Here is a 56,335-nt window from a genome sequence, read left to right as displayed (position 1 = left end):
GGGCCGTAATGCGTGAGGTCCGTGGAGCCGACGATTTTAATGGTTTTGCCGGCCGATTCAGCCATTTTTGCGGCTCTTTCGCCGATCTCCACGGCCGTGGCGGCGGCCGGCGGTCCGATGGGGACAAGCTTTGCCTCGGGAAAAAAGTATTTAATAAACGGGAGTTGGAGTTCAATGGTGTTATCCGGCGTAAACCGATTGGCGGTTTCCGCCTTAAGTGAGAATTGTTCGGCGATGGGGCGCGCCATCGCTTCATCAATGAACAGCTCGCCCAGCGGGGTCTCCCATGCCCCTTCGGCCATGATATAGCCCGACACGTTGGGCGGCAGGTGCATGCCGAACACTATGATGGTATCCGGTTTTCGGGTGTTTTCTTGGGCTTGCAGGCCGGCAATCACGTTGCAGGCGAGACTGCCGGAGAAGACCCAGCCGGCATGCGGGACGATACCGCCCAGATATCCGCCATTCGGCTGAACGTTGAAACGCTCGTCTGTCAGAAATTCCCGAATCAGTTTTTCACATTCAGCCGCGTTGCCCGGATACCAGCTGCCGGCAAAGACTGGCTTGCGAGTATCCATAGCGTCCTCCTTTTTGAGTGTTCAGGTTTCAGCGTTCAGGTTTCAGGCGCCGCCGGAAACCTGAAACTTCTAAAATTATTGTTTCCCGTCAAGGCCCAAAACCTAATACCTAAAACCTAATACCTAAAACCTGAGTTATTGAAATTTCCTGATCGCTTTTTCAAATCCCGGCATGGCATCGGTGATGGTTTGATCCTCCACGCAGAAGGCCAGCCGGATATGGCCGGGGCCGCCGAAGCCGCTGCCCGGCACGGCCAGAATCAGCTCCTCCTGGAGCGCCTGGACGAATTTCACATCATCTTCAATCGGCGAGCGGGGGAACAGGTAGAACGTGCCCGGCGGTTTGACAAAATCATAGCCGCAGTCTTTTAAGCCGTTGCAGAGCAGTTCGCGTTTTTTGGCGTAATGAGAGATATCCACGCTCTCGCCCTGAAGTTCAGCCACCAGGCGCTGCATCAGGGCCGGGGCATTCACAAATCCTAAGATTCGATTGGCAAGGGCCAGGCCGCTGACGAGATCCGTTTTATATTGGGCTGCCGGGTTGATGGCGATAAATCCGATGCGCTCCCCCGGGATCGATAAATCCTTGGAATGGGATGTGGCCACCAGGCTGTCCGGGTAGGCGGCAAAAATGCTCGGCACCCGGATGCCGTCAAAGACGATTTTTCGGTACGGCTCATCGGATAATAGGTAAATGGTCCGGTCCAGTTCCCGGCTTTTTCGGGAAAGGATCTCGCCCAGCTGGCTGATGCTTTCCTCTGAATAGACCTGGCCGGTGGGGTTGTTGGGCGAGTTGATGAGCACGGCTTTGGTTTTATTCGTGATCGCCTTTTCAATGGCATCCAGATCAAGGGTAAAATCCGGGTGGGTCTGGACGGTTTTAAGGCTTCCCCCGTGGTTGTCCGCATAGAATCCGTATTCCACAAAATAGGGCGCCGGGGTAATCACCTCGTCGCCCGGATCCAGGATGGTCTTTAATATCACATTCAGGCCGCCGGCCGCCCCGCAGGTCATCAGGATTTCGTTTTCCGTGATCTCGGCGTTGTGCTCTTTTTTCAGGTATTGGGCCACGGATTGTCTGACAAACGGATAGCCCGGGTTCGGCATATAGGCATGCACGCCGGGTTTTTCCGAGTCGGCAATCTCCTTTAATTTATGCCGAAATGTTTCCGGCGGGGGCAGGTAGGGGTTGCCCAGGCTGAAGTCAAACACGTTGTTCGCCCCGTGAATGGCTTTCAGCCGGGCCCCTTCTTCAAACATTTTTCGTATCCACGACGATTTTTCTAAAAATGTCGCAATGTGCGTGGCAATCGTCATAAGCCTCTCCGCTGCGGTTTAAGCTGGTTCGACGGATTTAACTTCCGGAATTTCCTGTTTGAGTATCCGTTCAATGCCGTTTTTAAGGGTCATCTGGGACATCGGGCAGCCCGCGCAGGCGCCCTGCAGCTTTACCGTGACCACGCCATCCGCGACATCCACCAATTCCACATCACCGCCGTCTGCCTGCAGCGACGGCCTTATTTTCTCCAGTACCTGTTGAACTTGTTCCTTCATAAGTCGCCTCCTTTAAGATAAGCGTTATGGCCTATGCCATTTTATGATTTAAAAATAATAAGCCTTAAGCAATTATGCTATGATGAAATTTAGGTAAATGGCAAAAATTTTTGACGGCTTCGCAAAAAGTCCAATATCTTTGTTGCGCTGCATCCCTCGGAATTTCACGTACGAGTCAGTACGCTGCATTCCTCGGGATTTGCGCGCCGCGATCTTGAACTTTTTTCTTTGCCGTCAGAGAATCGACATTTTACGAGTCCCTCATTTTTGAATATATGTTTAAAAATCGGCCCCCTGTTTCCGGTAAAAATCGGCGGCAAACTTCCCAAACCGGTCCTCAAAAATGGCCGACCGGATGCGTTGCATCAGGTTCAGATAGTAATAGAGGTTATGGATGGTGTTTAAGCGGTAGACCAGAATCTCGCGCGAGCGGTAGAGGTGATGGAGGTAGGCGCGGGAAAAATTTTGGCAGGTATAGCAGCCGCAGGTATCGGCGATGGGCCGGGTGTCGGTCCGAAACCGGGCGTTTGAGATATTGATCGGGCCGTGATCGGTAAAGAGCTGCCCGTTTCGGGCGTTTCGGGTGGGCATGACGCAGTCGAACATATCCGCCCCCATGGCGACCATCCGGACGAGATCCAGCGGTGTGCCCACGCCCATGACATAGCGGGGCTTCTCCGCAGGAAGAAGCGGCAGCGTCATATCCGCCATCTCCATCATCAGGGGCTTGGGTTCCCCGACGCTTAATCCCCCCACGGCATAGCCGGGAAAGTCCATTTGGATAAGCGCTTCCGCCGATTTTTGCCGAAGCGCCGGATACATCCCCCCCTGGACAATGCCGAAAAGCGCATTGTCTGAGCGGCCTTCTTCCCAGGCGGCCCTGCATCGATGCGCCCAGCGGGTGGTGAGATCCAGGGCGTTTTTGGCTTCCGTCTCTGTTGCCGGATATGAAATGCACTGATCCAGGCACATGATAATATCCGCGCCCAGCCGGGTCTGGATGGCCACCGCATCCTCCGGGGTTATTAAATGGGGGGAGCCGTCGATGTGGCTCTGAAAGGAAAACCCGTTTTCCGTGACCCTGGAGATTTTGGCCAGGGAAAATATCTGGAAGCCGCCGCTGTCTGTCAGGACCGGGCCGTGCCAGTTCATAAACCGGTGGAGCCCGTCAAATTCGTCAATGACTTCGCAGCCGGGCCGAAGATAGAGGTGATAGGTGTTTCCGAGAATGATTTGGGCCCCGCAGTCGACTAAATCCTCGGGTGAGACCGCCTTGACGCTGCCGGCGGTGCCCACGGGCATAAAAATCGGGGTGACAACCGTTCCGCGGCGGGTCTGCATGCGGCCGGTTCGGGCCCGGGTCTGGCTGGATTCGGCGGTGATCGTGAATTCAAGCATTAATCTTCTTAAACGTTTTTGTCATCCATCAGCATGGCATCCCCGTAGCTGTAAAACCGGTAGCCGTGCCGCACGGCCGCCTGGTAGGCGGCCAATATGTTTTGCCTGCCGGCAAACGCGGAGACCAGCATCAGCAGGGTGGAGCGGGGCAGATGAAAATTGGTGATCATGGCATCCACGGTTTTAAACCGATAGCCCGGATAAATAAACAGGTCGCAGCTGCCGGTGTGGGGCTTAATCCGGCCGGCCGCATCCGCCGAATATTCCAGGGTCCGTACCGACGTGGTCCCAACGGCCACGACCCGCCGGCCATCGGCCTTGGCCCGGTTGACCGCATCGGCGGTATCTTCGGGGATATGGTAGGTTTCGGAATGCATCTGGTGGTTTCGGATGTCCTGGGCCCGGACCGGCATGAAGGTGCCGCAGCTCACATGGAGCGTAATGGGCATAATTTCAATGCCGTTTTGGCGAAGCTTGTCAAGCAGGGCTTCGGTAAAGTGGAAACCGGCCGTGGGCGCGGCCACTGCCCCCTTTTGTTCGGCATAAACGGTCTGGTAGGTCTGACGGTCGGCATCTGTGCCCGGCCGCCGGATATAAGGCGGCAGCGGCACCTCCCCCTGGCGCTCAAGGATGTCTTCAAATGCGGTTTGGGCCGCAAACTCAAGCAGAAACTTGTTATCCCGAACTTCCCGGACCACGGCGGAAAGCTCCGGGCCGAATTCGAGCTTAGTGCCGGGTTTGGGCGCTTTTGAGGCCCGGATCAGGCATTCGCAGGCAAAGCGGCCGGTTTCGGCCCGGGCGGCCGCCTCCGGATAGTTGACGATCAGAATTTCGACTTTGCCGCCGGAGGCCTTTTGCCCGTAAAGCCTTGCGGGGATGACTTTGGTGTCATTGACCACCAGCAGGTCAGACGGCGACAGCAGGCCGGCAATTTCATCAAACCGGTGATGGGACACCGCGCCGGTCTTCCGGTTCAGATGCAGAAGCCGCGACTGATCCCGCTTTTCCGCCGGCGTCTGGGCGATCAGGTCTTCCGGCAGCTCGTAGGCGTAGTCATCGATTGAATGCATGGCGTTTAAGCATTCCCGATATAGACCAGTAAAAGCCCCAACACCATCAAAACGAATCCGAATTTTCGCAGGGTGGCCTCCGGGAGTTCCAGCACCTTTTCCATCATGGCCTTCATATTCTCCGGGAAACCGAAATACGGCAGCCCTTCAATGATCATAACCATACCGATGACACAAAGGAAAAATTTCATAACGCGACAAGCCTTTTTGGTATTTTGTAAATCGTTAAAGATATATGCAAACATCCGGAAATGTCAAAATGAAATGCAGCCGAAGCACGGCTAATTTGTTCTAACCGCAAAATCCATACCCCCGGTCCTGTTAACGCTAAGGTTGGGATTCGTTTTCCTCGGGATCGAAATCGCTATCGGGATCGAAATCGATGCTGTAGACTTCCTGATCCTTTCGAACTTGGTATCCTCTTCCGCCGAGACGGCTGAGCATCGCGGCCATACGGTCGAGTTCATCCTTGCGGTTCCGGCTTTCCATCTTGTCCAGCGCCTTGCCGACAACCAGCACATCTTGAATCGCCGCACACTCAAGCGCGGAGCCACGAGCGATTTCGAAATAACGCCTTCGGTCGGCTTCCGCGGTCTTGCCATTACCTTCGGCGATATTGAGCGGTATCGACTGGCTGGCCCGAAGCCATTGATCCCGGGCGGGCCGATGGACTCCGTTCAGGCTGTCGGCCTTCTCGTAAACCCATGCAACGTAGCCTATTGAAAGGCGATAGACGTCCAGTTTTTCGCGTCCAAGGTTCATATTTTTTTCGATCCCGATCCCGATAGCGATTTCGATTTGGATACAGAACAAATCCATACCCCCGGTCCTGTTAAAGCTAAGGTTGGGATTCGTTTTCTTCGCTATCGGGATCGAAATCGGGATCGAAATCGCTATCGGGATCGAAATCGATGCTGTAGACTTCCTGATCCTCTCGAACTTGGTATCCTCTTCCGCCGAGACGGCTGAGCATCGCGGCCATACGGTCGAGTTCATCCTTGCGGTTCCGGCTTTCCATCTTGTCCAGCGCCTTGCCGACAACCAGCACATCTTGAATCGCCGCGCACTCAAGCGCGGAGCCACGAGCGATTTCGAAATAACGCCTTCGGTCGGCTTCCGCGGTCTTGCCATTACCTTCGGCGATATTGAGCGGTATCGACTGGCTGGCCCGAAGCCATTGATCCCGGGCGGGCCGATGGACTCCGTTCAGGCTGTCGGCCTTCTCGTAAACCCATGCAACGTAGCCTATTGAAAGGCGATAGACGTCCAGTTTTTCGTGTTCAAGGGTCATATTTTTTTCGATCCCGATCCCGATAGCGATTTCGATTTGGATACAGAACAAATTAGCCGTGGCAGCCGAAGGATCCCCAACATCATACTTGCATCCGGATAAAGATTCTGAAATAATCGCCTCGGTTTAACCCGAACAGGGGCGTATCATAGCGCCTTCCATACCAACCACTGTTAAAAGGAACGACGCCATGGCTGAGACGTATTATTACATGTGGGAATTTGTGACCAGCATAACGATTATCATTCTGGTGGCCGCCTATATCATCCATGACCGGATACGGCTGCGGTTTGAAAAGCTTGAGGAACCGGAGAGACAGCAAAAGATTACCTGGCTCAAAGGCATTACCATGACGATTCTGGGGGTACTCGCGGTCATCGGCGGCAGCAGCTGGGTGGGTTTTATCCTGACCCACAAGATTTATATCAGCGAGGAGCTGGCCGGATTTCATGATAAGGTGCCGGGCATCATCATGGCGCTGATCGGTTTGGTGGTGCTTTTCTACGGCATCAAAAAATACCGGCATCCCGAGCAATACGCTGCCGGCCCGAATCAATAATCTGGAAAAAATTATCGCCCCCGGTATGAGGGGGCTTAGAAAATATCGCAGGAAAAACCCATGGAGTTTGTCCCCACAATCGGACTTGAAGTCCACGCCCAGCTAAAAACCCGGACCAAGATTTTCTGCGCCTGCTCCACCCAATTCGGCGCACCGCCCAACACCCATGTCTGTCCGGTATGCCTCGGCATGCCCGGCGTTTTGCCCGTGTTAAATCAGGGCGTGGTGGAATATGCCATGCGCATGGCGCTTGCGACCAACTGCCGGATTGCGCCGGAAAGCCGGTTTGCCCGGAAAAACTATTTTTATCCGGATCTGCCCAAGGGCTATCAGATATCCCAGTATGAGCTGCCGATCGCCGAACACGGCCATGTCAATATCACCCGGCCGGACGGCAGCAAAAAGCGGATCGGCTTAACCCGCATTCATATGGAGGAAGATGCCGGAAAGCTCATCCATGACCCGGACCGGGCGGTGAGCCGGGTGGATTACAACCGCACCGGGGTGCCGCTCATTGAAATCGTCAGTGACCCCGATATCGAATCCCCGGAGGAGGCGGGCGCCTATCTGCGCCAGCTCCGCGCCATTTTGCGGTATCTGGGCATCAGCGACGGCAATATGGAGGAGGGCAGTTTCCGCTGCGACGCCAATGTGTCGGTACGGCCGAAAGATAGCGAGACGCTGGGTACGCGGTCGGAACTGAAAAACCTCAATTCATTCAAGTTCGTGGAAAAGGCCCTGGCCTATGAGATCAACCGCCAGATCCGGGTCATCTCCGAAAACGGGACGGTGATTCAGGAAACCCGGCTCTGGGATACGGATAAAAACAAGACGGTTCCCATGCGCGGAAAAGAGGAGGCTCACGACTACCGGTATTTTCCGGATCCGGATCTCGTGCCCTTACAAATTGATGATGCCTGGATTGCCCGAATCAAGGCCAACCTGCCGGAGCTTCCGCATCAGCGGAAAGATCGGTTCATGGATCGATTCGATCTGCCGGCCTATGATGCGGATGTGCTGACCGCGTCCAGGGAGCTGGCGGATTATTTTGAAGCCTGCGTCAAAGAAGTGGCCAACCCCAAGCTGGTCTCCAACTGGGTCATGGGAAACCTCCTGGGGCTCTTAAATGCCCAAGGCAGGACCATCGAGGAATCCCCGATTTCGGCCGTTCAGATGGCGGAACTCTTGCAGCTGGTGAATGACGAGGTGATCAGCGGCAAAATCGCTAAAACCGTTTTTGATGAAATGGTGACCTCCGGGAAATCCCCGAAAACCATTGTCGATGAAAAAGGGCTGGTTCAGGTCACCGACGCCTCGGCCATTGAATCCGTGGTTGATGATGTGATTGCCGGATGCCCGGATGAGGTGGCCGCCTATAAGGCGGGGAAGAAAAAGCTTTTGGGCTTTTTTGTGGGCCAGGTGATGAAGCAGACCCAGGGCAAGGCCAACCCCCAGATGGTCAACCAGATCCTGAAGAAAAAACTGGGTTGAGCCAGCGGCCATGGCTTACAACGTCCTTCGAAACCGCTTCTCCAGGGATTCAAGCGGCCACTGGATAAGGGTGGGCCGGCCGTGGGGGCAGTGGTAGGGGTTTTCGCAGCGGTCCAACTGCGCCAATAGGGCCTTGATTTCTTTATCCGATAGGGCTTGGTTGGCGCGGATTGCCCCGTGGCAGGCCATTAGGATGAGGCACTGGTCAATGGTCTCATCCAGGCCCGGGGCATAGCCGGATTCGGTCACGGTTTCCGCAATTTCAGTGATCAGCGGCTGGGCGGATTTCTCGGAGATCATAGCGGGAAGCGATTTCACAATATAGGTGTTTCCGCCGAACGGCTCAATGGCAATCCCCATGGCCGCGAAATCCGGAATCATTTCAGCCACCGCCGCACTCTCCCGGTAATTGAGTTCAATGGTTTCCGGGATTACCAGCGCCTGGCTGGGCGCGGCGCCGGATGCCTGCCGCTGTTTTGCCAAATTTTCATATACAATCCGCTCATGGGCGGCGTGCTGATCAATCACATAGAGCATGGACGCGGATTCGCAGAGAATATAGGTATTATGGAACTGGCCGATGACCGCCATCTGCGAAAATCCCGGCTGCTGCCATAATTCGGACTGCTCGTCTGCCGGTCCGTCGGCCGCCTCCCCCAAGTGCCCGGGCTGAGTTTTAATGCCGGATTGTCTGCGGATTTCCGAGGCGTTTGGTTTGCCGGGCGATTGTTCAGTTGCTGGCGGGGCTTGGTTCTCCGGCGGGCGGTCCGGTGTTGGATCTTTTCCGGAAAATACCGATGCCTCTTCAACCTGCGGCGTTTGGGAAGGTGGCACCTGCCAGCCGGATGGCTGAAGGGTTTCGGCGACCGCGGTCTTGATGGCCTGGTAAAGCTCCCGCTGCCGGGAAAACCGGACCTCGTGTTTGGTGGGATGGACGTTTACATCCACTTCTTCCGGCGGAATGTCAAGAAACAGCACCCCAACCGGAAACCGTCCCTTCATGAGCCGCCCCTTATAGCCGTCTAAAATGGCGTAATAGACGCCCCGGTCCCGGATATAGCGGCCGTTGATATAGATGTAGATTTTCTGAGACGTGCTTCGCGTAATGCCGGGATCGGATATCCAGCCGGTAATCGAAATATGGGATCCCTTGAGCGAAATCGGATACAACCCGGAGCGAAATTCCTTGCCCAGCACGTCAACCACCCGGTCCAGCCCGTTATTCACCGAGGGCCAGTTTTTGACCATCCGGTCATTGTGAAACAGCCGGAACTGGATATCCTTCCAGGCCAGGGCAACGGCGGCGATACCATCGGCGATATGGCCCATCTCGGTGTTTACGGTTTTTAAAAACTTTCGCCGGGCCGGGGTGTTGAAAAACAGCTGTTCGGCTGAAATAAGCGTACCCGGCGGCGCGCCGGTTTCATCCACCTGCTTGACTCTGCCGCCTTCCACATAGATACGGGTGGCGGGGGTTGACTGGTCGTCGTTTGTGATCAGTGTAAATTTGGAGACCGCGGCAATGCTGGGAAGCGCCTCGCCCCGGAAGCCCAGGGTGGAGATCGCATACAGATCCGGGTCCTTGTAAATTTTGCTCGTGGCGTAGCGTTCAATGGCCAAAAGCGCATCATCATGGGTCATGCCCGCCCCGTTATCCGAGACCCGGATCATGGACCGGCCGCCCTGGCCGATTTCCACGGTGATTCGGGAGCTTCCCGCGTCAATCGCGTTTTCCACCAGTTCCTTGACCACCGAGGCGGGCCGCTCCACCACCTCGCCGGCCGCAATTTTGTTGGAAAGAATTTCAGGCAGGATGCGGATTTTGGACATCAGCGCCTTATCCTTCGGATTAGGTTTCAGTGTTCAGGTTTCAGTCTTCAGTCAAACCATACCCATCTAACATCTGACACCTGAAACCCCATTTATGCTTCATTATCCCTGACAAAGCGGTACAGGAATTCCTGATCCTTGGGCGGCAGATCGAACTTGGCGCCGGCCTCTTCGACCAGCCGGGTAAGCGACTTGTCCGGCTCCTCCTGGCGCATCTCGGATATCCATTTGATGGCTTTTCGCAGATCCTCGCCCTCGGGTTGTATGCTCATATGCATCCTTTCATGTATTTGCGACCGTCTTACTTTTACTCTTAATCTTATCCAAAAAAATGGTCCCGTGTCCGTTAATTCAAGGCATCAATCCGGCCTTTTGTTTGTGATAATCGGTTTGCTGCTCAAAAAAGTAGGCGGCATTCAATATGGACGCCTCATCAAAATAATTCCCCATGAGCTGAAGGCCGATGGGAAGCCCCTCTTGTGAGAAGCCGCATGGCACGGAAAGCCCCGGAATGCCCCCCAGATTGGCGGAAAGGGTGAAAACGTCAGACAGATACATCTGCAAAGGGTCATCAATGTTCTCTCCGATTTTGAATGCCGGGGTCGGGGCCACCGGCGCCAGGATCAGGTCGCAGGCGTCAAAGGCGGTGTTGAAATCCTGCTTGATCAGGGTCCGCACCTGGGAGGCTTTTTTGTAATAGGCGTCGTAGTATCCGGCGGACAGGGCATAAGTGCCCAGAAGGATCCGCCGCTTAACTTCGGGCCCGAATCCTTTGGACCGGGTATTGTTATACATCTCTTTCATACCGCTGCTTTCCGGATCGCGAAAGCCGTATTTCACCCCGTCATAGCGGGCCAGGTTGGAGCTTGCCTCGGCCGGGGCGAGGAGATAATAGGCAGCTACCGCATACTCGGTGTGGGGAAGCGTTATTTCGATAAATTCCGCGCCGGCCTCTTTAAATACGGTCATGGCCTTTTCAACAGCCGAAGAAACCTCTTCGGAAACCCCTTCGGCCCCATGATACTCTTTGGGAATCCCGATTTTAAGCCCTTTAATGTCCCCGGTGAGTGCGGCCGCATAATCCGGCACCGGCTGATCCACGGATGTGGAATCCCGGGGGTCGTATCCGGAAATGGCGTTTAAAAGTATCGCCGCATCCGTGACATCCTTGGCCAGCGGCCCGATCTGATCCAGGGAAGAGGCGAATGCCACCAGGCCGAATCGGGATACCCGGCCGTAGGTGGGCTTTATTCCCACCACCCCGCAGTGCGAGGCCGGCTGTCGGATCGATCCGCCGGTATCCGAGCCAAGCGCCCCCAGGCACATGTCGGCCGCCACGCAAGCGGCTGAGCCGCCGCTGGAGCCGCCCGGCACCCGGGAAAGATCCCAGGGGTTTTTGGTGGGTTTTATCCCGGAGTTTTCCGTGGAAGAGCCCATGGCAAACTCATCCATATTGGCTTTGCCCGCCATGACCGCACCGGCGGTGTTTAGTTTCTCAATGACCGTGGCATCATAGGGCGGATAAAAATTTTCCAGCATTTTGGAGGCACAGGTGGTTTTAATGCCCTTTACGCAGATCAGATCTTTGATGGCCAGGGGAATGCCGCAAAGCGGGCCGGCCGTCCCTTGGGCGATCGCCTGATCCGCCGCTTCAGCGGCAGATTTTGCCGCCTCCCCGGTGATCGTGATATAGGCGTCCACCAGCGGTTCGACTGACTCGATCTTTGAAAGAAGGGAATCTGTGAGCTCCGCTGCCGAGATTTCCCTGTTTTTCAAAAGCCGGGCGGCTTCGTGGATGGTCAGTGCATTAAGTTCCATTGGCATCAGCTCCTTTACTCAATCACTTTGGGCACGATAAACTGGCCGTCTTCGGCCTCCGGTGCATTGGCCAGCGCCGCATCCCGCTGCAGATGGCCGGTGGTTTCATCCTTTCGAAAGGCATTGGCCCTCTCCACCGCATGGGCGGTGGGCGTAATGCCGGAGGTGTCCACGGCGCTCAGCTTTTCCACATATTCCAGGATGCCGCCCAATTGTCCGGCAAACGTCTCAACCGCGTCGTCATCCATGGTCAGGCGGGCCAGATCCGCCACGTGCAAAACTTCTTTTCTGGATATTTTCATTGTTGTCTCCTTTTATGGATTCGCGCCGTCTCTTAAAAAGATCATGGCGCTAACCCCGGCCTCAGTTAGGCTTTTTAAATCCTTCCGGGCCTTATCCCTGCTTGGATAGGAACCGATCCGGACCCGATACCAGGTTTTGCCGTTGACATCCGCTCTTCTTACATAGGCTGGATACCCTTTGGCCAGAAATCTGTCCCTGACGGTGGCCGCGCTTTCCGGATCACTCAGGGAAGCGATCTGAATGGCATAGCCGTCCCCGTCGACATTTCGGGAAGCGGCGGTCTGGGCGGAAGCTGTTTTCTGCGGTTTCGATACCGCGGGTTTTTTGACGGAGGCGGTATTTCGCGTTGAATCCGCTTTTGACTCGGTTTTCTCAGGCGGCGGCGGGGGTGATGCCCCGGATTCGGTGTCCGGCATTTTGTCAGCGGTTTTTCCGGAAGCGGTTTCTGATTCCTGGGTTTCTGCCGCAGCCTCCGGTTCCGGTTTCAGGGCCTCGGGGGATACCGGTTCGCCGGAGATTTCTTTTTTGGCATAGCGCGGCGCCACCGTATGGGGATCAGTTTCCGCTGCTTCCGGGATGCCGTCTTTTTTCAGGTTTTCGAGCACATCAAACGGTTTTATCTCCTGGTTGGTTAAAACGCTTTGTTTCAAGTGGGTGAGCTTTTCATCCAGGCGCTCGATATCAAACCGGATGGGCGCCTGATCCCGGCCGACCAAGACCCCTAAGACAAACATCAGGCCGCAGGCGGAAAACGCCAGAAAGATCCAGCCCAGCACATTGCCCCGGTTGATGATAAAAATGGGCCTGGGCGCGGCCCTTTTTCGGGCCGCTTTATTTTGGGGGCTTTTGGTGGCCATATGCCTTTTTACATGGTCTCGGGTGCAGAAACACCCAGCAGGCCGAGGCCGTTTCGGATGATTTTCTGGACAGCCAGCACCAGATAGAGCCGTCCGTCCGCCAGCTGGGGGTCATCAATCAAAACCCGGTGCTTATTATAATAGGCATGGAATGCGGCTGCAAGATCCATGAGGTAGAATGCGATCCGGTGCGGTTCCATCAATTGGGCGGCCGCCTGGATCACCTCCGGGTAGCGCGCCATGTGCTTGATCAGCGAAATCTCCTCGGGTTCGGTGAGCCGAGCCACCGATGCGGCCTCACCGGTGACCGAGGCAATGCCTTTTTCTTCCCGGGCCTTTTTAAAAATACTCGATATCCGGGCGTGGACATACTGCACGTAATAGACCGGATTGTCATTGGTTTTTTGCTTGGCCACTTCAAGATCAAAATCCAGCGGACTCTCATAATGCCGGGTCAGAAAAATAAAGCGCACGGCATCGCTGCCCACCTCGTCAACAACCTCGCGCAGGGTGACAAACTGTCCGGCCCGGGTGGACATGGTGACCGGGGTGCCGGCGCGCAGGAGGTTAACCAACTGGGTCAAAATCACGTGAAACCGGCCCCCGTCTTTTCCGCCCGCTTTAATGGCCGCGGATATCCGGGGGATATAGCCGTGGTGGTCCGCCCCCCAGACATCGATGATCTGGTCAAACCCCCGGTCAAATTTGTCCCGGTGATAGGCGATGTCTGATGCAAAATAGGTGGTCTGCCCGTTCTGCCGCACCACCACCCGGTCCTTTTCATCCCCAAACGCCTCGGTTTTAAACCACAGGGCCCCTTCTTTCTCGTAGATGAGCCCGGCGTCCTGAAACTGCTTGATCGCGGCTTCCACCTTGGCGGTATCATAGAGGCCCTGTTCGCTGAACCAGTGATCAAAGGAGATGCCCAGAAGCGCCAGATCCTCCCGGATGCCCTCCAGAATTTTTTCAGCCGCGTATCGGGCACAGTCGGAAGTGGCCTCTTCTTCAGAGGCGTTTGTCAGCCATTCGCCTTTTCGCTCCATTAGCGTTTTGGCGATTTCGTATATATAGTCGCCCTGATAGCAGTCCTCGGGAAAGGCTATATCGCGGCCGAAAAGCTCCAGGCATCGCAGATATACGGACCGGCCCAGGGTTTGAATCTGTTTGCCGGAGTCATTGATGTAGTATTCCCGGAACACATCATAGCCGCAGAAGGAGAGAATCGCGGCCACGGTATCGCCCACCACCGCGCCCCGGCCATGCCCTACGTGCAAGGGGCCGGTGGGATTGGCGCTTACGAATTCCACCTGGACTTTTTGGCCTTTTCCGATATCACAGGCCCCGTATTGCCCGTTTTGCGCGTGGATCTCATGGAGTACCGGGTGCCAGGCGGTCTTGTGGATAAAAAAGTTGATAAATCCGGGGCCTGCGATTTCGGTTTTATCAATAATGCCCTCGGGGTCTGAGAGGTGGCTCACCAGGGCCTCGGCGATTTTTCGGGGCGCCATTTTCTGGGCGGAGGCATTTAACATGGCAAAATTGGAGGCCAGATCCCCGTGGGCCCCTGCCTTGGGCGCTTCTATCTCAACCGGGGCGAACGCGTCGGAGTTTAAGGCCCCGGATTTATAGGCCGCTTCTGCGGCACTTTTGATCATGGTTTTGAGTTTTGTTTTCATTTTGGCCTTTTGAGCTTATTGTCAAATTTGTTGTTCATAAATTATTTTCCCAGAGTAAGTCAAGAAGGCTTTAAAATAAAGCCTCAGGCGCTTTCGACAATGGCATGGAGGTCATTGACAATTGAGGCGATGTCTCGCTGATGCTCGGGCGGCACCAGCAGCATGGGGATGGCCCGGTTTCTGATCACATGGCAGCCGGCGGCGCTGTCATGTATGGAGGCCCCGGCGGCGGCGGTTTCGGGGTCGGTCGCCATTAATATATCTGAGAGGTTGCCGGTTTTGCCGCTTTGATCCAGATGCTCGATAAACTGGGTGAACACATAATTTACGGTGATCGTATACGCATCAATTTCGGCATATCCGGAATCCCCGCAGTTTCTGCCGGAGAGCAGGCAGCGGCAGCCAAAGGGGCGGACCGAATAGATGGGGCATGCTTTTTTTTCAAGCAGGGGGCAGGCGCCCCAATTCGGATCAATGATTTCCTCCGGCGGTTCCTGGCTGTTGGCGCATAATCCGGCCATCTGGTTGAGCGTTATTTCCGGCTGATACCGGATTTTCTCAAGCTGCGGGGCAAGTCTTTGCCGTATGGCGGCCCATTCGGCATCCGACAGGGCTTTTCGGATATATGCCGCCTCAAGGCTTGTCATGGTGACATTGCAGGTACAGCAGTGGGCGCAGTATTTCTGACAGGCCACCCGAAGCTGCCGGGTATATTCCTCGTAGCGCGCATAGATCCGCTCTAATGCGAGCAATTTTTTTTCTGTTGCCATATCTGATTATTCTGAGTTCTTGTAGCGGTTGTAATATGCCATCACCCGTTTGACATATTTCTGTGTTTCCGGGTAGGGGGGAACCCCGTTGTAGCGCTCCACCGCGGCCGGACCGGCATTATAGGCGGCCAGGGAAAGGGTTAGATCATGGTTGAATTTTTTGATAAGCGATTTCAGATACCGGGTGCCGGCCAGGATGTTGGCCCGCGGATCATAGGGGTCGTGGAGGCGGAAGGCGGCGAGGTTGCCCGGCATGATCTGCATAAGCCCGATGGCGCCGGCCTTGGAGACGGCATTGGGGTTAAAATTGGATTCTGCCTGCACCACGGCTTTTACCAGCGCAAAATCCAGGCCGTGAAGGCTTGCCGCATCCCGGATGTAATGATCGAACGTATCCGTGGATGAATAATAGGCGATTCTGTCTTCAATTTCCGGGCCGGCGTATCGGTAACGCTGCGAGGTGGGCGCGTTGCTGAAATGGCGGACCCCGTTTTCATCCACATAGGTATAAATTTCCGCCCGCACAGAACCGGTAAGCGCTGCGCCCAGAAGAACCGCCATCGCAAGCTGCAGGGTGAGTATTCGCATCATCAATTCAGGCTGCCGTTGGTTTAGGGTGATCTTAAATTCGAATAATTTCCATTAATTATTATAAGATCCGTAAAAAAATCAAGCCTTTTTCGCCAATGCCCGCAAAAATCCCATTCAAAGGGTCTCCGGGGTGAAGGCCACCACCTCATCAATGGATTCGGCGTCGGCAAACAGTATGGTCAGCCGGTCCACCCCCATGGCGCATCCGGCGGCGGCCGGCATTTCCTGCAAAGCCTCTATAAACCGGGCGGGATACGGATAGACCGGAAGGCTGTTTTCGCGGCGGTGTTCTATTTCGGCTTCAAAGCGTTTCCGCTGAAACCGGGAATCGCTCAGTTCGGTGGATCCGTTGCAGATTTCAAGGCCGGCGATATAGAGCTCAAACCGCTGGGCAAGCATCGGGTTGTCCGGTTGGGGCGCGGCCAAAGGTGAGTTCGCCGCCGGATAGTCGCATAAAAAAACCGGCTGTTTAAGCCCCAGCCGGGGCTCAATTTCAATCCCCATGATTTCATCAAAATCATCGTGGTTTAGGGCGGTTTCCATATCCGCCGGCGCGTAGCGGGAAAAAGCCTCGGAAACCGTGAGCCGCTGCCAGGGGCGGGTCAGATCGATGCGGTTTTTCTGATATTCGATTTGAAGGGGAATTTCGAGGGCCTGGCAGATGGTTTCAAACATGGCTTCACAGGTGTGCATGAGATCCTCGTAGTCCTCACCCGCCGCGTACCACTCCAGCATGGAAAATTCCGGCAGATGGCGGCGGCCGCGCTCGGATTGACGGAAGCATTTGCAGATCTGAAAGATTTTTTCAAAGCCCTCAGCCAGAAGCGGCTTCATGCAGATTTCCGGGGATGGCTGAAGGTAGCCGCAGGCAGCACTTGGCGGGTAAATATGCGGCTCCGGCAGCGGGGCCGGAATGCAGACCGGGGTCTCTGCCTCTATGTACTGGTTTTCAATAAAAAAGCGGCGGATGCCGGCCAGTATCCTTGAGCGTATGGAAAGGTTTCGATGCAGGCGGTGCTGCCGGGGAAAAATCATAAAACAGGTTTGGCCGGGTTTCCGGTTCGGGCCATGAGCGGCCGGCTGACCGGGATCATTTCTCTTTTACCTGATAGCTGTCCTCGGTTCTGTCCTGGAGGCAGATCATGTCGTAGTCCGACGGGTTGGCGGATTCATACCACTGGCGGCCCAGGTCCCAACAGTTATTGCAGGCTTTCCGGGGGATATGGATTGCCAGCAGATGGGCGCCCCGGTCGGATGTGGAATCGATTTTCAGGGCGCCGCTGCACTCCGGGCACAGCCTTAAGGTTTCCCGCTGGGTTTCATGGATGCCCTCGGTATCATAGAAAATGTTGCGCCGGCGTTCGGCATATTCCTGATTGCCGCGCATGCTCCGGCCGATGGCCTCCCGCTGGGCCCAGTTGGCTTTGACCGTATCGCAGGTCTGTTTCACGGTCTGGGTGATGCTGTCGGTCTGTTTCAGTTTGTCCGGATCATAGCCCGGTTCGATCACATGGCTGTAATCCATGCCGGCAAGCGCCAGGATAATCCCGATGTTTACATAGGGAAGCGCGCCTTCGATGGAGTAGCCCCCCTCCAGGACCACGATATCGGGTTTGAGCAGGCGGGTTAAATCCGCGTACCCTTTGGCGGTAAACAGCATGTTGGTCAGCGGGTCGGTGAAATGGTTGTCCTGGCCGGCGGAGTTAATAATCAGCTCCGGCTTGAACTCGTCTATCACCGGCAGCACCACCTCGTTTATGGCGTAGAGAAAGCCCTCTTCGCCGGTATACGGGGGAAGCGGAATGTTTAAGGTCGTGCCGGCCGCATTGGGGCCGCCCAATTCCTGGGGGAATCCGGAGCCGGGGTACATGGTCCGTCCGTCCTGGTGCAGCGAAATATACAGGGTGTCCGGGTCATGCCAGTAAATGTCCTGGGTGCCGTCGCCGTGGTGGCAGTCGGTGTCCACCACCGCCACCCGGTCAACACCGTAGGCATGGCGAAGGTATTCGAGCATGATGGCTTCGTTATTGACGTTGCAGAACCCGCGCCCCCCGTGCACCACGCGCATGGCATGGTGGCCGGGCGGCCGAACCAGGGCGAACCCGTTGTTAACCGATTTTTCCATCACCGCCCTGGCAATGGTTTTGGCACCACCCGCGCTGATAAAGTGGGATTCGGTCATCACCTGCCAGACATCCGGATAGGAGAAATGGACCCGCTGCACGTCCTTGATATCCACGACTTCGGATTTGTACTCATGAATGCCGTCAATATCGAAAAGCCCCTCTTCCATCACCTGATCCTGGGTATATAGCAGCCGCTCCTCGCGTTCCGGGTGCGTGGGGCTGATCGCCCAGTCAAACGCCGGGAAAAATACCAGACCGGTTTTATTTAACGCTTTTAGCATGGATGACTCCGATGTGTTTTAATATTGCCATTCCCGAGCTTTCTCCGCTACCGGACGCAGCTGTCGGCGATCTTTTTGGAAATGGTTTTAAAGTCGTGGATCAAGCCGGGTTTGATCTGCTGCTTGACCCTTAAGTTTTTCCCCATCATCCGGAAGCCCCGGACAATATTAAATTCCAGGTCCTCGAGCAGTTCGGTTTCAATATCCTGGGTTTGGGCCCCCAGCTTGACCGCCTTCTGCTTCAACAGGTCCGCGGCCATGCGGTGGGCATCGACGCGGGAAAAATGGAGATCCACGGTTTGGCTGAACGATTCTTCCGGTGCGGTGGCCAGTCCCTTCTGGGTGTCCACAAACAGGGTGATTTCGCAGGTGGTGCGGGACAGGGCCGTGCCGATGGCATTGGCCACCTGGCACTCCGGCACGGTATCCACCGTGTAGCTGCTGATATTTTCGAAATGCTCCGCAAAATAGGCGGCCGGGCCGCCCAGGACCAGAATATGATCCGGGTTGACCTGGTAGCCCTGCAGGGCCTCTTTAACCGTATAGACCGGTTTGCTGTTGATGTCCGCGATCATTTGCCGGGCGCCGGCAAGGATTTCCCGGCAGGTTTTATCAAATATCTCAAAGGCCGCTTCTTCCATGGAGAGGCCAAGCTGGGCGGCAATGGGTTCAATGCCCTGAATCGCCCGGCCGCGGTCGCCGCCCACGGATCGTTCCAGGACAAACAGCGCATCGGTCGGGGTCGGATCGCTGCCGCCGTATCCCATGGCCTTTCCGGTCCGGTCCGGCCCGATTTTAAGCTCCCCGTCAATCACCCGCACGCAGGAATCCCCGCCGATCCCGATGGATTGGGTTTTCAGCGCCCGGATCAGGGTTTTGTATTGGTTAATGTCCACGCCATGGGGGGCAAGCAGCGGCACGCCCTTGATTAAAACCGCCATATCCGTGGACGTGCCCCCGATATCCAGGATCAGGGTTTCTGTATAATCCGGGGCAAAAGCCACCGAACCCATGACGCTGGCCGCCGGGCCGGAGAGAATCGACTGGCCGGGAAAGGCGATTGAGCTTTCAAACCCCATGGTGCCGCCATCCGCCTTTAGAATATGGATGGGCACCTGAATGCCCTTTTGCTTCAAAGAATGGCTGACCGCTTCAAAAAAATTCCGATGTACGGGGTAGATCGAAGCGTTTAAAAATGTGGTGTCGATCCGCCGGGGAAAGCCGAAATTGCCGGAAATCCGGTGGCCCAGAAAAACCCGGTCGAACCGGTCGCCCAGGATTTCGGCGATCTGGCGTTCATGCACGGGGTTTCGGGCGGAAAATTTGCCTACCACCCCCACATGCCGGATGCCCGACCGTTCAAGCTGATCTGCGGCCGCTTTGACCTTATCAGGGTCGATTTTTTCAATCTCCCGGCCGCTGTGGTCAATGCCGCCGGGAACGATGAAATAATTTTCATCGGTTCGAAAGGCTTCCGGATGGATGCCGGGGCCGCTCGTGACGATCATGCCCGCCGGAGAGAGTTTTCCCTGGACGATCGCATTGGTGGTAAGGGTGGTACTCAGCACCGCATGGGTGATTTCGTCGGCGGGGACGTTTTCGGTAATTTTTTCAAGCCCGGTGAGCACGGTATTAAAAAGTGCAGCCGTGTCCGTGGGGACCTTGACCTGCTTTTCAAGCCCGTTTTCCCCGAGGAGGACGACATCCGTGTGGGTGCCGCCAACATCCAGCCCGATAATCATAGGCATTCCTTTCCCGCTTTTCTTTGATGGCGTCGGGGATGCGAAATCTGAATGAAGCTTTGCCCCTACTGTCTCATTAACCAAAACGTCCGCTAATGTCAATATGATCAGGGAACGGCCCACGGCTAATTTGTTCTAACCGCAAAATCCATACCCCCGGTCCTGTTAAAGCTAAGGTTGGGATTCGTTTTCTTCGCTATCGGGATCGAAATCGGGATCGAAATCGATGCTGTAGACTTCCTGATCCTCTCGAACTTGGTATCCTCTTCCGCCGAGACGGCTGAGCATCGCGGCCATACGGTCGAGTTCATCCTTGCGGTTCCGGCTTTCCATCTTGTCCAGCGCCTTGCCGACAACCAGCACATCTTGAATCGCCGCGCATACAAGCGCGGAGCTACGAGCGATTTCGAAATAACGCCTTCGGTCGGCTTCCGCGGTCTTGCCATTACCTTCGGCGATATTGAGCGGTATCGACTGGCTGGCCCGAAGCCATTGATCCCGGGCGGGCCGATGGACTTCGTTCAGGCTGTCGGCCTTCTCGTAAACCCATGCAACGTAGCCTATTGAAAAGCGATAGACGTCCAGTTTTTCGTGTCCAAGGGTCATATTTTTTTCGATCCCGATCCCGATAGCGATTTCGATTTGGATACAGAACAAATTAGCCGTGAAGACCGGCCGGTTATATAGATGGCCGTAAGCCCGGGGGAGGGCTATGGTTTGCCGGAACCGGGGCTGGCGGAAAAGTGTTCCGTGATGCCGGAAGACGTGGTAAAATCAGATTTCTTCTTGAATGGAGGTTTTTTAATCAGACCTAAATTGAGCGTTTCAGATTTTTAAAAATATGACTTTGTAAAGGGTTATACCAATTTATATTTTAACAGTTTAAAAGGCTCAATTTAGGTCGAAGCGAGAAAGCGGAGACGGGCCGGATGCGCGATGCCTATTTTATGGAAAAAGCCCTTGAGGAGGCCAAAGCAGCCCTGACCGCGGGCGAATTTCCCGTGGGCTGTGTGATTGCCGATGGTGCCCGGGTACTCGCCGCCGCCGGCCGGAGCGGAAGCCGGGGGGACTGCCCGAATGAACTGGATCATGCGGAAATCATCGCCTTGAGAAGGCTTCAGGAGGCCGGTTATACGGGAAACAGAAGGGAACTCACCCTTTATTCCACGATGGAGCCCTGCCTGATGTGTTTGGGGGCGATTATTCTGAATAACATTTCCAGAATTGTTTATGCCTATGAGGACGTTATGGGCGGCGGCACCGGATGCCGGCTGGCGGATTTGCCGCCGCTTTACGCAGATGCCGGTATTACCGTGATTCCGGATGTGATGCGGGCGGAAAGCCTTGCGCTTTTCCGGGCTTTTTTCTCTGAGCCCGGCCAGAGCTACTGGCAGGACAGCCTGCTGGCCCAATGCACCCTGGAGCAGGATTGATTATGGCTGAAAAAGTAAGAAAAATTCAGGCGATAGACGCTTTTCCGGAAAAACTCCGGATCGACCTGGCTGAAAGCTGGGAAAAGTATACGGCCGCCTGTGATAAGGCAGGCGTTTCGGTTCCCGAGGATCCGGAGACCGTACACGCGCTTCGGCTCGGGTTTGCGTTCAGCCCGTTCGTCGCCCGATGGGCGGCCCGGGCGCCCGGGATCATCGATGACCTGACGGTGAGCGGGGATCTTTCCCGATCTTACCATGCCGGGGATTTTGTCTCAAAGACTCAGCCGGTCTGTCAGGCGGCGGAAAACGAGGCGGATCTGATCAGCCGGCTCCGCCGCGTAAGATGCCGGGAGATGATTCGTATTGCGATCCGGGATCTCTGCGGGTGGGCGGATCTCCATGAAACCATGGCGGACCTTACCCATTTTGCCGAGGTCTGCCTGGACTGCGCCCTGAACGCGGTGTATCAATGGATGAGTGCACAATACGGCGCGCCTCAGTTAAAAGACGGCAGCCGGCAGCTGCCGGTGGTGCTTGGCGTGGGTAAACTGGGCGGGGCGGAGCTGAATTTTTCCTCTGATGTGGACCTCATTTTTGCGTTTCCCGAGAAGGGACAAATCCCTTCAAACGGGCGCCCGATCAGCCATGAGGAGTTCTTCTCCAAACTCTTCCGGCGGCTTATCAATATTTTGTCCAAAAATACACCGGATGGTTTCGTCTTTCGGGTGGATACCCGCCTGCGCCCCTATGGCGACTCCGGGCCGATAGCCATGAGTTTTGATGCGTTTGAAACCTATTACCAGCATCAGGGGCGGGAGTGGGAGCGGTATGCGCTCATCAAGGCCCGGCCGGTGGCAGGCGACCGGGAGGCCGGCCAACGCCTGATCGAACGGCTGCGGCCCTTTGTATTTCGGCGCTACCTCGATTTCGGCACTTTTGAGGACCTTCGGGAGATGAAGCGGAAAATTGTCCAGGAGGTCAAGCGCAAGGGGCTTTCAGGAAACATCAAGCAGGGGCCCGGCGGCATCCGGGAGATCGAATTTTTCGGGCAGGTGTTTCAACTGATCCGCGGGGGCGTAAATCCGGCCTTTCAGACACGTAACCTGCTGGCCACATTGAAGATTCTTTTGGATGAGCACTGTATTCCGGAGGCTGTCTACAATGAGCTTTGCGATGCGTATTGCTTTCTTCGGGACACCGAGCATCGCCTGCAGGTATTTGAGGACCGGCAGACCCATACCCTTCCCAGGGATGAAATGCCGGGCATGCGGCTGGCCCTTTCCATGGGTTTTTCCGATTGGCAGGCGTTTTATCAAACCCTTTCCGCCCATATGGACCGGGTGCATAGCCATTTCAACGAGCTGCTGGCCGATCCGTCGGAAGCAGCCGGGGAGAATTCCGGAACCGGTCCGCTGGTTGAGGAATTATGGAATTCATTGTCTGACAGGGAGCGCTCCAGGGAGATCCTTTCGGAAATCGGGTTTAGCGAGCCAGATCAAATCCTTGAGCTCCTGCGCCAGTTTCTGGATGTTCCGGATGCCCCGGATATAAGCTCTGAGGGCAGGGTTCGGATTTACCGCCTGATGCCCCGGATCCTTCAGAAAGCTTCTGAATCCGAAGCTCCGGCGGACGTATTGCAGCGGGTTTTTGAGCTGATCCGTGCAATTCGCCGCCGCTCCTGCTATATAGCCCTGCTGCTTGAGAACCCGGAGGCGCTCACCCATCTGATTCAATTGGCTGCCGCCAGTTCCTGGATTGTGTCATTTCTGGATAGGCATCCCCTGCTTTTGGATGAGCTGCTGGACCCGCGGAGTCTATATGTGCCCCTTGGCAAGGCTGAGCTTGAACAGGAGATCCGGCAGCGAATCGATCGGGCGGATCCGTGGGATCTGGAGCAGCAGATGGATGAACTCCGGATATTCAAGCAGAGCCACACCCTGCGGATTGCGGCCGCGGATGTGGCCGGTCTCCTGCCATTGATGAAGGTGAGCGACCGGCTGACCTATCTGGCGGAAACGGTGCTTGATGTGGTGCTTTTCCTTTCATGGGCGCATCTTGAGAGCAAGTACGGTCTGCCCGGCGGCGTTTCTGCGGAGCACGCCAAGGGGTTTGCGGTGGTGGCCTACGGCAAGCTGGGCGGTTATGAACTGGGCTACGGCTCGGACCTGGACCTGGTGTTTCTGCATGCCGCCCCGCGGGGGTATACCCAGGGCGGCCGGCTTTCCCCCATTGACAACCATCAGTTCTACGTCCGGCTGGGCCAGCGGGTGATCCATTTTTTAACCACCATGACCCCTACCGGAAAACTCTATGATGCGGATATGCGTCTGCGGCCCAGCGGGAATGCGGGCGTGCTGGTCAGCCATATCGATGCATTCGCAGAATATCAGCGCGATGAGGCCTGGACCTGGGAGCATCAGGCCCTGCTCAAGGCCCGGCCGATTAGCGGTGATCCGGCGGTTGGCAATTATTTTCTGGATATCCGCCGCCGGATTTTAACCCAAAAGCGTGAAGGGGCCAATCTCAGGCAGGAAGTGGCGGATATGCGCAACCGCATGCGCGAGGCGCACGCCAGCGGTCGGGGCAGTAAGCGTTTTGATATCAAGAATGATCCGGGCGGTATTATTGATATCGAATTTCTCGTGCAGTATCTGATTCTGGTTTCCGCACACGATCATCCCGATCTGGTGCGCTGGACGGATGTGGTCCGGCAGCTGAACGCCCTGGCCATTGCCGGTGTCATCGATGATATCACCGCCCATATCCTCAAGCAGGCCTATCTGGTGTATCGGTATCTGGTCCACCGGCTGAACCTGCAGCAGAAGCCGGCCAGAATTGCCGCCAGCCGGCTGACAGAGCATCGCCAGCGGGTCCGGCGGATATGGAGTTTTTTTTCAATGGAATAGGTAGAAGCCAAGGGCACTGTCAAGCGATGGCTGGGTGGCGTATTCCACGCCGATGAAAAAGCCCTTCATGTTCCGGACATAAACATTCCGGTTGATCAGGCTGTTTTTACTGTCATCTAATTGGAATTCCACATTAATTAGGTCCCCGACCTGAAACCGGGGCATGGCGTTTAATTTTAATCGCATGCCGGTTTTTGAGATATTGATTACCATTAAGCGCCCCTGCACTTCCCCAGAGGAGACAATGGAGCTGGAGAGCGTATAGCGGTAAATCCCTTCAAGCTGGGTATCTTTACGGAAATATTTCCGTTTTTCCAGAGATACGACGTAGGAATGGCCGCATTTGCATTTGGCCTTCAGCTTTGACGGGGCATCCGGGCGAAGATACTTGGATACGTCAACAATGCGGGTGTTCTGGCAGTTCGGGCACATCAGTGTGGCCGTATTATCGCTGTTGACAAATACTTTAACTGGCATTACGCGTCTCCATAAAGGTTTGGCCCAGAGAAGCGAAGGATCGCATACCCAAGGTGACGATCGGCGTTTTTGGCTTATGGCCAAAAAACTATAGAAAAAATCGGCTTCCTGTGTCAAGCTGATATACTTGACATTACCTTTACCCCCGGCGGTTTAGGGTCGCCGGCAGCTTCGGTTGAAACCGGTATGCGTGAAAAGAATGGATAGAAATCAAGGGATTGGAATGATGAAAAAAATTGAAGCCATTATCAAACCGTTTAAGTTAGATGATGTAAAAGAGGCCTTAAACGATATCGGCATCCACGGCATGACCGTGGCGGAGGTCAAGGGCTACGGCCGCCAGAAAGGCCATACCGAGATTTACCGGGGGGCTGAATATGCGGTTGATTTTATACCCAAAATAAAAATCGAGGTGGTGGTTGAGGCGGAGCGGGCCGAGCGGGTGGCGGAGACCATCCAAAAGGCGGCGTATTCGGGAAAAATCGGGGACGGCAAGATTTTTATCATGCCGATGGATCAGGTCATCCGGGTCAGGACCGGGGAGACCGGCCAGGACGCTCTATAAATTTACCGGTATTGCCGGGGATCGATAGCATACTTGCCGGCTTTGTAGGATAATTTTCGCACCGTTGTATGAAGGGCTTTGGCCGCCTGGGAGATATTGCCCCGGGTGTGTTTCAGCGTGTCGATGATCATTTCCTGTTCCAGGCGCTCCACGGCGCTATCAAGGGATGCATTGGGCAGGGTGTCCGATGTCTGCCCGGTCTGAAGCGTAGGCGGCAGATGAAAGCTGTGAATCACCTGATCCTCGCATAATAGCACGGCCCGTTCAATGCAGTTTTCGAGTTCCCTTACATTGCCGGGCCAGTGGTAGCCCATGAGCATGTCAATGGACGGGGTGGAAAAGCGGAGGATGGACTTGTTGTTCTCCCGGGCGTATTTTTCCAGGAAAAATTCCGCCAGCACCAGGATGTCGGTTTTGCGTTCCCGCAGGGGCGGCAGGTAAATGGGAAACACATTGATCCGGTAATAGAGGTCGCTCCGGAAGCTGCCCTCGGTGACCGCCTGTTCCAGGTTCCGGTTGGTGGCCGCAACAATCCGGACATCCACGCGGATGGATTTGTTGCCCCCCACCCGTTCGATTTCCCGTTCCTGAAGCACCCGCAGCAGTTTTACCTGCACATCCGGATCGATGGAGCCGATTTCGTCTAAAAACAGGGTGCCTTTGTCTGCGAGCTCGAATTTTCCGGTTTTCTGGTGCAGGGCGCCGGTAAAGGCCCCTTTTTCATGGCCGAAGAGTTCGCTCTCAATCAGGTTGACCGGAATGGCCGCGCAGTTTAACTTGATAAAGGGGTGCTTGGACCGGCGGCTGTTATAGTGAATGGCATTGGCCACCAGCTCTTTTCCGGTACCCGACTCCCCGCGGATTAAGACCGTGGCGTTGCTCTCCGCCACCTGGGAGATCATCTGAAAGACCTCCCGCATTTTGTTGCTGTTGCCGATGATGTTTTTAATGCGGTATTTTTTCTGAAGTTCGGCCTGAAGCCGCTCATTTTCAGCCTCAAGCTGCTCTTTTTCAATGCGCAGCCGCTCCAGATGTGTGACCTGGGTGGCGATCATGGCCGCAATCACCGATAAAAGCTTCTTGCCTTCTTCGAGCGGATAATCCGGATCATAGGGCCGGTCCACGCTTAAGGCGCCGATTACCTGGGTCTCCTTTTTAATCGGCACGCAGATAAAGGAAAGGTCCTGGTCCTTTTCTTTTTTGCGGGTGGCGGTGCGGTTTAAAAATCGGGCATCATCACTTATTTTCGGAATGGCCACCGCCCGGCCGGTTTGGATGACCTGGCCGGTGATGCCTTCGCCGAGCTGGTATTTACCTTTATGCAAGGCACTTTTGGGCATGCCGTGGGCCACTTCGATATTGATCTCATTGTTTAAGGGATTTAAAAGCGTGATGGTGCCCCGGACCATGTTCATGGTTTTGGAGAGCAGTTCCAGCACATCATAGAGGGACTGCTTTAAGTCCGGTGACTGGTTCAGTACCCGGGTGATCTGATACAACAGTCCGATATCATCGGTGGGTCTTATGTCGCCTGATTGCTGTGGCATAGATTTTAATCGCTCAATTTAGGTGAAAGTTTGCCGATTCATCACCTGTGTTTTCTTACGGGGTCCGGCGGCCGGATGTCAAGCCCTATCATGCCGGTTGGGCGGAGTTTCCGGGGTCTGCCGCAAGGTCTGGTAGTAGTTTGCTTTCTCTTTATACATGCGCTGGTCTGCCAGCTTCATGACATTTTCCGGCGCGGTCTCCTCGGAGCCGGCCAGGCCGATGCTGATGCGCAGCGGAATTTCCGCCTGCTTTGCATGGGGGTCGGCAACTGGAAGGACCAGTTGCTTTTCTTCTTCACGGATACGCTTGCGCAGCGCCTTGGCCTTTTGGCTGTCAACTGAAGGCAGCAGCAGGGCGAATTCATCGCCGCCGATGCGGGCCAGTATATCGGTTTCCCGGCACAGGCCGGCCAGCATCCGGGCCACCCGTTTGATCCCCTCATCCCCCGTTTCATGGCCGTATTGGTCATTTATCTGTTTTAATCCGTTTAAATCAATAATTATCAGGGAAAAAGGGATATCCGGAAACTGCCGGGCGCGTTTCAGGTGGGCGGCGTATTCTTTTTCAAAAAACGCCCGGTTGGCTGCGCCGGTGAGGCCGTCCGTATTGGCCATGGTCTCAAGCCGTCGCATAAGGAGCTTGTACTGGGCCACGGCGGAAACCTGGGCCAGGAAGATGCCGATCACCTTGAGGGTGGCCTGTTCGAGGGCCGGTCCCTTGATGACCATGTAGCCGATGATGCGGTTGTCTTTTACCTGCATGGGAATGGTATGCCATTGAAATGTCAGGTCTTTGGATTCGGAATGCCGGGGCGGGGGCATTTCGGATTTCAGTATGCGGTCAAGATCCGGATTGCCAAGATCCGCGCGGTGTTTGAGCACAATCCCCTGTTCAGATTGGGTTAATCCCTGAAATGCCCCGCCTTCCAGGATTTCGGATCTGCCGCCCTCAAGGATGAGGCCAAAGCCCAGCTGGGGAAAAAGGGATTTCAGGTGTTTCAGGGTAAAGCCGAAGAGTTCGTCCAGGTCTTCGATATTATGAATCCGGGAGCTGGTCTCAAAAAGACGTAAAAAGATATGGTTTTGTTTTTTGATGGTTTGGTTGATGGCGGTGATTTGGCGGCTCTTTTTCCGGGCATCCGCCAGGGTTCGGTGAAGTGCCCGGGTCCGCCGTTCCACCAGGTATTCCAGGCGTTCAAAGAACCGGGCGTTTTCAATGATCGGCGCCAGTATCGCCCCGATATTTTTGAGTATCTCCTGTTCCGCGGCGATATAGGAGCGGTCATTTATCTTGTTGCCGGCCATTAAAAGGCAGATGATCCGGTTTTCGGAAAATACCGGAATCACCACGCCGGCCTCCTGCAGCCAGTCGGATTTATTCGGGGGAATCCGGTCCTCGATCATCCATTGCCGGATCAGCCCGTGGGAGACAAAGGGCGGCTTTTTGGCCGCAATTTTTTGGATCAGGGGGTGTTCCCGGCTAAGGGTTATGGGTTGATCGCCGGCCGGGATGTTGTCTGCGGCGGTGAAGAATCCGGACATCGCGTCCGTGTTCCAGGTCCGCCAGCCCTCAAACTGTTTGCTCTTCTCATTATAAAATACCATGGCGCACCGGGAATTCATGAACACCCGGAACAGCCATTGGCTGATCTCCTGATAGATGGCCTGCAGGTGGTGGAGACCGGAAAGGGTGTAGGTCAATCGGTAGTATTCGCCCTGGAGCCTTTCGGCGGCTCTTTTGATGACCAGGCTAAGGGCTTTGTCCCAGAAGACATGCAGCGGATGATAGGCAATCGAGATCATGATGACCCCGGCCAGCATACGCAGCCGGGGGGAGTCGGCGGAGATGAAGATCCAGGGCAAAAGCCCGGCCCCTATGAGCAGTGCGAAATGGCCGATCCGGAAGACCAGGCTTCGGAGCTGTTCAAGGGCGATCCGCATATTGTATTTGAACAGCCCGTAGGCCAGTAAAAACAGGGAGATAAAAATAAACGTGCCCAGCGGGTAGACTTCATGGCCGTAGATTGCCGGGGTATTGGTGAGGCTCAGGACGCCGGCGGCCACGAAACCGTAAATCAGATACTTAATGGTCCCCTGTTTCCGGCGGCTTTCGGTCTGCCGATAGGCGCGGCCCAGCACGTAGACGCAGTAAAAGATAGCCGCCAGCCATATGGCGCTCATGACATCATAGAGGAAGTTTTTTTTGGCAAAAAATCCCCAGAAGTAATCATGTACGCCCTGCAGATAGAGGTCTGTCGGAGTAAAGAGGGCGATGGCCGCCCCACACGCATAGGCCAGATAAACCACCCACCATTGGGTCTTTTTTTCTGCCACCAGATAGGCCAGGTGGAGATTGGCCCCTGTAGTCACCAGCACCAGAAAAAAGTGGTCGATCCGGGAGATGGTCAGGGCGAGATCCGGATCCGTGATGATGGCCAGCAGGAAGATATCCAGATTAAGCCCGGCAAAGGCCAGGGAGATAAATGAAAAAAGGAAGGTTTCAATCCGCGGCTGCTCCAGGCTTAGCACAAAGACCGAAAGAAAGGCGCCGCTTAAGAGCGAAAGCAGGGGCGGGAGGCCGTAGGGCACTACCCGGTCAATAATATAGCCCGGCGCATAGTCCTTTAGGAGCCATGCCGAGGCAAATGCCAAAACTCCATATATACCGATAATCAATGCTCTTATCAGAATCGTGGGGATCTGGCGGCGGCTTTGCAAGGTGAATCGACGGGTCATTGATCCAATAATGGGTGTCGGTTTAACCGGCGGAAATTAATGTTTATTTAATTGTGTAAGTATGCATGGCTGAAAATATTTGTATCAAATTTCAGATAGATGTAAAAGAATAAATTGCTTGTTTCGCGGAAATGAGTATTTTACGGGACATATGGTTTGATATTGATTATATTTTTTTCTCATACTAATTTGCCTGCGTATGGTGCGGGATCAACGCGTCTGCTATTCTTATCAGCGACCGAATCGGCATTCGGGCATGTCGTTTAACTTACATAATTGGATCTGTTTTAATGGGTTATCTGAAGAAAGGAGTTTGCCATGAAACATGTAAAACTGATTTGTTTCATCGGTCTGATCGCTTTAATCCCCATGGTAATGGGATGTGCAACCAGTTATCCGGTGGGTTCGCTGTATACGAAAGTTAAACTCCCGATAGATGCCGAGGGGAGCATGTCATCGGCGAGTAAAGTCGGCACTGCCGAGTGCACCAGCGTTCTTTCCCTCGTGGCAACGGGTGATGCCAGCATTCAAACGGCAATGGAGAACGGAAACATCACAAAAATCCATCATGTGGATTGGGATGTTGAAAATATTCTGGGAATATACGGGGTTTACAAGGTAACGGTGTACGGGGAATAACCCCCCCCCCCCTGGCTGGTAAACCGGATAAACCGGATAAACCGGATAAAAGGGAGGCCTCCCTGGCGTAATTGATTCTGCCTGAATGCCGATTTGGTTTTATCCCAGGTATACCCCTTTCGCTGATAAACGCTTTTTATGCTCTGAACCACCGGATTATTCATGTCCCCGCCAAAGAGCGGATGCGGATGGGTGATCACCACCCCGCGGTTTGCATCCGCCATGGCCAGGCGGCCGTCAATGGTTAGTTCCTCGCTTTTAAAGGATATGGGGGTTTCAGCCATCAGGTTTTTTCCCTTTGATTGATAATCTTGATGAGCTGGTCGCCGTATTCGCGGATCTGCCATTTTTTGAGCGCCGGAATCGCATCAAGCTCGTCACTCGCTGTTGGCACCGCCTCCACCAGAGCGTTGATCTGGGCGTTGCTGAAAAAGACCCCCGGGTCAATGGCCAGTCGTTTGGCCTCCTTTTCCCGCCAGCGCTTAAGCTGCCGGATTTTCTGGGTGGTTGCGGCTGATGGGCGCTGCCGGGCATTTCGCGGATAGTGCGGCCGCTGATCCGCCGGCACCGATCCCCCGGTTTTGATCGCCCGCAGGATATCCGGGCCATACATCTGTATCTGCCGGCGGCTCAGAATATTTTGCGATTCCAGGTTCTTCATCGATTTGGGCCGGGCCTGGGCGAGCGCTATTAAAGGCGCGGTGCCCATCACCTTAAACGGCGGCCGGTCCTTTTGCCGGGCCTTTTCAAGCCGCATCTCAAGCAGGGCCTCCAGAACGGTCAAACTTTTGGGGTCCAGCCGGCCCGCGCCCTTGCAACGGAGAAATAAGGGGCGTCCGTCACTCGGCTCAGGCCGGACCGCGGCAATATGGGCGAATTCTTCAAACGCCCATTCCAGGCGGCCCTTGGCCTGAAGCGCCTGTTCCAGGTGCTCATAGAGGGCAATCAGGTATCTGACGTCATCGGCCGCGTAGGTGACCATCTCATTCGGCAGGGGCCGCTGGGACCAGTCCTTTTTCTGGAATTTTTTCTCCAGTTCGATGTCAAATTGCTGCTTGATCATGGCGTTCAGCCCGGTTTCGGCATATCCCAGAAACCGGCCGGCCAGTTCCGTGTCAAAGAGGTTTTGCATGCTTATATTAAAGTCCCGGTAAAGGCTGCGCACGTCATAGTCCGCGCCGTGGAATATTTTCCGGATATCCCGGTTCTCCAGTACGGGCTTTAAGGGCGCCATATCGGTCACCGCCAGGGGGTCGATGATATAGATCATATCCGGGGCGGCCATCTGGATCAGGCAGATCCGCTCTTTAAAGTGAAACATGGAATCCGCCTCCAGGTCTCCGGCAATAACGGATTGCCCGGCCAGATGGCGGGCAGCGGCCGCCAGATCGGATGGCGTGTTAATCAGTTTAACGGGTTCAGCGTACTTTTCTCGCATGATAAAAAGCCTGTGCGATTTGAATTCAACTTGAGTTTAGGTTCGATTTGTCCTTGACCCGGTGGGCCGAATTGCTTAAAAAATCAGTTTGATCAAAAAAATTACGGATATTTATAAGGACCGATAAAATAATGATTAATATCACGTTTCCAGACGGAAGTGTCAAACAGTTTGAAAATCAGCCGGACGGGTTTACCATTGCCAGGTCCATATCCGAGGGCCTGGCGCGAAACTGCGTGGCCATGGAAATCGACGGGGTGCTCTATGATATGTATACAACGGTGGACCGGGACGCGAATATCCGGTTTATCACCCCCAAGGACCCGGAAGCCCTGGATATCCTTCGCCACAGCGCCGCCCATGTCATGGCCCAGGCCATTCTCCGGCTGTATCCGGACGCCAAGCTTACCATCGGGCCGGTGGTGGAAAACGGGTTTTATTATGATATCGACATGCCCCCGATTTCCGAGGAGGAATTTCCGAAAATCGAGGCGGAAATGAAAAAAATCATCAAGGAGAAGCTTCCGGTCAAGCGCGAAGAGGTCCCCAAGCAGCGGGCCATGGAGTTCTATGAAGGCGAACCCTACAAGCAGGAGATGATCTCCGAGCTTGAGGACGGCACGATTTCCTTTTACAGTCAGGGGGAATTCACCGATCTTTGCCGCGGCCCGCACATTCCGCACACCGGGTTTATCAAGGCGATTAAACTCTTGAAGGTATCCGGCGCCTACTGGCGGGCGGATTCGAACCGGCCCCAGCTTCAGCGGATCTATGGCACCGCCTATTTTGATAAGAAGGATTTAAACGAATACCTCAATTTCCTGGAAGAGGCCAGAAAGCGGGATCACCGAAAGATCGGGGCGGAGCTGGAGCTCTTCTCCTTCCATGACGAGGCACCCGGCATGCCGTTTTTTCATGCCAACGGGATGGTGCTCTGGAACATGCTGATGGATTACTGGCGCAAGGAACATCAGGCCGACGGCTACGTGGAAACCAAGACCCCGATCATTTTAAACCGGAGCCTCTGGGAGCAGAGCGGCCATTGGGAAAACTACCGGGAAAACATGTATACCACGGTGATCGATGACACAGAGGTGGCCATCAAGCCCATGAACTGCCCCGGCGGCATGCTGCTTTACAAAACAAAGCGGCACTCCTATAAGGATTTGCCCATCCGGGCGGCGGAAATCGGTCTGGTACACCGGCACGAGCTAAGCGGCGTGCTCTCCGGCCTTTTTAGGGTGCGGGCGTTTCACCAGGACGATGCCCACATCTTCATGACCCCGGATCAGATCGAGGCGGAGATCCTGGGCGTTTTAAAACTGGTGGAGCGCATCTACAGCACCTTCGGCCTGGGATTTCACCTGGAGCTCTCCACCCGGCCGGAAAAGTCCATCGGCACGGAAAAGCAATGGGAAGATGCCACAAACGGGCTTCAGGCCGCGCTTGAAAACTATGGCATGGATTTTAAGATAAACGAGGGTGACGGCGCGTTCTACGGGCCGAAAATCGATATCCATATCAAGGATGCCATCGGCCGGACCTGGCAGTGCGGCACCATCCAGCTGGATATGTCGCTTCCCGAGCGCTTTGATCTCTCCTACATCGGCCAGGACAATGACAAGCACCGGCCGGTGATGATCCATCGGGTGGTCTATGGCTCCATTGAGCGGTTTCTGGGTATTTTGATCGAGCATTTTGCCGGGAAATTTCCCCTTTGGATGGCGCCGGTGCAGGCGGTGATTCTGCCCATAAATGACTCTTTGACGCCGTTTGCCGAAACGGTGAATGCGGCATTTACCGGGGCGGGGCTTCGTTCCAGGGTGGATAAGCGCACGGAGAGCCTGAACAAGAAGGTAAGGGAGGCACAGCTTTCCAAGATCCCCCTGATCATCACAGTGGGAGAAAAGGAAAAAAGCGCCGGCACCCTATCGGTCCGCACCCTGGACGGGCAGGTGCATTACGGCGTGGGGCAGGAACTGTTTATTAACGCGGTTTGTGCCAATGTTCGCGAGCGGAGACTGTCCCTTGATATTTTTGAGAATTAAGAAGATTTTAGAGGCGGGATTTGGTTTTATCCCACGCCTCTTTTAACTCCTTCCAGGTCTTATCCAGGCTGGATTTAAGCTGATCCCGGGAGTTTTCCCCGGCTTTTCGGAGCGCCTCGACTTTGACGGTGGCCTCATCCAGCTTGCCCCGCAATTCGTCCATATAGTTGTCAAATTTTACACTGGCGGATATCTGGGCTTTCTTGGCTTTGCGCCGCAGCTGATCGATATCCTCGCGCCACTGGCTAAGGAGTTCCTTCTGTTTTTCGAAAAAATCTTTTTTTTCGTTCATACGGCTCCCTCCATGAAAGGCGTTAGTTTATATTTTTCATAATAATATAAGAAAGTTAAATTAAATTTGCAAGAAAATAATGCATGGCGGATATAAAAAAAAGGGGCGTTCTGTTGAACACCCCTTTGGCTTCATGGTTTTTTTTGAAAAATGATTCAATCAGTCGGCTTATCAATTACCAGCCGTAATAGTCGCAAGCCGCCCGAAACGCGGTTCTTAAAAAGGGCACCGAGGCGATAAGCGCCGGGATGGCAACAATTAATCCGAAAATCGGCAGAACTGTAAACGACACAATGACAAACCCAATACCGATGATCAACAGCAGCACCCCGATAAAAAACGCCGATACCTTGTCCCCAAAGCAATCCAATGCACCCATAGTATCACCTCTCAATTATTTGTTAACCTGCCGTCAAATCCTTATGTATCTGAATAATTAACATAAGCGCTGCCCGGGGGTTGTCAAATCAGGCTGCGATCAGGGGGCCAATTCGGGATAATGATGGACCCGTAAAAAGTCGATTCTGGGACGGCAAAGAAAAAAGTTCAAGATCGCGGCGCGCAAATCCCGAGGAATGCAGCGCAACAAAGATATTGGACTTTTTGCGAAGCCGTCAAAAATAGCTATTATTATAAGCATAAATTCATCGGTTGGAGACGCACCGGCCAAGATGATTTTAGAATTATACTCATTTAAACTGAGAGGGATGCGTGCAACTGAAAAATATTGATCCGTTTGAAGTAATTAATTTTGATCAATGGCAGAACATGTTGGATTTGCTGTGCCGACTGGCCTCGGTTAAATCCGCCGCCATTACCCGGGTGGATTCGTCTCAAATTGAAGCTTTCCTGGTGAGCCGGAATCCAGACAATCCTTTTTATGAGGGGCTTACGGTGGAGCTGGCAAATCATTATTGTGAAGCAGTTATAAACGAAAATGACATGCTCATGGTGTCAAATGCGCTTGAATCCGAAAAATGGTGTGAAGCGCCCGAAGTTGAGCATCATTTGATTTCCTATATGGGGTACCCGCTGAGACTGCCAAGCGGTGACATTTTTGGCACTATTTGCATCCACGATGATAAAAAGAATGTTTTTTCAGAAGAAATCATCATATTGATGGAGCAGTTCAAGCATATCATAGAATCACACTTTAAAATGGCTGAACAGACGGCAGAATTAAAAGAGGCCCTTGAAAATATCAAACAACTTAAAGGTTTGCTGCCTATTTGTGCCAGTTGCAAAAAAATCCGGGATGACAAAGGGTATTGGAGTGCCGTCGAATCCTATATTCAAAAACACTCTGAAGCTGAATTTAGCCACAGCATTTGTCCTGAATGCGCCAAACGGCTTTACCCTGAACTAAAATTATAAGAATGAGAGGGCGCGCTTATTTTTTGGGCGGCAACGGAATAAGCGCGCTGGGTTTTCGGATATAAGCCTGATACTCCGGGTTTTCTGAAAATTCCGTTTGCTCCATCAGGGTCACGCCGAACTTCCGCAACAGCTGACCACCGCTCTGACAAAGGAAGGAAATTGAGTACATAATGCCGAAATCCAAACAGCGAGCCATCGCTCGATTATATATACCCATCCTCGCCGATGCGATTCCGGGCACTGGCCACAGTGATTAAGGTTTATCGACATTTGATGCTGATTTTCGATTTTAACTTTTGAAAAGGGCTTACTGGTTCGACTTTATTTATTGCGTCTTAAAAACGGCTTTTTCGATCCCTGACCATGCGGCAAAAATTACGGGCTATCTTCAGAGCTGCCGGTGTTTCATCAATCATCAGCAAAAGTTTTTCCACATCCCGGCCTTCCGCCAGAAGTTCTTTTGCCTGCGTCCTGATGTAGGCTTCCATAATTTTTTCTGTAAATTCCGGGTGAAACTGAATTCCCCAGGCGCAGTCGCCGATTCGAAACGCATGATGGACTTCATCGGCGCTTGTCGCAAGATGAATGGCTTCTGGCGGCAGGCGCAGCACCGATTGGGAATGCACCGTATGTGCCGCAAACTGTTTGGGTAGCTCCCCAAACAGTTTATCTTTGGCATGGGCAGAAAGCAGATAAATTTTAACTGTACCGATCTCTCTGCCCTTGGGATGAAAACCCACTTGGCCGCCGGCAGCTTTTGCCAATACTTGGTGCCCATAGCAAATACCCAGAAATGGAATCCTGGCTTTAAGAATTTCCGGAATCCAATTTTCCACCTCAATGCTCCAGGGCAGATTGTCGGTAACCATTGAATGAGACCCGGTCAATATAACACCGGCACAGTCTTTCGCCTGAGGAAGCGAGGCGCCGCTTTCCGTATCGACGACACCTACATCCATATCAGTACTTCCGAGGGCAGTTTTTGTCCATTGGTCAAAGTCACCGAAACTTTTTTTAATACATTCGAATGTAGTTCCCAGCTTAATGATGAAAAGTGTTTTCATGCCAATTAAAACGCTTTGCTCCTAATGTTTTAGGTAAAATTGAGCGGGGGTAAGCCTTTTTGCGGTTATAAATTTGAATGCTGGCCAAAATGTAAAGCAGCCGTGTCCAGAAAGCTCCTTGGGCACGGCTGCTTTTTGAGAGCGGCCCGGAATGAACCGGTCAACCGATAGCTTTTCTCAAACGAAGTAAAATCGACATATTATCGATTGTTTAAACTGACGCCGTTTTTGTCGTGCCTTTGCCGCCAAGGGAGCCAATGCCGGAATGGGAGAGTATTTCAAAGTCCGGATAGGCTGAACCCCCATGTTCGGTGAAATCAAGTCCTTCCATTTCCTCTTCGGGAGAGACGCGAAGACCGACAGTGGCGGCAATGGTTTTAAACATGATAAAAGCAGTGGTAAAGGTCCAGGCAAAGCAAACAACAATACCCAAAACCTGGACGCCGATAATCCCGAGTGAGGTGCCGCCCATGTTAAAGATGCCTGCGGCAAGGGTTCCCCAGGCGCCGCATACGCCATGGACCGATATTGCCCCCACGGGATCATCCACCCGAATGCGTTCGAAAAAGAGAACGGACAAGACGACCAGTACGCCTGCCACGGCGCCGATAATAATGGCGCTGGACGGCGAAACACTGGCGCAGCCGGCGGTGATTCCGACCAGCCCGGCAAGCGCCCCATTTAAACTCATGCCAACCTCGGGTTTTTTAAATTTGATCCAGGAGGTGGCCATGGCAAAGACGGCACCGGTTGCGGCCGCAAGGTTGGTGGTGACAAAAATCATGGCAATGGAGGTGTCTGCTGTAGTGGTTGAACCGGGATTGAATCCAAACCAACCCAGCCACAGGATAAAAACACCCAGGGCGGCCAATGGCATGTTATGGCCCAGGATCGGGCGAATTGCCCCATTTTTCCCGTACTTTCCAAGTCTGGGCCCCAATACGATGGCCCCGGCAAGCGCCGCCCATCCACCGACCGAGTGTACAACCGTGGAGCCGGCAAAATCGATAAATCCAAGGGCTTCCAGCCATCCGCCGCCGTTAAACAGCCCTCCCCAGGCCCAGGAGCCGAATATGGGATAGATCAGGCCGCTGACAAAAACACTGTAGATAAGATAGCCGGAGAATTTGGTCCGCTCGGCCATAGCGCCGGATACAATCGTGGCCGCCGTGGCTGCGAAAACCACCTGAAACATCCAGAATGCCAAAACCCAGGGATCACCATCCACGGAAAAATCACTCAGGAAAAAACCGGATGTGCCAAAAAGCCCGGTGCTGGTGGCACCGAACATAAGGCCGAACCCAAGCGCCCAGAAGGCCAATGTGCCCATGGAAAAATCCATAAGGTTTTTCATCATGATGTTAATGGAATTTTTTGCACGCGTAAATCCCGCCTCCACCATTGCAAAACCGGCCTGCATAAAAAAGACCAGGCATGCCGCAATCAGCGTCCACACATAGTTGGCATGTGTCTGCACGAGATCGATGGCGATTGAGTTGGATTCGGGCGTCGGCACTCCGTCGCCCGCCCAGCAGTTTGAAATATAAAAAAGTATTAGGGGCAACGTCAGAAATAACGTCTTTTTCATTTTTTTCTCCTTATTTTGCTTCTATTCCTGTTTTGTTTCAAGATTTATAGGGCAGCGCGTCCAGTTTCTCCGGTACGCACCCGAATCGCCTCTTCCAAGGGAATGATGAATATTTTTCCATCCCCAATTTTGTTGGTATTTGCCGCCTCTTGAATCGATTTGGCCACCTTTTCCGCTTGGCTGGCTTCGACGACAACTTCGATTTTGATTTTAGGTATAAATTGGACAGTATACTCGGCGCCACGGTATATTTCCATGTGTCCTTTCTGTCGCCCGTATCCTCTGACTTCAGAAACCGTCATCCCTTGAATTCCGATGTCGTTAAGCGCTTCTCTTACGTCATCGAGTTTAAAAGGCTTTATTATTGCTTCAATTTTTTTCATACTCGTATCTCCTTGGTTGGTTATACGCCGCCAAAAAGCATTTAAGAAATGCTTGACGGATACATAAAAACCCAAATTTTAAATCAAATAGTTACCTTTGTAGCCATAGCGGAATATTAAAAACTCCATGAAAACCCGCCCCCACCAAAGACATCAACATCCTGCTCAGGTAGCACATCCTCGTCAAATGTGTCCGTATAGGCAACAAAAGCTGACAATCCAATCGTTTCCGTAACTGGATAAGAGGCACTCATGGAGAGGGTATATTCATGAAATCCGTCATCCGGACCAATGGTAAAATCCTCTCTGCCATAGCCAGCTGAAGCAGCAGCTCCTAAGCCCAAGCCGCTGTCTAACTCTGCATCATAAGCTATGCTGGCGGATAAGTAATAATCCTCAACCTCATCATAGTCATAATAGGCATCAATGCCTGCGGACAGGCCGCCTGCAGGGTTTATATAGGCGCTCAAAAACACTTCGCTGGTGCCGGAGCCGCCGGTGGGGAAAAGATACTCGATGTGCCCGATAGTGATATCCACCGGTTCAATAGGCAATGCGTAGGATAATGTCAGGTCGACCTCTGAGAACTCATTTTCATCCAGGGTATTGTCAAAATCATTAATATCGTAATTGCCCCAGACATTAATGGCGAATCCGTTGCCTGCCGCCACATCCACATAAGGCTGTACGACCAGCCCGTCGTTAAAGGTAATCCCCCGCCATACATACGCGGACACGACATCTGCTCCTGCAGTCGCATCTGCCGCAGTGGCGGGCAAAACCCCGAAAAAAAATATTGCCGGAAAAATTAAAATTATAGCCCAAACTCTTTTCATTCCCTTGCTCCTTTCATTATTTGAATGTTTATTAAAGAGGTTCTCGACAAAACTCATCAGCCCCGTCATCCGTTCTAATTTCATGGCTTAGCAACTTCCCGCGCTTTTTCTCTCATATGGCGAAAATCATGCCAATTTGGTGACTTTAAATTTTTTATATTTATTTCAATATCTTAATTAAATAAAAAATAATTAAAAAACTAAATTAAATAACAAAATTGTAATATGATGGTTTTATAAACACAAAATTGTAATTTTTTGTCAAAAAAATAAGAAATAAAGTTCGCAAGGATTATTATTACTTGGGCAAGTTATGGGAGAAGGAGCATTCAATGTCTACTGGCATCAAACAAAAAAGTGATGCGATGGGCTATGGGGCACTGGAAGTTAACACCAGATACTGTATGTCTGCTTTTTAAAGGATAGCTGATAGCTTTTTACAGTCCTTACTGATAAGCAGGCAATATTGGTCAAGAATGTTTGTGTTATCCCCACCACTAAAACTTTCTATAATACTGAATGTTTGGCAACCTCTTCATATTAAAATGCCATAGCCATATTCTGGTGGGAAAAATATATGGTTGAAAATATATCACTAAGTGCTATATTAAAATTAATGAAAAAACTAATGACAAAACATTTTTCAAGATGGGCAGCCAAACAGAAAATGCCGAAGCAAGAACTTGCCAATGCATTGACAGAGGTTATTGCCGGGAACTTCGAAGCAAATCTTGGCGGTTACCTTTATAAAAAAAGAATCCGTTTTGCGGGTCAAGGCAAAAGCAGTGGCGGACGAACCATTATTTGTTATAAAAAAGGCGATCGTGCAATTTTTATTCATGGTTTTGCTAAAAATGAGAAATCAAATTTATCAAAAAAAGAACTTATTGCTTTCAAAGAATTATCAAAAATTTTGCTGAGGCTAACACCTGAAGAGATAACAATAGCCATAGCAAATAAAGACTTAATTGAGGTGAAATCATGAGAAAATCCATCGCAAAATCAATTACAAATACTGTAAAAGACCTACATAAAAGTGGCTTAGTAGATGATATTACTATGAAAAATATCGAGAACCTTTGTGTGCCGGAGGTGCAGGAATATACCCCTGAAAAAATTATTTCCATACGGAAAAAATTCCGGTTAAGCCAGGCAGCGCTTGCCAGCCTTTTTAATATTAGTCCCTCAACCGTTCAAAAATGGGAACAGGGCAACAAAAAACCAGCTGGTGCATCAAGAAAATTATTGGATATTATGGAAAGAAAAGGAATAAGCGCACTAATATAATCTGACAGCACTTAAGCCAGAACGCTGCAATGAAGCTTAAGTTATGCGAGCAAATCTGGCGCTACGGATATTCAAACAGAGTGCAGACTTTCTTCCGCCATATAGGAATGGTTCGCTTTATGGGCCGCCTGCCTGGTAAACCGGCAGATGCGCTTCCGGTGCTGAATTGAGGGTGGGAAAGAGCTGATCCTTTTCAGAAAGAATCGGGGCCTCCACCGGCCAGTCGATGCCGATTTCCGGGTCCTTCCAGTAAATTCCGTATTCATCGCCGGGTTCATAGAACTGGGTGCACTTGTATACCACATCCGCAGATTCGCTCAAAACTACAAATCCGTGGGCAAAGCCCTCGGGAATGAACAGCTGTCGGTGATTGGTATCTGACAGATGGGTGCCGGTCCACCGGCCGAATGTCGGGGAGCCATGCCGGATGTCCACCGCCACGTCGAATATTTCGCCCCTTACCGCATACACGAGTTTTCCCTGGGGCTTCCGGAGCTGATAATGGAGTCCCCGAAGCACGGCCTGCCGCGACCGGGAGTGGTTATCCTGGACAAAGGTGCGCTCAAGCCCGGCGTCCGTATATTTTATCTGATGATGGGTTTCCAGGAAAAATCCCCGGTGATCGGTAAACACCCTGGGCGTGATCAGCAGGATTTCCGGCAGGGCAAGCGGGGTTATCGTGACGGTCATTGGGCGAGCTCCGTGCGTTTGAATGTGGCAATGTCTCTTAAGTAGGCGCCGTATTCGTTTTTGTTCATGTCTTCGGCCAGGCTCTTTAAATCATGGCTTGAGATGTAGCCCAGCCGGTAGGCGATCTCCTCGACACAGGCGATTTTAAAACCCTGGCGTTTCTGGATGGTCTGCACGTAGCTGGCTGCCTGCTGCATGGATTCATGGGTGCCCATATCCAGCCAGGCAAAGCCGCGGCCCAGGAGTTCTACTTTTAAGGCGTTTTCTTTAAGATAGGCCCGGTTGACATCCGTGATTTCAAGCTCGCCCCGATCAGAGGGCGTCAGGTTTGCCGCGATATTAATGACTTCGTTGCTGTAGACGTATAAACCGGATACTGCAAAATTGGATTTTGGCTGGTCGGGTTTTTCTTCGATATCCACGACCATCCCGTTCTCATCAAATGCGACCACCCCGTAGCGCCGGGGATCAAGCACCCGGTAGCCGAAAACAACGCCGCCGGGGTTTGAATCAAAGGCGGATTTTAAAATTCCGCTCAAATTATGGCCGAAAAAGAGATTGTCCCCTAAAATCAGGCAAACCGGGTCACTACCGATAAAGTCCCGGCCGATCACAAAGGCCTGGGCGATGCCCTCTGGCTGCGGCTGTTCCGCGTATTGGAGATTGATCCCCAGCCATGAGCCGTCGCCTAACAAAGCCTTAAAATTGGGCAGATCATGGGGCGTGGAAATAATCAGAATGTCCCGGATGCCGCCCAGCATGAGCACCGACAGGGGATAATAAATCATCGGCTTGTCATAGACGGGCAGAAGCTGCTTGCTGGTTACCCGGGTTAAGGGGTAGAGCCGGGTGCCGGAGCCGCCGGCCAGTATAATTCCTTTCATTGGCACATCCTTTTAAAAATTATAGTGCTGCTTGATCCAGTCGCGGTATTCCCCGCTCATTACCCGGTCGACCCATGCCTGATGGCTGATATACCATTCAATGGTCTCCCGCAGCCCGGTTTCAATCGGGGTTTCCGGCGCCCATTTGAGATCGGTCATGATTTTTTCCGCATCAATGGCATACCGGCGGTCATGGCCGGGCCGGTCGGTGACAAAGGTAATCAGGTCTTTTCTGGATGTTTGGCTGCCCAGGCTCGGCATATCATCGATGATCTCGCAGATCTGCTCCACCAGCCGGATATTTTCAAGCTCGCAGTTGCCGCCGATATTGTAGGTTTCCCCGATTTCGCCGGTTTTGAGAATGGTCCACAGCGCCGCGGAATGATCCCGAACATAAAGCCAGTCCCGGATATTGCGGCCATCTCCGTAAACCGGGAGCGGCTTTTGGGCCACTGCATTTAAAATGATCAACGGGATCAGTTTCTCCGGGAACTGGTAGGGGCCGTAATTGTTGGAGCAGTTGGAAATGGTCACCGGCAGGCCATAGGTATGAAAATAGGCCCGCACCAGATGATCGGAGGCGGCTTTGGATGCTGAATATGGACTTGTCGGCTGATATGGCGAGGTTTCGCTGAAAAGTCCGCTTTCTCCAAGGCTGCCGTAGACCTCATCCGTGCTGATATGATGAAACCGCTGGATATGGTGCATGCGTTTCCGGGCAAGCTCCAGAAGCGTGTAGGTCCCGAAGATATTGGTCTGGATAAAGGCGTCCGGTGCGGCAATCGAGCGGTCCACGTGGGATTCTGCGGCAAAATGGCAGACGGTGTCGATGCTGTAGAAATCAAAAATTTTGGCCATGGCTTCAGCATGGCAGATGTTTTCTTTGACGAATATATACCGGTCCGAGAAGCGGGTCTCAATATCGGCGAGGTTCTCTGGATTGCCGGCATAGGTCAGGCAGTCCACATTGATGATGCGGCCGTTAAAGTCCGTTTCCGTCAGCAGATACCGGATGAAGTTGCTGCCGATAAAGCCGCTGCCGCCCGTGACAAGCAAATTCATGAAAGCCCTCCGGGATTTCCAATTTCACCGCATCTACTGCGTCAAATGATGTCTCGCATAGGCACCTATAGCTCGACATCATTTTCCTTGTATCTGCGGCAAACTTGAAAATCGTTCAAATTCGGTTTAACTCGGCCAGCAGTTGCCGGCCGTGGGTTCGGATAAACTGTTTAAATCCCACCCGCCAGTGATCCATTACATTGCGGTTTTCCGATTTCAGAAGGTAATTGTCAAGGATCGAATTGCGGGGCCGCACCGCCGGGGTGGGGTAATCCTCGGTGGTGCAGGCGGTGATTTGACCGGTTAAATCAAGTTCTTCTAAAAGCGCTGCGGCCAGGTCATACCAGGTGCAATAGCCTTCGGCTGAGGCATGGTAGATCCCGGTGGCCGAACTTGTCAGCAGGCGATCGATCTGCATGGCCAGTTGATAGCTCCAGGTGGGGGAGCCGTATTGATCATTGACGATTTTAAGCCGGGTTTGCGGGGCATTCAATACCCTGCCCAGAATGGTGCGGATGAAGTTTTTGCCCGCTGCGCCATAGAGCCAGGCAGTGCGCAGAATTATGGAATTCTCGCAGCCTGCCGTAACCCGCTCTTCCCCGGCCAGTTTACTCCGGCCGTAAACAGAGAGCGGGTTGGGGCTGTCGGATTCACTGTAGGCCTCAGGTATCGGCTTTTGGCCGTCAAACACATAGTCCGTGGAAATATGGATGAGCCGGGCCCCGGTTTTTGCGGCTGCAGCCGCCAAATTTTCCGGGCCGTCCGCATTGACCCGCCAGGCGGTCTCGACCTGGCTTTCGCAGGCATCCACCTGGGTAAATGCCGCGCAGTTGACAATGACCTGAGGGGATAAATGGTCAACGGCGGCATTGACCGCTTGTGCCGATGTAATGTCCAGTTCCTCAATATCTACCGCCGTAACAGCGCATTTATCGCTTAAAATTGATGCGCAGTCCCGGCCGAGCTGTCCATTGGCGCCGGTGATTAAAACTTTTATCATATTAAATCCGGTATTTCCGGGTTGATTATTTGATGAAATTAATTCAATCTATTGTCATACTTAAGCCATGGATTAATTCAAAATGTATCATGCCGGTTTTGGCATAAAATTTCAGAAAATACAACAGTCACCCGGAAAAGGCTCACGGCTAATTTGTTCTAACCGCAAAGCCCATAACCACGGTCCTGTTAACGGCCAGATAGTCGGCACGGTGGCCGACTCTACGACGCATGTCGCCGTAGGGCAGGCCACCGTGCCTGCCTAAAAAAAGACAGAACAAATTTACCGTGCGGAAAGGCTATAGGGTTAGGGGATAACCGCATCAATGGGACAGGATTTGGGAAAAATGGCGCTTGTTCAATCGGTAACTGATAATTGGGGGAAAATCATGCTGGCGGTGTTAACCGGCGTGCTGCTCACCGCCGGTTTTCCGGTCATCGGCATGGCCTGTTCGGCATGGGGGGCACTCGTATTTCTGCTGCTGGCCATTCGCGATACCGGCCCCCGGAAGGGCTTTATGCTTGGCCTTCTGGCCGGTATGGTCCATTATTTAACGCTGGTTTACTGGCTGGTTCCCACCATGCGCATATACGGGTATTTGCCGCTTAGCATCAGTATGCTTCTGTTGTTTCTGCTGGCATTTTATCTCGCCCTCTATCCGGCCTTTTTTGCGCTTTTGCTGGCCTGGACCGGCCGCCGGCCCTTTATGGTGCTGCTTGTGGCCCCGGTGTTCTGGGTCTCTCTGGAATACCTTCGAACCCTGCTGTTTTCCGGTTTCCCCTGGGGGCTTTTGGGATACACCCAGGCAGAGCACCCGGGCTTGATCCAGTTTGCCGATATTCTGGGTGTTTACGGCGTATCCGCGCTGATTTTGTTTGTCAATGCCGCGCTGCTGATCCTGGTGCTGGCGGTTTCAAAAAAGCCGTGGCAGGGATGCCGGGTCAGGGCATGGGTGGCTGCGGCCGGGTCCCTGGCGGTGCTGGCGGCTTTGGGAGTTGTTTTGGGATACGGCAATATACGGATAAATGCGATGGATAAGCGCCAGGCGGCTGCGGATACGCTTGATGTGGCGGTGATTCAGGGAAATATCGGGCAGCTTCACAAATGGGACCAAAGGTTCCGGGAGGCAACCGTTCAAAAATATTTCGATCTGTCCAAAACCGCCGAAAACCCATCCCCGGCGCTCGTCATCTGGCCGGAGACCGCGGCCCCGTTTTATTTTGACTATAATACGGAGCTGACCGAGCGGGTCTTAAACGGGATTGAAAAGACGAACAGCTATTTTATCCTCGGCGCGCCTTCGGTGGAATTTGATCACCGGCAGCCCCGTTATTATAACAGCGCCTATCTGATCGGACCGGACGGAAACGTTTCCGGCCGGTATAACAAGGTGCACCTGGTGCCGTTCGGCGAATATGTGCCATTTAATGAGTGGCTGCCGTTTATTGACACCCTGGTGGCCCAGGTGGGCAGTTTTGATGCCGGCCGCCGGGGCGATACCATTGGCTGGAATGACATCAGGATCGGCATGCTGATCTGCTATGAAAGCATCTTTCCCTCGCTCTCGGTTGAAATGGTGCGAAACGGGGCGGATTTTCTGGTCAATATCACCAATGACGCCTGGTTCGGTAAAACCAGCGCGCCGTACCAGCATTTTTCCATGGCCGTGTTCCGGGCCATAGAGAATCGCCGGCCCCTGGTTCGGGCGGCCAATACCGGGATCAGCGGCTATATCGACCCGGTGGGCCGGGTGGCAGAGAAAAGCCCCCTGTTTGAAACCGCCGTCCTGTCCCGGAGCATTCCGTTAATCAGGGACCATGAAACCTTTTACACCCGGCATAAAGATTGGCTGCCCCTTGGCTGTCTTATTGCAAGCGGTATCATAATTGTGTTACGATTATTTTTTAAAAAAAGCAGACACAGATGGGTATTGGGAATAGGTAACAGGAGAACACCTAACACCTAACACCTAACACCTAATACCTAATTGCCAAAGGAGGGCGCATCATATGACTGTGGAACTTAAACAAACCATACAGGATCTCTACAAGCAGCTGGATCAGCTCAAGGAGTATCTTTGACCTGCCGGGCAAAGAGCAGCGGCTTAAAGAGATTGAAAAACAGATTGCCGAAGCAAGCTTCTGGGAGGACTCGGATACCGCCCGCTCGATCCTGAAGGAGCGTGCCCGGCTGTCGTCAAAAATTGAATCCTGGAACAGCCTTTATAAAGAGGTGGAGGACTGCGACGTTTTGCTTGAGCTGGCCGTTGAGGAGGGAGACGAGGCGGCCGCCGGGGAGGCGGAGCGCAAAGCGGATCAGCTTGAAAAAGAGATCAATCGGTTCTCCCTGCAGCTGGTGCTTGACGGCGAGGATGACGAGAATAACGCCATCATGGCCATAAACGCCGGGGCCGGCGGCACGGAGGCCCAGGACTGGGCCGAAATACTGTTTCGGATGTATGCCCGCTGGATCGAGCGCAAGGGCTATAAGATGGAGATGATTGACATGCAGGAGGGCGACGAGGCGGGCATCAAGGGCGTCACCTTTTCTGTTGCCGGCAAATATGCCTTTGGCTATTTGAAGGTGGAAGTCGGTATCCATCGCCTGGTGCGGATTTCGCCGTTTAACGCCAACGGCAAGCGGCATACCTCCTTTGCATCGGTTTTCGTCTATCCGGAACTGGACGATAAAATCGAGGTGGAGATTGATGAGGGCGATCTCCGCATTGATACCTACCGGGCGCAGGGGGCCGGCGGCCAGCATGTCAACAAGACCAGCAGTGCGGTCCGGATTACGCATCTGCCCACAGGGATCGTGGCCCAGAGCCAGCAGGAAAAATCCCAGCTCCGAAACCGGGAGCTGGCCATGAAGGTTTTACGTTCCAGGCTGTATCAGCTGGAGAAGGAAAAGCAGGACAAGCGTCTCCAGGAAATGCATGACAGCAAGGATGAAATCGCGTGGGGCAACCAGATCCGCTCCTATGTGCTGCACCCCTATCAAATGGTCAAGGACCATCGGATCAATCTGGAAATCGGCAACGTGGACAGCGTATTGGACGGTGACATTGACCCGTTTATCGAAACCGTGCTTCTTTCCGGAAAACATCAGGTATAGCCGAAGCCCACATGTCCATTCAGCCCATTGATCTGATAAACGCCTTTTACCCGCCCGGGACCAAGCTGCGGGAGCTTCTTTTGATCCACTCCCGCGCCGTGGCGGACCGGGCGCTTGCGATTGCCGGGCGACTCTCTCACCTCAGTTTGGATCCGGCGTTTATCCGGGAGGCCGCCCTGCTCCATGATATCGGCATTTATCTCACCAATGCCGCATCCATCGGATGTTCGGGGGCTTACCCCTATATCTGCCACGGCTATCTCGGCCGCCGGATCCTGGAAGAAAAAGGGCTTTACCGGCATGCACTGGTATGCGAGCGTCATGTGGGCGTCGGTCTGACCGCAGCAGAGATAAGAGCCGAAAACCTGCCCCTGCCCGAGAGGGACATGCTGCCTCTATCCCTTGAGGAGGAAATTATCTGCTATGCGGATAAATTTTTTTCCAAAAAACCCGGGTTAAACGGAAAGCCCCTGGCATTTGAAGCGGTGGTGGAAACTGTGGCCGGTTACGGCCCGGGCAAGGCGGAGCGCCTGCTTGAGTGGGCGGCCCGGTTTGAGGGGATTGGCCAGACCGATGCAAGCAGCGCGGGGGTGGGGCGGTGAACCCTTGGGCGGCGGACAATTTGCGCTTCTATTTTATTACGGATGCCCATGCCCCGGGTTTTTCCCTGACAAGCCAGGTTGAAGCCGCTGTCGCCGCAGGGGCTACCTGTGTGCAATACCGGAACAAAAATTTTTCCATGGCAGATATTCCGTCGGTGGAATCGGTGCGGGATCTCTGCCGCCGGCACATGGTGCCCTTTCTGATAAACGATGATGTGCTGCTTGCAAAAGCGGTGGACGCCGATGGGGTGCATCTGGGGCAGACAGATGTGCCGCCCCAACTGGCCCGGGAGATTCTGGGGCCGTCCGCCATCATTGGGGTTTCCGTGTCAACGCCTGATGAGCTGGCGGCTACCGATTTATCTCCCTGCAATTACATCGGCACGGGCCCGGTGTTTGCCACGGCCACCAAGGCGGATGCCAAGCCGGTGATCGGGCTTTCCGGATTAAAAGCGGTGGCGGAAAAAGCGCCGGTGCCGGTGGTGGCCATCGGCGGGGTGGACGGGCAAAACGTGGCAGACTGCATCGCCCACGGGGCGGCCGGCGGGGCCGTGATAAGCGGGATCACCCGCGCGGCTGCACCCCTTGAGGCGGCTGAGGCCTTCGCCCGGGCGAGCGGTGCCAACCCGCGGCAGTTACTGTCTGCATGGACGGACGAGTTTTCCCTGATTGATGCCTGCCTTGACCGGCTGCCGGCGGATGAATCCATCATCCGGGTGCCGGCAGGCGATGATGCGGCATTGTTGAACCGGATCGATGAACTGGTCATCACCACGGATACCCAGCGGGAACGGGTCCATTTCCGCACCCAGTGGCAGAGCATGGCCGAGATCGGCCAAAAAGCCGTGGAAATCACATTCAGCGATCTGGCGGCCTGCTATGCAGCGCCCCGGGGGCTGTTCGTGAATCTGGGCCTACCGGCATACATGGCCGAAAAGTCGGTGCTTGAGCTCTATGGCGGCATCCGTCAGGGGCTTGTCCGGCATGGCGCCTGTCTGTGCGGCGGCAACATATCCGGCGCACCGGAGCTGACCCTTGATCTGTTTGCCGTGGGCAGCGGGCGGCCGGATATTTTTCCGCTCCGGAAAAACGCGCGTCCGGGCGAGGGCGTCTATGTCACCGGCCCCGTCGGTTTGGCCCGGGCCGGACTCAAATGCCTGACCGCAGGCGATCCGGCGTTTCCGGATCTGGTGAGACGCTTTAAGCTGCCGAAAGCCCGGGTGGATGCGGCCCGGATCCTGGCGGATCACGGGGTCGCCTGCCTTATAGATATAAGCGACGGTCTGGCCGGGGATGCCGCCCATATTGCCAGGGCCGCGGATTTGAGTATTTCCTTTGCCCCCGAAGGCCTGCCGGTTGACCCCGGGCTTGCCGAATTCTGCGCTAAATACGGGGTTTCGGCGCAGGCATTCATGTTTGCCGGCGGAGAGGATTATGAACTTTTATTTACCTGCCCCCCCGAGCTGTTCCAGAAAATCCAACAGCATTTGCCATCCGCCTTTCAGGCGGGCTGGTGTCTGCCGCGGCAAAACGAGTATCTGCTTAATCTGCCGGCAGATGCCGCATCCTATCAGCATGGGCGGGCCGGGCGTTAATTTGAAATAAAGGAGAGGAGCGGTCTCAGTATGAAATACAGCCAGGCAAATCATGGCCGCGTTTTTGTAATCCGCCTGGAGGACGGTGATATTCTTCATGAATCCATTGAAAAGCTGGCCGAAAAGGAAAACATCCGGTGTGCCGCCCTGATTGCCGTCGGCGGAGCGGATCAGGGCTCCCGGCTGGTGGTGGGGCCGGAATCCGGCCGGGCGGAAAAGATCCGCCCCATGCATCAGGTGCTTGAAAATGTGCATGAAATTGCCGGCACCGGGACCCTGTTTCCGGATGACACCGGGGCGCCCGTTCTTCATATGCATATGGCCTGCGGCAGAAACGATGCCACGGTCACCGGATGCGTACGCTCCGGCGTGCGGGTCTGGCATGTCATGGAGGTGATACTCTATGAGCTGCTTGACTCGCATGCCCAAAGGATTTATGACAAGGCAACCGGTTTTAAGCTGTTGCAACCCTGATGGAGAGGAAGGAACCAGATCATGATCATTCCGGTTATACTGGCGGGCGGCTCGGGCACGCGGCTGTGGCCGCTGTCCCGGAAGCTGTATCCGAAGCAGATGCTGAAACTGACCAACGACTGCACCATGTTTCAAAACACCCTGCTTCGGGTTTATGATGTCCAGGACATGGCCGCCCCGATTGTGATCTGCAATGAAACGCACCGGCTGATCGTGGCTGAGCAGTTAAAGGCAATCGGGATCGAACCGTCCGCCGTTTTCTTAGAGCCGATGGGCCGAAATACCGCCCCCGCCGTGGCCATTGCCGCATTAAAGGCGATCGCCATTGATCCCCGGTCTCTGATTATGATTCTGCCGGCGGATCACCTGATCAATGATCCGGACAAATTCCGTCAGGCCATTGCCGCCGGGGTGGATTATGCGGAAAACGGGTCATTGATTACATTCGGCGTGATTCCGGATAAACCGGAGACCGGATACGGCTATATCCGGAAAGGGGCGCCGGCCAAAACGGCAGGGGCCAATCCCGCGGCCGGCGATGGCCCGGGCTATGATATTGACGAGTTTGTGGAAAAACCGGATCTGGAAACCGCCCGCAGGTACCTCGCTTCCGGCGACTACTGCTGGAACAGCGGGATGTTCATGTTTGGCGCCGCTGCCGTGTTAGATGAGATGAAACGGTTTGCGCCGGATATGGTCAATGCCTGCGAGGCGGCGTTTCAAAAAGGGGCGGCAGACGGGGAGACCATCATGCTGGATGCCGCGGAATTTGAGGCGTGCCCTTCGGATTCCATTGACTATGCGGTCATGGAAAAGACCGAGCGGGGGGTGATGATCCCCTTTGATGCCGGATGGGATGACCTGGGCTCGTGGGCGGCCATTTGGTCCGTGGGAGAAAAGGATGATTCGGGCAATATGCTCTCCGGCGATGTCCTGACCGCGGAGGTGAAAGACTCCCTTATTTTTTCCACCCACCGGCTGGTGGCCGGTGTTGGGCTTTCGCAGCAGATCGTGGTGGAAACGCCGGATGCGGTCTTGGTGGCCTCTATGGAAGAGGCTCAGGCGGTCAAGCACATCGTGGATCAGCTGAAAACGAAAAGCCGCGATGAGGCGGTTCGCCACCCCCTGATGCATATGCCCTGGGGAGAGGTGGAAATCGTTGATGCAAATCCGGAACTCTGCATTCGAAAATTAAGGCTGCGCCCGGAAGAAGGGATTGCCTTTTCCGGTCACCCCCATGAGGCCCTTTCCTGGATGATCTGCGCCGGCGCCGGCCGGCTGACAATAAGTAGTGAGCCCTGCGAAATCCGGCCGCCCGATAAGCTGACCATAGATGGGGATGCCGATGTCCGGCTGGAAAATCCGGGGTCAACGGATCTGGTTGTCTTGGAGGTGATCTGCCAGATGGCCGAAGAAACGGATCATCTGATTTGATACGGAGAAACCTGTGGGTCCGATTCAGGCCATAATTTTGGGGGTTGTCCAGGGGCTGACCGAATTTTTTCCGGTCAGCAGCTCCGGGCACCTGGTGCTTTTTCAGCACCTGTTCGGGCTGCGGGAGCCGGCGCTTTTTTTTGATATCAGCGTTCACGTGGGCACGCTTCTGGCGGTACTGGTCTACTTTTATAAAGACATCGCCGATCTTTTTAAGTCCGTGTTCCGGTTTTCTGCCCAAATTTTTATGCCGGGGACGAACCCATTTCCGGGTTGGCGGCATGATCCGGATTTAAAAATGGCCGGCCTGATTTTTGTGGGCAGTATTCCCACTGCCATCCTTGGCTTTGGCTTCCATCAGATTTCCGATCAATTGTTTGCCTCCTTGCAAGTTGTGGGCTTCGCCCTTTTTTTTACTGCGGCCCTGCTTGTGGGGACCCGGCTGGTGAGCGCGAAAGGGCTGGATATTATTGAATTTACTTTTTGGGGCGCATTGATGGTGGGTGCCGCGCAGGGCTTGGCGGTAATTCCGGGCATCTCCCGGGCCGGGGCCACCATTGCCGCATGTCTCATGCTGGGGCTTAACCGGGATGCCGCCGCCCGGTTTTCATTTCTTCTGGCCATTCCCGCAATTCTGGGGGCTCTTGTCTTAAATCTCGTTTCCGGATCCGCCGGATGGGGGGGATTATCGCCAACGGTCATTGGACTGGGGGTTCTCACCTCGGCCGGGGTGGGTTATCTGGCGCTGGCGACCCTGATTAAAATCGTCCGTCACGGCCAGCTTTTCTATTTTGCGCCTTATTGTCTGGTGATTGGTGTCGTTGTGCTTTTTCTGGGCGGATAATGACGTTTATACATAATGCCGGTTGAAACGGGAAGGGGTTTTGCGCTCTATCAGCCGCTCCAGATCAGCCGGATCACAGCTTATCACGCGGTCCCTGCCTTGGCTTTTGGCCCTGTAGAGCGCCTGATCTGCCCCCAAGATCAGCTTGTCCGGCGTGACATCGGGCTCCGGAATGCAGGCGGCCACACCGATGCTCACCGTTATGTGCGCGTTGCATGCCGATGTTTCATGCTCTATATTCAGATCCGCAATCCGTTGGCGAATCTTTTCCCCAAGGCTTTCCGCTGCGGCCAGTTCTGTGCCGAAAAGCACGATGGCGAATTCTTCCCCGCCGTATCTGGCGATAAAGTCGCTTTCCCGCTTGACGGTTTCATGAAGGCTCCCGGAGATGGTCTTTAATGCATCGTCGCCGGCCAGATGCCCAAAGGTGTCATTATAGGATTTAAACCAGTCAATATCCATCATCAGCAGGGCGATGGGAATGGACAGGCGGGTGGCCGAGGCCAGGAGTTTTTTGAACATGTAGTCAAAATATCTGCGGTTGGGAATCCCGGTCAGACCATCCGAGTGGGACAGCCGTTCCAGCTGAACATTGGCGGTTTTCAGTTCCCTGGTAATCTCTGTGAGCTGCTTTTCCCGCTCCAGCAGTTTATCGAGCTGATCTTTGAAATGCATGATGGACCGCACCCGGGCGAGCAGCTCCAGCTTCTGAACCGGTTTTAACAGAAATTCAATGGCACCGGCATCAAAGGCTGCATTGATGTTTTCGGGATCGGTGTGCGCAGTCATGATGACCACCGGGATATCCGAAAAACTGGGATGGTTTTTGATGATGCGGCAGGCATCCAGACCGCTCATGCCGTCAAGCACAATATCCATTAATATCAAATCGATGGCCGGATTGGCGGGCGGGTCCGGGGATTCAATGCCTAAAATTTCAAAACCGCGCTCTGCGGATTCCGCGGTTATGACGTCCTGGTAGCCGCCGGCGGCCAGAAAAGACTGGATGATCTGTCTGGCTTCGCGGCGGTCGTCGATCACAAGTATGGCCATTTAAAGCTCTCCCAACAGCTGGCATGAAGCAGGGGACAGGGCGCGATGGTTATTGGGGTACCATATCCGTGTATGCGAAAAATACGCAAATTTAGATTATTAAAGAAAGCCGGTGCTTTTGTCAATGCCAAAAAATAGATTAGTCTTTATATCCGGTCAGTCAGGCTTTAACCAAAGCACGGTGTAAGGCGCAAAGTACAGGGGGAGCCTCTGGCTTCGGGCGATCCCGTCTGCTTCCACCGCTTCCACCGCATTTGGGCTGCCCAGCAGCCCGTGCAGATAAACGCCCGGTACGCCGGAAAGGATCAGGGGAATGGCCCGGGTAGCCAGGTAGCGGTTGATTTTAAGCCGTTCCGGCTCATCCCGGCCATTGTCGTTTAAGGCGCTGAAGCAGGTGATATTCAGCTCATAGGGGCTGCTGGTGCCGTCGCCGTTGTCTTTGTAGGATATCAACCCCCCGCGCTCCTTTACGGTTTTTACCATCAGGTCAATTTCAGCTTCATTTAAGATGCCCCGGGCGCCGGGAAGACCGATGCCGTCGTGCGAATCCATGAAATTAAAGAATGTGGCGGTATCGGAGACGCTCTCAAGCCCCTGCGCCCATCCGCTGAGTTTATCCGCTGAGCCGGTAAAAAAGGTATACAGCAAAAGCGGTAGTTTAAATCGATCTGATCCCGGCTGAAGGTGGTCCAGACAGCCTTTTGGCCGTCAAGCGCGGCGAAGGCGGACAAGATTGAGGTGCGGGGCCGGACGATTTTTTTAAGCTGATCCGGCGGGATGGCGTCTTTATCGGCAAAGGCAATGAAAAAGTTTTTATAATCCGGCTGCGCGTAATAGACCTTCATGAGCCGCTCGATTTCCGCATAGGCAGCCTGGCCGGCGGATTCGCCGTAAATCCGGGTGAGTTTTTCAAGTATTCTCGTTCGGGCGGCTTCAGGCACCCGGAGCACCGGGCGGGTATAATCCGGAAAAGGCAGGTGCCCGCCCGGTGTCTTCGCATCATATGCTGGATCACAATTCATCTCAATTCTCCCCTTACCCCCTGCCCTATACCCTACACCTTTCTAATCCTCCGGCTGATGCGGCCGGCGCAGCAGGTCCGTCACCCGCTTGACCGGGTTAAAGGTAATCAGGGGCACTTCCACAAAGACCGTATTCCAGTAGGCCATGGCCCCGTTCCAGAGCCCCGGATGCTCAAGGGCTTTTAAGTCTCTGCCGTCCTCGGATTTATAGGCGATAAATACGGCATCCGTATCCACATACCGGGATAAATCAAAGGGGTTGCCGTTTATATCCCGGGTGCTGCAGACCAGATCCACGGGATTAAAATGGGTGAGTCCCTGCTGAATCTTCTGCTGGCCGGCATCATCCGGATCGATCTGGCTGGTTTCCACGATCTGGATGGCGGTATGCCCGTCTTTGTCTTTAACCCAGAACGGCCCGCCGCCCGGCTCCCCGGAATTGGGGACCATGCCGCAGACCCGGATTGGGCGGTTTAGGCGGTCTAACAGATAGCGGCGTTTTTCTTCCGCATTCTTCCCGTAAAAGTTTTTGGGCGGGATAATCGAGAGCTCAGATTCAATAAACCCCGTGATTTCCTCAATTACTCCGGTCTCCGGCGGGCCCTGGCTCAATGCGCGTATATAGCCGGAAATCTGTTCCTGGATAATCAGGAGATAGCCGCAAAGGATCTGCTTCCATTCGATGGTTTCCGCCTTGAACCGGTCATGCACCACATTGTCGATATTTTTGATGAATACAAGATCCCCGGCCAGGCGGTTCAGGTTCTGGATCAGGGCGCCGTGGCCCCCCGGCCTGAAGAGAAGCGAGCCGTCCTTCCGGCAAAACGGCTTGTTGTCCATGTCCACGGCAATGGTGTCCGTTTCCGCGGCCTGGACGGAAAAATCGACGGAAAAGCTTGCCTCCAGGCGCTTTTCAAACTGCTCCCGCACTGATTCAAGAAGGGTCTCAAACCCCTTTTGATGCTCCGGGGAAACCGTAAAATGAAGCGCACAATCGCCGGCCGCGGTTTTGCCATACCCCGCGGCCTCGAACAGATGCTCTTCAAACGCGGTGCGGGATTTTTCCGGGTAGGCATGGAACTTTAAGAGGCCCTTGGGCTTTGCGCCATAGTCAAGCCCCTTTTCAGTTAACAGATACTGCAAAAAAGGCTTAAATTCGCCTTTTTGCAAAAGTGCATCCGGGTTCAGCCCGTCTTGTTGCATGACTGCTGCAAGGTCCGCAAAAAAGGCAAATTGGGGAAGCCCCTTGATAAATGTTCGGATTTCCTCGGCCTCGGCCGCGTCATCCAGAATGCCGGCTTCAACATCTGAGATCCCAATCCGGTCGTAGCGCTGATTGGCCTTGATCAGCGTTTTAAACATCCGCGTGGCCGCCCCTGAGGCGGGAACGAATTTAAGCAGGTTTTTTTTGACCGCAGCCTGCCGGTATGTTTCAAGGCACTTGGCTTTTAGATCCGCATCCGGCTGTTTGATGCCGTCGCCCACTGTGCAGGGGCGGTCCAGGGGCAGATAGGGGGTGCCTTTTTTAAAAATCTCGATCTGCTGGTAAACTTCCTCAACGCTTAGGCCATGGGATTTAATCTGCTCAAGTTCGTCTCTCGTAAATTCAAATTCTGCCATAAACTGCCTCCCTCCCGCCGGATTAAGCGCCTGTTCAAAAGGCGCTGCTGGTTTTTTGCTTTAATGCTTTACGTGAATTGATGTTAATATTACTATAATTTTGACAGGCGGTGTTTGCCAACATTAACCTAAATTATCGGAATTTTAAGCCCCATGCAAGAAGACCGAAAATCCGGAGAAGACAGCGCACAGTTTGCTGTTAATGAGCTGATGGAGCGGGTTGACGGGGATGATGAACTGATCCGGGAGGTGCTGGAGATTTTCCTGGAGGATACGCCCAGGACGCTGGAAGCACTTAAAACCGGCATTTCCGATCAATCGCCCGAAGCGGTGGCCAAAGCCGCGCATACCTTAAAGGGCGCTTCCGCCAATATCGCCGCCAACCGGCTT

Annotated in this window: 57 protein-coding genes (2 of these 57 running past the window's edge); 18 read left to right on the top strand and 39 right to left on the bottom strand. The window is 53.8% G+C overall.

All coding sequences use genetic code 11. The annotated features are described in order from the left end of the window. The 8 genes from amrB to U5L07_15505 form a co-directional block, all read right to left on the bottom strand. Positions 1-578: the 5' portion of an AmmeMemoRadiSam system protein B gene (amrB, locus tag U5L07_15540; GenBank protein ID MDZ7833162.1), read on the bottom strand. Its footprint begins 286 nt before the window's first position; 578 of the gene's 864 nt are visible here — the first part of the coding sequence; the start codon lies at positions 576-578; the stop codon falls past the left edge of the window. Between the two features lie 135 nt (positions 579-713). Next, positions 714-1,895, bottom strand: coding sequence for a pyridoxal phosphate-dependent aminotransferase (locus U5L07_15535; protein ID MDZ7833161.1), 1,182 nt, complete (start codon positions 1,893-1,895; stop codon positions 714-716). An 18-nt stretch (positions 1,896-1,913) separates the two neighbouring features. Continuing rightward, the gene (locus tag U5L07_15530; GenBank protein MDZ7833160.1) at positions 1,914-2,132 is read right to left on the bottom strand and encodes a NifU family protein; all 219 of its coding nucleotides are present in this window, start codon (positions 2,130-2,132) and stop codon (positions 1,914-1,916) included. Between the two features lie 279 nt (positions 2,133-2,411). After that, a complete protein-coding gene (gene tgt, locus U5L07_15525) occupies positions 2,412-3,530 on the bottom strand; it encodes a tRNA guanosine(34) transglycosylase Tgt (protein MDZ7833159.1) in 1,119 nt (372 codons plus the stop codon). Positions 3,531-3,538: 8 nt separating this feature from the next. Then, a complete protein-coding gene (queA, locus tag U5L07_15520; GenBank protein MDZ7833158.1) occupies positions 3,539-4,600 on the bottom strand; it encodes a tRNA preQ1(34) S-adenosylmethionine ribosyltransferase-isomerase QueA in 1,062 nt (353 codons plus the stop codon). Positions 4,601-4,605: 5 nt separating this feature from the next. Beyond that, positions 4,606-4,791, bottom strand: a complete 186-nt coding sequence (locus U5L07_15515; GenBank protein ID MDZ7833157.1) for a DUF2065 domain-containing protein — start codon at positions 4,789-4,791, stop codon at positions 4,606-4,608. 136 nt (positions 4,792-4,927) lie between these two features. Next, positions 4,928-5,413, bottom strand: coding sequence for a four helix bundle protein (locus U5L07_15510; GenBank protein ID MDZ7833156.1), 486 nt, complete (start codon positions 5,411-5,413; stop codon positions 4,928-4,930). A 25-nt stretch (positions 5,414-5,438) separates the two neighbouring features. After that, the gene (locus tag U5L07_15505) at positions 5,439-5,942 is read right to left on the bottom strand and encodes a four helix bundle protein (protein ID MDZ7833155.1); all 504 of its coding nucleotides are present in this window, start codon (positions 5,940-5,942) and stop codon (positions 5,439-5,441) included. Positions 5,943-6,081: 139 nt separating this feature from the next. Between U5L07_15505 and U5L07_15500 the strand changes: the two genes are divergently transcribed. Next, positions 6,082-6,450 (top strand): hypothetical protein, encoded by a 369-nt coding sequence (locus tag U5L07_15500; protein ID MDZ7833154.1) that lies wholly within the window; start codon positions 6,082-6,084, stop codon positions 6,448-6,450. Between the two features lie 60 nt (positions 6,451-6,510). Then, complete coding sequence (gene gatB / locus U5L07_15495; GenBank protein ID MDZ7833153.1) at positions 6,511-7,941, top strand: Asp-tRNA(Asn)/Glu-tRNA(Gln) amidotransferase subunit GatB; 1,431 nt, start codon at positions 6,511-6,513, stop codon at positions 7,939-7,941. Positions 7,942-7,956: 15 nt separating this feature from the next. Here gatB and mutL read toward each other — a convergent pair whose 3' ends face one another. The 12 genes from mutL to U5L07_15435 form a co-directional block, all read right to left on the bottom strand. Beyond that, entirely contained in the window at positions 7,957-9,771 is a 1,815-nt protein-coding gene (gene mutL / locus U5L07_15490) for a DNA mismatch repair endonuclease MutL (GenBank protein ID MDZ7833152.1), read from the bottom strand. Positions 9,772-9,863: 92 nt separating this feature from the next. Then, complete coding sequence (locus U5L07_15485) at positions 9,864-10,043, bottom strand: hypothetical protein (protein MDZ7833151.1); 180 nt, start codon at positions 10,041-10,043, stop codon at positions 9,864-9,866. Positions 10,044-10,122: 79 nt separating this feature from the next. Continuing rightward, positions 10,123-11,589 carry an Asp-tRNA(Asn)/Glu-tRNA(Gln) amidotransferase subunit GatA gene (gene gatA, locus U5L07_15480; GenBank protein ID MDZ7833150.1) on the bottom strand — a complete coding sequence of 489 codons (1,467 nt, stop codon included), beginning with the start codon at positions 11,587-11,589 and terminating at the stop codon, positions 10,123-10,125. Between the two features lie 14 nt (positions 11,590-11,603). After that, positions 11,604-11,891: an Asp-tRNA(Asn)/Glu-tRNA(Gln) amidotransferase subunit GatC gene (gene gatC, locus U5L07_15475; GenBank protein ID MDZ7833149.1), complete on the bottom strand. Its 288-nt coding sequence runs from the start codon at positions 11,889-11,891 to the stop codon at positions 11,604-11,606. A gap of 12 nt (positions 11,892-11,903) precedes the next feature. Continuing rightward, on the bottom strand, positions 11,904-12,749 hold the full coding sequence (locus U5L07_15470; protein MDZ7833148.1) for an SPOR domain-containing protein: 846 nt from the start codon (positions 12,747-12,749) through the stop codon (positions 11,904-11,906). 8 nt (positions 12,750-12,757) lie between these two features. Then, the gene (gene argS, locus U5L07_15465) at positions 12,758-14,425 is read right to left on the bottom strand and encodes an arginine--tRNA ligase (protein MDZ7833147.1); all 1,668 of its coding nucleotides are present in this window, start codon (positions 14,423-14,425) and stop codon (positions 12,758-12,760) included. Between the two features lie 83 nt (positions 14,426-14,508). Further along, complete coding sequence (locus tag U5L07_15460) at positions 14,509-15,195, bottom strand: hypothetical protein (GenBank protein MDZ7833146.1); 687 nt, start codon at positions 15,193-15,195, stop codon at positions 14,509-14,511. Between the two features lie 6 nt (positions 15,196-15,201). Beyond that, positions 15,202-15,786, bottom strand: a complete 585-nt coding sequence (locus tag U5L07_15455) for a lytic transglycosylase domain-containing protein (protein ID MDZ7833145.1) — start codon at positions 15,784-15,786, stop codon at positions 15,202-15,204. Between the two features lie 114 nt (positions 15,787-15,900). Further along, complete coding sequence (epmA, locus tag U5L07_15450; GenBank protein MDZ7833144.1) at positions 15,901-16,821, bottom strand: EF-P lysine aminoacylase EpmA; 921 nt, start codon at positions 16,819-16,821, stop codon at positions 15,901-15,903. A 55-nt stretch (positions 16,822-16,876) separates the two neighbouring features. Continuing rightward, on the bottom strand, positions 16,877-18,193 hold the full coding sequence (locus U5L07_15445) for a histone deacetylase (protein MDZ7833143.1): 1,317 nt from the start codon (positions 18,191-18,193) through the stop codon (positions 16,877-16,879). 47 nt (positions 18,194-18,240) lie between these two features. Then, positions 18,241-19,941 carry a hydantoinase/oxoprolinase family protein gene (locus U5L07_15440; protein ID MDZ7833142.1) on the bottom strand — a complete coding sequence of 567 codons (1,701 nt, stop codon included), beginning with the start codon at positions 19,939-19,941 and terminating at the stop codon, positions 18,241-18,243. A gap of 165 nt (positions 19,942-20,106) precedes the next feature. Further along, positions 20,107-20,592, bottom strand: coding sequence for a four helix bundle protein (locus tag U5L07_15435; protein ID MDZ7833141.1), 486 nt, complete (start codon positions 20,590-20,592; stop codon positions 20,107-20,109). Positions 20,593-20,864: 272 nt separating this feature from the next. Between U5L07_15435 and U5L07_15430 the strand changes: the two genes are divergently transcribed. Both U5L07_15430 and glnE read left to right on the top strand, forming a co-directional pair. After that, positions 20,865-21,368, top strand: a complete 504-nt coding sequence (locus tag U5L07_15430; GenBank protein MDZ7833140.1) for a nucleoside deaminase — start codon at positions 20,865-20,867, stop codon at positions 21,366-21,368. 2 nt (positions 21,369-21,370) lie between these two features. After that, entirely contained in the window at positions 21,371-24,274 is a 2,904-nt protein-coding gene (gene glnE, locus U5L07_15425; protein MDZ7833139.1) for a bifunctional [glutamate--ammonia ligase]-adenylyl-L-tyrosine phosphorylase/[glutamate--ammonia-ligase] adenylyltransferase, read from the top strand. Here the strand turns inward: glnE and U5L07_15420 are convergent. Continuing rightward, complete coding sequence (locus U5L07_15420; GenBank protein MDZ7833138.1) at positions 24,263-24,751, bottom strand: PilZ domain-containing protein; 489 nt, start codon at positions 24,749-24,751, stop codon at positions 24,263-24,265. The genes glnE and U5L07_15420 overlap by 12 nt on opposite strands. Before the next feature lie 226 nt (positions 24,752-24,977). On the opposite strand from U5L07_15420, the gene U5L07_15415 reads away from it, so the two are divergent. After that, positions 24,978-25,316, top strand: coding sequence for a P-II family nitrogen regulator (locus tag U5L07_15415; protein MDZ7833137.1), 339 nt, complete (start codon positions 24,978-24,980; stop codon positions 25,314-25,316). 2 nt (positions 25,317-25,318) lie between these two features. On the opposite strand, the gene nifA is transcribed toward U5L07_15415, so the two are convergent. Next, positions 25,319-26,863: a nif-specific transcriptional activator NifA gene (gene nifA, locus U5L07_15410; GenBank protein MDZ7833136.1), complete on the bottom strand. Its 1,545-nt coding sequence runs from the start codon at positions 26,861-26,863 to the stop codon at positions 25,319-25,321. A gap of 78 nt (positions 26,864-26,941) precedes the next feature. Next, positions 26,942-29,599, bottom strand: coding sequence for a diguanylate cyclase (locus U5L07_15405; GenBank protein ID MDZ7833135.1), 2,658 nt, complete (start codon positions 29,597-29,599; stop codon positions 26,942-26,944). A gap of 318 nt (positions 29,600-29,917) precedes the next feature. Between U5L07_15405 and U5L07_15400 the strand changes: the two genes are divergently transcribed. Further along, positions 29,918-30,238, top strand: a complete 321-nt coding sequence (locus U5L07_15400) for a TRL-like family protein (GenBank protein MDZ7833134.1) — start codon at positions 29,918-29,920, stop codon at positions 30,236-30,238. On the opposite strand, the gene U5L07_15395 is transcribed toward U5L07_15400, so the two are convergent. Both U5L07_15395 and U5L07_15390 read right to left on the bottom strand, forming a co-directional pair. Continuing rightward, positions 30,211-30,522, bottom strand: a complete 312-nt coding sequence (locus tag U5L07_15395; protein MDZ7833133.1) for a hypothetical protein — start codon at positions 30,520-30,522, stop codon at positions 30,211-30,213. The genes U5L07_15400 and U5L07_15395 overlap by 28 nt on opposite strands. Beyond that, a complete protein-coding gene (locus U5L07_15390) occupies positions 30,522-31,676 on the bottom strand; it encodes an HRDC domain-containing protein (GenBank protein MDZ7833132.1) in 1,155 nt (384 codons plus the stop codon). The genes U5L07_15395 and U5L07_15390 overlap by 1 nt, the downstream gene beginning before the upstream one ends. 131 nt (positions 31,677-31,807) lie before the next feature. Here U5L07_15390 and thrS point away from each other — a divergent pair, with 131 nt between their 5' ends. Further along, the gene (gene thrS / locus U5L07_15385; GenBank protein ID MDZ7833131.1) at positions 31,808-33,724 is read left to right on the top strand and encodes a threonine--tRNA ligase; all 1,917 of its coding nucleotides are present in this window, start codon (positions 31,808-31,810) and stop codon (positions 33,722-33,724) included. Positions 33,725-33,731: 7 nt separating this feature from the next. On the opposite strand, the gene U5L07_15380 is transcribed toward thrS, so the two are convergent. Continuing rightward, positions 33,732-34,016, bottom strand: coding sequence for a hypothetical protein (locus U5L07_15380; GenBank protein MDZ7833130.1), 285 nt, complete (start codon positions 34,014-34,016; stop codon positions 33,732-33,734). Between the two features lie 175 nt (positions 34,017-34,191). Further along, on the bottom strand, positions 34,192-34,395 hold the full coding sequence (locus U5L07_15375) for a hypothetical protein (GenBank protein MDZ7833129.1): 204 nt from the start codon (positions 34,393-34,395) through the stop codon (positions 34,192-34,194). Between the two features lie 332 nt (positions 34,396-34,727). On the opposite strand from U5L07_15375, the gene U5L07_15370 reads away from it, so the two are divergent. Continuing rightward, a complete protein-coding gene (locus U5L07_15370) occupies positions 34,728-35,390 on the top strand; it encodes a GAF domain-containing protein (protein ID MDZ7833128.1) in 663 nt (220 codons plus the stop codon). A 338-nt stretch (positions 35,391-35,728) separates the two neighbouring features. Here U5L07_15370 and U5L07_15365 read toward each other — a convergent pair whose 3' ends face one another. The 4 genes from U5L07_15365 to U5L07_15350 all read right to left on the bottom strand — a co-directional run bounded on the left by U5L07_15365 (position 35,729) and on the right by U5L07_15350 (position 39,348). Next, positions 35,729-36,457, bottom strand: coding sequence for a glutamine amidotransferase (locus tag U5L07_15365; protein ID MDZ7833127.1), 729 nt, complete (start codon positions 36,455-36,457; stop codon positions 35,729-35,731). A 211-nt stretch (positions 36,458-36,668) separates the two neighbouring features. Then, a complete protein-coding gene (locus U5L07_15360; GenBank protein MDZ7833126.1) occupies positions 36,669-38,045 on the bottom strand; it encodes an ammonium transporter in 1,377 nt (458 codons plus the stop codon). A gap of 44 nt (positions 38,046-38,089) precedes the next feature. Continuing rightward, on the bottom strand, positions 38,090-38,428 hold the full coding sequence (locus U5L07_15355; protein ID MDZ7833125.1) for a P-II family nitrogen regulator: 339 nt from the start codon (positions 38,426-38,428) through the stop codon (positions 38,090-38,092). Between the two features lie 116 nt (positions 38,429-38,544). Continuing rightward, a complete protein-coding gene (locus U5L07_15350; protein ID MDZ7833124.1) occupies positions 38,545-39,348 on the bottom strand; it encodes a hypothetical protein in 804 nt (267 codons plus the stop codon). Positions 39,349-39,841: 493 nt separating this feature from the next. Here U5L07_15350 and U5L07_15345 point away from each other — a divergent pair, with 493 nt between their 5' ends. Together U5L07_15345 and U5L07_15340 are read left to right on the top strand one after the other, a co-directional pair. Then, complete coding sequence (locus U5L07_15345) at positions 39,842-40,249, top strand: type II toxin-antitoxin system RelE/ParE family toxin (GenBank protein ID MDZ7833123.1); 408 nt, start codon at positions 39,842-39,844, stop codon at positions 40,247-40,249. Continuing rightward, entirely contained in the window at positions 40,246-40,551 is a 306-nt protein-coding gene (locus tag U5L07_15340; GenBank protein ID MDZ7833122.1) for a helix-turn-helix domain-containing protein, read from the top strand. The genes U5L07_15345 and U5L07_15340 overlap by 4 nt, the downstream gene beginning before the upstream one ends. A gap of 117 nt (positions 40,552-40,668) precedes the next feature. On the opposite strand, the gene rfbC is transcribed toward U5L07_15340, so the two are convergent. From rfbC to rfbD, 4 genes are all read right to left on the bottom strand, one after another. Further along, positions 40,669-41,241: a dTDP-4-dehydrorhamnose 3,5-epimerase gene (rfbC, locus tag U5L07_15335; protein MDZ7833121.1), complete on the bottom strand. Its 573-nt coding sequence runs from the start codon at positions 41,239-41,241 to the stop codon at positions 40,669-40,671. Continuing rightward, positions 41,238-42,125: a glucose-1-phosphate thymidylyltransferase RfbA gene (gene rfbA / locus U5L07_15330; GenBank protein MDZ7833120.1), complete on the bottom strand. Its 888-nt coding sequence runs from the start codon at positions 42,123-42,125 to the stop codon at positions 41,238-41,240. Before rfbA ends, rfbC begins: the two co-directional genes overlap by 4 nt. Positions 42,126-42,137: 12 nt before the next feature. Then, positions 42,138-43,187: a dTDP-glucose 4,6-dehydratase gene (gene rfbB, locus U5L07_15325; protein ID MDZ7833119.1), complete on the bottom strand. Its 1,050-nt coding sequence runs from the start codon at positions 43,185-43,187 to the stop codon at positions 42,138-42,140. A gap of 115 nt (positions 43,188-43,302) precedes the next feature. Then, a complete protein-coding gene (gene rfbD / locus U5L07_15320) occupies positions 43,303-44,187 on the bottom strand; it encodes a dTDP-4-dehydrorhamnose reductase (GenBank protein ID MDZ7833118.1) in 885 nt (294 codons plus the stop codon). 325 nt (positions 44,188-44,512) lie between these two features. Here rfbD and lnt point away from each other — a divergent pair, with 325 nt between their 5' ends. The 7 genes from lnt (at position 44,513) to U5L07_15285 (ending at position 52,250) form a co-directional block, all read left to right on the top strand. Further along, positions 44,513-46,153 carry an apolipoprotein N-acyltransferase gene (lnt, locus tag U5L07_15315; protein MDZ7833117.1) on the top strand — a complete coding sequence of 547 codons (1,641 nt, stop codon included), beginning with the start codon at positions 44,513-44,515 and terminating at the stop codon, positions 46,151-46,153. 43 nt (positions 46,154-46,196) lie between these two features. Next, positions 46,197-47,301 (top strand): peptide chain release factor 2 gene (gene prfB, locus U5L07_15310; protein MDZ7833116.1). Its coding sequence is split into 2 segments (ribosomal slippage): positions 46,197-46,265 and positions 46,267-47,301, totalling 1,104 coding nucleotides; the frame shifts between segments, so codons are not numbered across the junction. 11 nt (positions 47,302-47,312) lie between these two features. Further along, on the top strand, positions 47,313-47,903 hold the full coding sequence (locus tag U5L07_15305) for an HD domain-containing protein (protein MDZ7833115.1): 591 nt from the start codon (positions 47,313-47,315) through the stop codon (positions 47,901-47,903). Continuing rightward, on the top strand, positions 47,900-49,498 hold the full coding sequence (gene thiL, locus U5L07_15300; protein MDZ7833114.1) for a thiamine-phosphate kinase: 1,599 nt from the start codon (positions 47,900-47,902) through the stop codon (positions 49,496-49,498). Before U5L07_15305 ends, thiL begins: the two co-directional genes overlap by 4 nt. A gap of 30 nt (positions 49,499-49,528) precedes the next feature. After that, complete coding sequence (locus U5L07_15295; protein ID MDZ7833113.1) at positions 49,529-49,972, top strand: PPC domain-containing DNA-binding protein; 444 nt, start codon at positions 49,529-49,531, stop codon at positions 49,970-49,972. Positions 49,973-49,993: 21 nt separating this feature from the next. Then, a complete protein-coding gene (locus U5L07_15290; GenBank protein ID MDZ7833112.1) occupies positions 49,994-51,406 on the top strand; it encodes a mannose-1-phosphate guanylyltransferase/mannose-6-phosphate isomerase in 1,413 nt (470 codons plus the stop codon). A gap of 13 nt (positions 51,407-51,419) precedes the next feature. Beyond that, the gene (locus U5L07_15285) at positions 51,420-52,250 is read left to right on the top strand and encodes an undecaprenyl-diphosphate phosphatase (protein MDZ7833111.1); all 831 of its coding nucleotides are present in this window, start codon (positions 51,420-51,422) and stop codon (positions 52,248-52,250) included. A gap of 6 nt (positions 52,251-52,256) precedes the next feature. Here the strand turns inward: U5L07_15285 and U5L07_15280 are convergent, their stop codons facing one another. From U5L07_15280 to U5L07_15265, 4 genes are all read right to left on the bottom strand, one after another. After that, positions 52,257-53,303 (bottom strand): diguanylate cyclase, encoded by a 1,047-nt coding sequence (locus U5L07_15280; GenBank protein MDZ7833110.1) that lies wholly within the window; start codon positions 53,301-53,303, stop codon positions 52,257-52,259. A gap of 156 nt (positions 53,304-53,459) precedes the next feature. Continuing rightward, positions 53,460-53,855 carry a hypothetical protein gene (locus U5L07_15275; GenBank protein MDZ7833109.1) on the bottom strand — a complete coding sequence of 132 codons (396 nt, stop codon included), beginning with the start codon at positions 53,853-53,855 and terminating at the stop codon, positions 53,460-53,462. Beyond that, positions 53,807-54,325: a hypothetical protein gene (locus U5L07_15270; protein ID MDZ7833108.1), complete on the bottom strand. Its 519-nt coding sequence runs from the start codon at positions 54,323-54,325 to the stop codon at positions 53,807-53,809. Before U5L07_15270 ends, U5L07_15275 begins: the two co-directional genes overlap by 49 nt. 42 nt (positions 54,326-54,367) lie before the next feature. Then, a complete protein-coding gene (locus tag U5L07_15265) occupies positions 54,368-55,945 on the bottom strand; it encodes a DUF4301 family protein (protein ID MDZ7833107.1) in 1,578 nt (525 codons plus the stop codon). Between the two features lie 153 nt (positions 55,946-56,098). Here U5L07_15265 and U5L07_15260 point away from each other — a divergent pair, with 153 nt between their 5' ends. Continuing rightward, on the top strand, positions 56,099-56,335 hold the 5' portion of the coding sequence (locus tag U5L07_15260; GenBank protein MDZ7833106.1) for an Hpt domain-containing protein. 129 nt of this gene lie beyond the right edge of the window; the window shows 237 of its 366 coding nt (coding positions 1-237); the start codon lies at positions 56,099-56,101; the stop codon falls past the right edge of the window.

This window comes from Desulfobacterales bacterium (assembly GCA_034520365.1).
Lineage (GTDB): Bacteria > Desulfobacterota > Desulfobacteria > Desulfobacterales > Desulfosalsimonadaceae > M55B175.
The sequence above is the reverse complement of the archived record's forward strand: the minus strand, read 5'-3'. Positions and strand labels throughout refer to the sequence as shown.

Excerpts from the sequence above, each read along its gene's own strand:
- queA (MDZ7833158.1), bottom strand. The coding sequence starts at position 4,600 with ATGCATTCAATCGATGACTACGCCTACGAGCTGCCGGAAGACCTGATC.
- U5L07_15275 (MDZ7833109.1), bottom strand. The coding sequence starts at position 53,855 with ATGGATTCGCACGACGGCATCGGTCTTCCCGGCGCCCGGGGCATCTTA.
- U5L07_15265 (MDZ7833107.1), bottom strand. The coding sequence starts at position 55,945 with ATGGCAGAATTTGAATTTACGAGAGACGAACTTGAGCAGATTAAATCC.
- U5L07_15280 (MDZ7833110.1), bottom strand. The coding sequence starts at position 53,303 with ATGGCCATACTTGTGATCGACGACCGCCGCGAAGCCAGACAGATCATC.
- U5L07_15500 (MDZ7833154.1), top strand. The coding sequence starts at position 6,082 with ATGGCTGAGACGTATTATTACATGTGGGAATTTGTGACCAGCATAACG.
- U5L07_15415 (MDZ7833137.1), top strand. The coding sequence starts at position 24,978 with ATGAAAAAAATTGAAGCCATTATCAAACCGTTTAAGTTAGATGATGTA.
- U5L07_15515 (MDZ7833157.1), bottom strand. The coding sequence starts at position 4,791 with ATGAAATTTTTCCTTTGTGTCATCGGTATGGTTATGATCATTGAAGGG.
- U5L07_15290 (MDZ7833112.1), top strand. The coding sequence starts at position 49,994 with ATGATCATTCCGGTTATACTGGCGGGCGGCTCGGGCACGCGGCTGTGG.
- gatA (MDZ7833150.1), bottom strand. The coding sequence starts at position 11,589 with ATGGAACTTAATGCACTGACCATCCACGAAGCCGCCCGGCTTTTGAAA.
- U5L07_15440 (MDZ7833142.1), bottom strand. The coding sequence starts at position 19,941 with ATGCCTATGATTATCGGGCTGGATGTTGGCGGCACCCACACGGATGTC.
- epmA (MDZ7833144.1), bottom strand. The coding sequence starts at position 16,821 with ATGATTTTTCCCCGGCAGCACCGCCTGCATCGAAACCTTTCCATACGC.
- U5L07_15485 (MDZ7833151.1), bottom strand. The coding sequence starts at position 10,043 with ATGAGCATACAACCCGAGGGCGAGGATCTGCGAAAAGCCATCAAATGG.
- tgt (MDZ7833159.1), bottom strand. The coding sequence starts at position 3,530 with ATGCTTGAATTCACGATCACCGCCGAATCCAGCCAGACCCGGGCCCGA.
- argS (MDZ7833147.1), bottom strand. The coding sequence starts at position 14,425 with ATGAAAACAAAACTCAAAACCATGATCAAAAGTGCCGCAGAAGCGGCC.
- U5L07_15470 (MDZ7833148.1), bottom strand. The coding sequence starts at position 12,749 with ATGGCCACCAAAAGCCCCCAAAATAAAGCGGCCCGAAAAAGGGCCGCG.
- U5L07_15395 (MDZ7833133.1), bottom strand. The coding sequence starts at position 30,522 with ATGGCTGAAACCCCCATATCCTTTAAAAGCGAGGAACTAACCATTGAC.
- rfbC (MDZ7833121.1), bottom strand. The coding sequence starts at position 41,241 with ATGACCGTCACGATAACCCCGCTTGCCCTGCCGGAAATCCTGCTGATC.
- U5L07_15295 (MDZ7833113.1), top strand. The coding sequence starts at position 49,529 with ATGAAATACAGCCAGGCAAATCATGGCCGCGTTTTTGTAATCCGCCTG.
- U5L07_15445 (MDZ7833143.1), bottom strand. The coding sequence starts at position 18,193 with ATGCTAAAAGCGTTAAATAAAACCGGTCTGGTATTTTTCCCGGCGTTT.
- U5L07_15530 (MDZ7833160.1), bottom strand. The coding sequence starts at position 2,132 with ATGAAGGAACAAGTTCAACAGGTACTGGAGAAAATAAGGCCGTCGCTG.
- U5L07_15380 (MDZ7833130.1), bottom strand. The coding sequence starts at position 34,016 with ATGAACGAAAAAAAAGATTTTTTCGAAAAACAGAAGGAACTCCTTAGC.
- U5L07_15270 (MDZ7833108.1), bottom strand. The coding sequence starts at position 54,325 with ATGAATTGTGATCCAGCATATGATGCGAAGACACCGGGCGGGCACCTG.
- U5L07_15390 (MDZ7833132.1), bottom strand. The coding sequence starts at position 31,676 with ATGCGAGAAAAGTACGCTGAACCCGTTAAACTGATTAACACGCCATCC.
- rfbA (MDZ7833120.1), bottom strand. The coding sequence starts at position 42,125 with ATGAAAGGAATTATACTGGCCGGCGGCTCCGGCACCCGGCTCTACCCC.
- U5L07_15420 (MDZ7833138.1), bottom strand. The coding sequence starts at position 24,751 with ATGCCAGTTAAAGTATTTGTCAACAGCGATAATACGGCCACACTGATG.
- U5L07_15355 (MDZ7833125.1), bottom strand. The coding sequence starts at position 38,428 with ATGAAAAAAATTGAAGCAATAATAAAGCCTTTTAAACTCGATGACGTA.
- U5L07_15365 (MDZ7833127.1), bottom strand. The coding sequence starts at position 36,457 with ATGAAAACACTTTTCATCATTAAGCTGGGAACTACATTCGAATGTATT.
- U5L07_15375 (MDZ7833129.1), bottom strand. The coding sequence starts at position 34,395 with ATGGGTGCATTGGATTGCTTTGGGGACAAGGTATCGGCGTTTTTTATC.
- U5L07_15535 (MDZ7833161.1), bottom strand. The coding sequence starts at position 1,895 with ATGACGATTGCCACGCACATTGCGACATTTTTAGAAAAATCGTCGTGG.
- U5L07_15340 (MDZ7833122.1), top strand. The coding sequence starts at position 40,246 with ATGAGAAAATCCATCGCAAAATCAATTACAAATACTGTAAAAGACCTA.
- U5L07_15430 (MDZ7833140.1), top strand. The coding sequence starts at position 20,865 with ATGCGCGATGCCTATTTTATGGAAAAAGCCCTTGAGGAGGCCAAAGCA.
- U5L07_15350 (MDZ7833124.1), bottom strand. The coding sequence starts at position 39,348 with ATGAAATTAGAACGGATGACGGGGCTGATGAGTTTTGTCGAGAACCTC.
- U5L07_15400 (MDZ7833134.1), top strand. The coding sequence starts at position 29,918 with ATGAAACATGTAAAACTGATTTGTTTCATCGGTCTGATCGCTTTAATC.
- U5L07_15360 (MDZ7833126.1), bottom strand. The coding sequence starts at position 38,045 with ATGAAAAAGACGTTATTTCTGACGTTGCCCCTAATACTTTTTTATATT.
- U5L07_15455 (MDZ7833145.1), bottom strand. The coding sequence starts at position 15,786 with ATGATGCGAATACTCACCCTGCAGCTTGCGATGGCGGTTCTTCTGGGC.
- gatC (MDZ7833149.1), bottom strand. The coding sequence starts at position 11,891 with ATGAAAATATCCAGAAAAGAAGTTTTGCACGTGGCGGATCTGGCCCGC.
- rfbD (MDZ7833118.1), bottom strand. The coding sequence starts at position 44,187 with ATGATAAAAGTTTTAATCACCGGCGCCAATGGACAGCTCGGCCGGGAC.
- nifA (MDZ7833136.1), bottom strand. The coding sequence starts at position 26,863 with ATGCCACAGCAATCAGGCGACATAAGACCCACCGATGATATCGGACTG.
- lnt (MDZ7833117.1), top strand. The coding sequence starts at position 44,513 with ATGGGACAGGATTTGGGAAAAATGGCGCTTGTTCAATCGGTAACTGAT.
- U5L07_15305 (MDZ7833115.1), top strand. The coding sequence starts at position 47,313 with ATGTCCATTCAGCCCATTGATCTGATAAACGCCTTTTACCCGCCCGGG.
- gatB (MDZ7833153.1), top strand. The coding sequence starts at position 6,511 with ATGGAGTTTGTCCCCACAATCGGACTTGAAGTCCACGCCCAGCTAAAA.
- mutL (MDZ7833152.1), bottom strand. The coding sequence starts at position 9,771 with ATGTCCAAAATCCGCATCCTGCCTGAAATTCTTTCCAACAAAATTGCG.
- U5L07_15405 (MDZ7833135.1), bottom strand. The coding sequence starts at position 29,599 with ATGACCCGTCGATTCACCTTGCAAAGCCGCCGCCAGATCCCCACGATT.
- thrS (MDZ7833131.1), top strand. The coding sequence starts at position 31,808 with ATGATTAATATCACGTTTCCAGACGGAAGTGTCAAACAGTTTGAAAAT.
- U5L07_15345 (MDZ7833123.1), top strand. The coding sequence starts at position 39,842 with ATGGTTGAAAATATATCACTAAGTGCTATATTAAAATTAATGAAAAAA.
- rfbB (MDZ7833119.1), bottom strand. The coding sequence starts at position 43,187 with ATGAATTTGCTTGTCACGGGCGGCAGCGGCTTTATCGGCAGCAACTTC.
- glnE (MDZ7833139.1), top strand. The coding sequence starts at position 21,371 with ATGGCTGAAAAAGTAAGAAAAATTCAGGCGATAGACGCTTTTCCGGAA.
- U5L07_15460 (MDZ7833146.1), bottom strand. The coding sequence starts at position 15,195 with ATGGCAACAGAAAAAAAATTGCTCGCATTAGAGCGGATCTATGCGCGC.